General features: G+C 56.2%; 57 protein-coding genes and 2 tRNA genes (1 of these 59 running past the window's edge). 34 read left to right on the forward strand and 25 right to left on the reverse strand.

The annotated features are described in order from the left end of the window. From N3G78_04460 to N3G78_04500, 9 genes are all read left to right on the forward strand, one after another. Window positions 1-434 (forward strand): response regulator (locus N3G78_04460; protein ID MCX8117171.1); only part of this gene is annotated, 434 nt, incomplete at its 5' end. 31 nt (window positions 435-465) lie between these two features. Next, complete coding sequence (locus N3G78_04465; protein MCX8117172.1) at window positions 466-927, forward strand: rhodanese-like domain-containing protein; 462 nt, start codon at window positions 466-468, stop codon at window positions 925-927. Between the two features lie 62 nt (window positions 928-989). Further along, window positions 990-3,188: a molybdopterin-dependent oxidoreductase gene (locus N3G78_04470; GenBank protein ID MCX8117173.1), complete on the forward strand. Its 2,199-nt coding sequence runs from the start codon at window positions 990-992 to the stop codon at window positions 3,186-3,188. 60 nt (window positions 3,189-3,248) lie between these two features. After that, complete coding sequence (locus tag N3G78_04475; protein ID MCX8117174.1) at window positions 3,249-3,788, forward strand: 4Fe-4S dicluster domain-containing protein; 540 nt, start codon at window positions 3,249-3,251, stop codon at window positions 3,786-3,788. Window positions 3,789-3,918: 130 nt separating this feature from the next. Then, window positions 3,919-4,452, forward strand: a complete 534-nt coding sequence (locus N3G78_04480) for a molecular chaperone TorD family protein (protein MCX8117175.1) — start codon at window positions 3,919-3,921, stop codon at window positions 4,450-4,452. Next, window positions 4,418-4,675, forward strand: a complete 258-nt coding sequence (locus N3G78_04485; GenBank protein MCX8117176.1) for a hypothetical protein — start codon at window positions 4,418-4,420, stop codon at window positions 4,673-4,675. Before N3G78_04480 ends, N3G78_04485 begins: the two co-directional genes overlap by 35 nt. Window positions 4,676-4,760: 85 nt before the next feature. After that, a complete protein-coding gene (gene nrfD / locus N3G78_04490; GenBank protein MCX8117177.1) occupies window positions 4,761-5,750 on the forward strand; it encodes a polysulfide reductase NrfD in 990 nt (329 codons plus the stop codon). 260 nt (window positions 5,751-6,010) lie between these two features. Then, complete coding sequence (locus N3G78_04495) at window positions 6,011-7,303, forward strand: M20 family metallopeptidase (protein ID MCX8117178.1); 1,293 nt, start codon at window positions 6,011-6,013, stop codon at window positions 7,301-7,303. A gap of 237 nt (window positions 7,304-7,540) precedes the next feature. Further along, window positions 7,541-8,536, forward strand: a complete 996-nt coding sequence (locus N3G78_04500; protein ID MCX8117179.1) for a putative zinc-binding metallopeptidase — start codon at window positions 7,541-7,543, stop codon at window positions 8,534-8,536. A 28-nt stretch (window positions 8,537-8,564) separates the two neighbouring features. On the opposite strand, the gene ligA is transcribed toward N3G78_04500, so the two are convergent. Continuing rightward, window positions 8,565-10,568, reverse strand: a complete 2,004-nt coding sequence (gene ligA, locus N3G78_04505; GenBank protein ID MCX8117180.1) for an NAD-dependent DNA ligase LigA — start codon at window positions 10,566-10,568, stop codon at window positions 8,565-8,567. 284 nt (window positions 10,569-10,852) lie between these two features. Here ligA and mraZ point away from each other — a divergent pair, with 284 nt between their 5' ends. From mraZ to N3G78_04605, 20 genes are all read left to right on the forward strand, one after another. Beyond that, window positions 10,853-11,296: a division/cell wall cluster transcriptional repressor MraZ gene (mraZ, locus tag N3G78_04510; protein ID MCX8117181.1), complete on the forward strand. Its 444-nt coding sequence runs from the start codon at window positions 10,853-10,855 to the stop codon at window positions 11,294-11,296. A 48-nt stretch (window positions 11,297-11,344) separates the two neighbouring features. Next, on the forward strand, window positions 11,345-12,250 hold the full coding sequence (gene rsmH, locus N3G78_04515; protein MCX8117182.1) for a 16S rRNA (cytosine(1402)-N(4))-methyltransferase RsmH: 906 nt from the start codon (window positions 11,345-11,347) through the stop codon (window positions 12,248-12,250). Further along, entirely contained in the window at window positions 12,247-12,603 is a 357-nt protein-coding gene (gene ftsL / locus N3G78_04520; GenBank protein MCX8117183.1) for a cell division protein FtsL, read from the forward strand. Before rsmH ends, ftsL begins: the two co-directional genes overlap by 4 nt. Beyond that, window positions 12,600-14,576 (forward strand): transpeptidase family protein, encoded by a 1,977-nt coding sequence (locus N3G78_04525; GenBank protein MCX8117184.1) that lies wholly within the window; start codon window positions 12,600-12,602, stop codon window positions 14,574-14,576. The genes ftsL and N3G78_04525 overlap by 4 nt, the downstream gene beginning before the upstream one ends. 55 nt (window positions 14,577-14,631) lie before the next feature. Beyond that, window positions 14,632-16,158: a UDP-N-acetylmuramoyl-L-alanyl-D-glutamate--2,6-diaminopimelate ligase gene (locus tag N3G78_04530; GenBank protein ID MCX8117185.1), complete on the forward strand. Its 1,527-nt coding sequence runs from the start codon at window positions 14,632-14,634 to the stop codon at window positions 16,156-16,158. Further along, the gene (locus N3G78_04535) at window positions 16,155-17,591 is read left to right on the forward strand and encodes a UDP-N-acetylmuramoyl-tripeptide--D-alanyl-D-alanine ligase (protein ID MCX8117186.1); all 1,437 of its coding nucleotides are present in this window, start codon (window positions 16,155-16,157) and stop codon (window positions 17,589-17,591) included. Before N3G78_04530 ends, N3G78_04535 begins: the two co-directional genes overlap by 4 nt. Beyond that, the gene (gene mraY / locus N3G78_04540) at window positions 17,560-18,636 is read left to right on the forward strand and encodes a phospho-N-acetylmuramoyl-pentapeptide-transferase (GenBank protein MCX8117187.1); all 1,077 of its coding nucleotides are present in this window, start codon (window positions 17,560-17,562) and stop codon (window positions 18,634-18,636) included. The genes N3G78_04535 and mraY overlap by 32 nt, the downstream gene beginning before the upstream one ends. A gap of 11 nt (window positions 18,637-18,647) precedes the next feature. Then, window positions 18,648-20,021 (forward strand): UDP-N-acetylmuramoyl-L-alanine--D-glutamate ligase, encoded by a 1,374-nt coding sequence (murD, locus tag N3G78_04545; protein MCX8117188.1) that lies wholly within the window; start codon window positions 18,648-18,650, stop codon window positions 20,019-20,021. Window positions 20,022-20,034: 13 nt separating this feature from the next. Then, entirely contained in the window at window positions 20,035-21,135 is a 1,101-nt protein-coding gene (ftsW, locus tag N3G78_04550; GenBank protein ID MCX8117189.1) for a putative lipid II flippase FtsW, read from the forward strand. Continuing rightward, window positions 21,132-22,208, forward strand: a complete 1,077-nt coding sequence (murG, locus tag N3G78_04555; GenBank protein ID MCX8117190.1) for an undecaprenyldiphospho-muramoylpentapeptide beta-N-acetylglucosaminyltransferase — start codon at window positions 21,132-21,134, stop codon at window positions 22,206-22,208. Before ftsW ends, murG begins: the two co-directional genes overlap by 4 nt. Window positions 22,209-22,230: 22 nt before the next feature. After that, a complete protein-coding gene (gene murC / locus N3G78_04560) occupies window positions 22,231-23,640 on the forward strand; it encodes a UDP-N-acetylmuramate--L-alanine ligase (GenBank protein MCX8117191.1) in 1,410 nt (469 codons plus the stop codon). 20 nt (window positions 23,641-23,660) lie between these two features. Further along, the gene (gene murB, locus N3G78_04565) at window positions 23,661-24,548 is read left to right on the forward strand and encodes a UDP-N-acetylmuramate dehydrogenase (GenBank protein MCX8117192.1); all 888 of its coding nucleotides are present in this window, start codon (window positions 23,661-23,663) and stop codon (window positions 24,546-24,548) included. Continuing rightward, on the forward strand, window positions 24,539-25,522 hold the full coding sequence (locus N3G78_04570; protein MCX8117193.1) for a D-alanine--D-alanine ligase: 984 nt from the start codon (window positions 24,539-24,541) through the stop codon (window positions 25,520-25,522). The genes murB and N3G78_04570 overlap by 10 nt, the downstream gene beginning before the upstream one ends. 58 nt (window positions 25,523-25,580) lie before the next feature. Further along, entirely contained in the window at window positions 25,581-26,405 is an 825-nt protein-coding gene (locus N3G78_04575; GenBank protein MCX8117194.1) for an FtsQ-type POTRA domain-containing protein, read from the forward strand. Window positions 26,406-26,423: 18 nt separating this feature from the next. After that, complete coding sequence (gene ftsA, locus N3G78_04580) at window positions 26,424-27,650, forward strand: cell division protein FtsA (GenBank protein MCX8117195.1); 1,227 nt, start codon at window positions 26,424-26,426, stop codon at window positions 27,648-27,650. A 119-nt stretch (window positions 27,651-27,769) separates the two neighbouring features. After that, on the forward strand, window positions 27,770-28,987 hold the full coding sequence (ftsZ, locus tag N3G78_04585; GenBank protein MCX8117196.1) for a cell division protein FtsZ: 1,218 nt from the start codon (window positions 27,770-27,772) through the stop codon (window positions 28,985-28,987). A gap of 105 nt (window positions 28,988-29,092) precedes the next feature. Beyond that, window positions 29,093-30,829: a radical SAM protein gene (locus tag N3G78_04590; GenBank protein MCX8117197.1), complete on the forward strand. Its 1,737-nt coding sequence runs from the start codon at window positions 29,093-29,095 to the stop codon at window positions 30,827-30,829. A gap of 32 nt (window positions 30,830-30,861) precedes the next feature. Next, complete coding sequence (locus N3G78_04595; GenBank protein ID MCX8117198.1) at window positions 30,862-31,575, forward strand: alpha/beta hydrolase; 714 nt, start codon at window positions 30,862-30,864, stop codon at window positions 31,573-31,575. A 111-nt stretch (window positions 31,576-31,686) separates the two neighbouring features. Beyond that, on the forward strand, window positions 31,687-31,977 hold the full coding sequence (locus N3G78_04600; protein MCX8117199.1) for a hypothetical protein: 291 nt from the start codon (window positions 31,687-31,689) through the stop codon (window positions 31,975-31,977). 104 nt (window positions 31,978-32,081) lie between these two features. Continuing rightward, window positions 32,082-33,104: a metal-dependent hydrolase gene (locus tag N3G78_04605; protein MCX8117200.1), complete on the forward strand. Its 1,023-nt coding sequence runs from the start codon at window positions 32,082-32,084 to the stop codon at window positions 33,102-33,104. Here N3G78_04605 and N3G78_04610 read toward each other — a convergent pair. From N3G78_04610 to N3G78_04620, 3 genes are all read right to left on the reverse strand, one after another. Continuing rightward, window positions 33,099-34,250 (reverse strand): hypothetical protein, encoded by a 1,152-nt coding sequence (locus tag N3G78_04610; protein ID MCX8117201.1) that lies wholly within the window; start codon window positions 34,248-34,250, stop codon window positions 33,099-33,101. The genes N3G78_04605 and N3G78_04610 overlap by 6 nt on opposite strands. Window positions 34,251-34,280: 30 nt before the next feature. Continuing rightward, the gene (locus tag N3G78_04615) at window positions 34,281-34,766 is read right to left on the reverse strand and encodes an SH3 domain-containing protein (protein MCX8117202.1); all 486 of its coding nucleotides are present in this window, start codon (window positions 34,764-34,766) and stop codon (window positions 34,281-34,283) included. A gap of 235 nt (window positions 34,767-35,001) precedes the next feature. Further along, complete coding sequence (locus N3G78_04620) at window positions 35,002-35,784, reverse strand: Sir2 family NAD-dependent protein deacetylase (GenBank protein ID MCX8117203.1); 783 nt, start codon at window positions 35,782-35,784, stop codon at window positions 35,002-35,004. Window positions 35,785-35,927: 143 nt separating this feature from the next. Between N3G78_04620 and N3G78_04625 the strand changes: the two genes are divergently transcribed. The 3 genes from N3G78_04625 to N3G78_04635 are packed head-to-tail and all read left to right on the forward strand — an operon-like array spanning window position 35,928 to window position 38,751. Then, window positions 35,928-36,974 carry a radical SAM protein gene (locus N3G78_04625; protein ID MCX8117204.1) on the forward strand — a complete coding sequence of 349 codons (1,047 nt, stop codon included), beginning with the start codon at window positions 35,928-35,930 and terminating at the stop codon, window positions 36,972-36,974. Between the two features lie 34 nt (window positions 36,975-37,008). Further along, window positions 37,009-38,328: a UDP-3-O-acyl-N-acetylglucosamine deacetylase gene (gene lpxC, locus N3G78_04630; GenBank protein ID MCX8117205.1), complete on the forward strand. Its 1,320-nt coding sequence runs from the start codon at window positions 37,009-37,011 to the stop codon at window positions 38,326-38,328. 18 nt (window positions 38,329-38,346) lie between these two features. Then, on the forward strand, window positions 38,347-38,751 hold the full coding sequence (locus tag N3G78_04635; GenBank protein MCX8117206.1) for a helix-turn-helix domain-containing protein: 405 nt from the start codon (window positions 38,347-38,349) through the stop codon (window positions 38,749-38,751). Window positions 38,752-38,965: 214 nt separating this feature from the next. On the opposite strand, the gene N3G78_04640 is transcribed toward N3G78_04635, so the two are convergent. The 18 genes from N3G78_04640 to rpsB form a co-directional block, all read right to left on the reverse strand. Next, window positions 38,966-39,226 (reverse strand): GIY-YIG nuclease family protein, encoded by a 261-nt coding sequence (locus N3G78_04640; protein MCX8117207.1) that lies wholly within the window; start codon window positions 39,224-39,226, stop codon window positions 38,966-38,968. 40 nt (window positions 39,227-39,266) lie between these two features. Further along, window positions 39,267-39,342, reverse strand: a tRNA-Asn gene (locus N3G78_04645). Between the two features lie 82 nt (window positions 39,343-39,424). Then, on the reverse strand, window positions 39,425-40,210 hold the full coding sequence (gene pssA / locus N3G78_04650) for a CDP-diacylglycerol--serine O-phosphatidyltransferase (GenBank protein ID MCX8117208.1): 786 nt from the start codon (window positions 40,208-40,210) through the stop codon (window positions 39,425-39,427). Beyond that, a complete protein-coding gene (locus N3G78_04655; GenBank protein MCX8117209.1) occupies window positions 40,179-40,844 on the reverse strand; it encodes a phosphatidylserine decarboxylase family protein in 666 nt (221 codons plus the stop codon). Before N3G78_04655 ends, pssA begins: the two co-directional genes overlap by 32 nt. Further along, entirely contained in the window at window positions 40,845-41,843 is a 999-nt protein-coding gene (ilvC, locus tag N3G78_04660) for a ketol-acid reductoisomerase (GenBank protein ID MCX8117210.1), read from the reverse strand. A 96-nt stretch (window positions 41,844-41,939) separates the two neighbouring features. Beyond that, window positions 41,940-42,437 (reverse strand): acetolactate synthase small subunit, encoded by a 498-nt coding sequence (gene ilvN / locus N3G78_04665; protein MCX8117211.1) that lies wholly within the window; start codon window positions 42,435-42,437, stop codon window positions 41,940-41,942. A 108-nt stretch (window positions 42,438-42,545) separates the two neighbouring features. Next, a complete protein-coding gene (gene ilvB, locus N3G78_04670; GenBank protein MCX8117212.1) occupies window positions 42,546-44,234 on the reverse strand; it encodes a biosynthetic-type acetolactate synthase large subunit in 1,689 nt (562 codons plus the stop codon). Window positions 44,235-44,323: 89 nt separating this feature from the next. Beyond that, window positions 44,324-44,542, reverse strand: a complete 219-nt coding sequence (locus tag N3G78_04675) for a DUF465 domain-containing protein (GenBank protein MCX8117213.1) — start codon at window positions 44,540-44,542, stop codon at window positions 44,324-44,326. 69 nt (window positions 44,543-44,611) lie between these two features. Continuing rightward, entirely contained in the window at window positions 44,612-45,310 is a 699-nt protein-coding gene (gene tsaB, locus N3G78_04680) for a tRNA (adenosine(37)-N6)-threonylcarbamoyltransferase complex dimerization subunit type 1 TsaB (protein MCX8117214.1), read from the reverse strand. Window positions 45,311-45,344: 34 nt separating this feature from the next. Next, the gene (gene rseP / locus N3G78_04685) at window positions 45,345-46,427 is read right to left on the reverse strand and encodes an RIP metalloprotease RseP (GenBank protein MCX8117215.1); all 1,083 of its coding nucleotides are present in this window, start codon (window positions 46,425-46,427) and stop codon (window positions 45,345-45,347) included. Next, entirely contained in the window at window positions 46,421-47,584 is a 1,164-nt protein-coding gene (locus N3G78_04690; protein MCX8117216.1) for a 1-deoxy-D-xylulose-5-phosphate reductoisomerase, read from the reverse strand. Before N3G78_04690 ends, rseP begins: the two co-directional genes overlap by 7 nt. Next, window positions 47,581-48,402, reverse strand: coding sequence for a phosphatidate cytidylyltransferase (locus N3G78_04695; protein MCX8117217.1), 822 nt, complete (start codon window positions 48,400-48,402; stop codon window positions 47,581-47,583). Before N3G78_04695 ends, N3G78_04690 begins: the two co-directional genes overlap by 4 nt. 14 nt (window positions 48,403-48,416) lie before the next feature. Then, window positions 48,417-49,154 carry an isoprenyl transferase gene (locus N3G78_04700; protein ID MCX8117218.1) on the reverse strand — a complete coding sequence of 246 codons (738 nt, stop codon included), beginning with the start codon at window positions 49,152-49,154 and terminating at the stop codon, window positions 48,417-48,419. Between the two features lie 247 nt (window positions 49,155-49,401). Next, window positions 49,402-49,569, reverse strand: coding sequence for a 4Fe-4S binding protein (locus N3G78_04705; GenBank protein MCX8117219.1), 168 nt, complete (start codon window positions 49,567-49,569; stop codon window positions 49,402-49,404). Between the two features lie 78 nt (window positions 49,570-49,647). Further along, window positions 49,648-50,205, reverse strand: coding sequence for a ribosome recycling factor (frr, locus tag N3G78_04710; GenBank protein ID MCX8117220.1), 558 nt, complete (start codon window positions 50,203-50,205; stop codon window positions 49,648-49,650). Between the two features lie 4 nt (window positions 50,206-50,209). Continuing rightward, window positions 50,210-50,926, reverse strand: a complete 717-nt coding sequence (pyrH, locus tag N3G78_04715) for a UMP kinase (GenBank protein ID MCX8117221.1) — start codon at window positions 50,924-50,926, stop codon at window positions 50,210-50,212. 15 nt (window positions 50,927-50,941) lie between these two features. Beyond that, window positions 50,942-51,553, reverse strand: coding sequence for a translation elongation factor Ts (gene tsf, locus N3G78_04720; GenBank protein ID MCX8117222.1), 612 nt, complete (start codon window positions 51,551-51,553; stop codon window positions 50,942-50,944). 6 nt (window positions 51,554-51,559) lie between these two features. Beyond that, window positions 51,560-52,354 carry a 30S ribosomal protein S2 gene (rpsB, locus tag N3G78_04725; protein ID MCX8117223.1) on the reverse strand — a complete coding sequence of 265 codons (795 nt, stop codon included), beginning with the start codon at window positions 52,352-52,354 and terminating at the stop codon, window positions 51,560-51,562. Window positions 52,355-52,664: 310 nt separating this feature from the next. On the opposite strand from rpsB, the gene N3G78_04730 reads away from it, so the two are divergent. Then, on the forward strand, window positions 52,665-53,366 hold the full coding sequence (locus N3G78_04730; protein ID MCX8117224.1) for an HD domain-containing protein: 702 nt from the start codon (window positions 52,665-52,667) through the stop codon (window positions 53,364-53,366). Window positions 53,367-53,534: 168 nt separating this feature from the next. Next, a tRNA-Thr gene (locus N3G78_04735) sits at window positions 53,535-53,609 on the forward strand. A 340-nt stretch (window positions 53,610-53,949) separates the two neighbouring features. Here the strand turns inward: N3G78_04735 and N3G78_04740 are convergent. The 3 genes from N3G78_04740 to N3G78_04750 form a co-directional block, all read right to left on the reverse strand. Then, the gene (locus N3G78_04740) at window positions 53,950-55,185 is read right to left on the reverse strand and encodes a cytochrome C (GenBank protein MCX8117225.1); all 1,236 of its coding nucleotides are present in this window, start codon (window positions 55,183-55,185) and stop codon (window positions 53,950-53,952) included. A 74-nt stretch (window positions 55,186-55,259) separates the two neighbouring features. Then, window positions 55,260-56,087, reverse strand: coding sequence for a DUF364 domain-containing protein (locus tag N3G78_04745; GenBank protein MCX8117226.1), 828 nt, complete (start codon window positions 56,085-56,087; stop codon window positions 55,260-55,262). 17 nt (window positions 56,088-56,104) lie between these two features. Next, window positions 56,105-56,504, reverse strand: the 3' portion of a protein-coding gene (locus N3G78_04750) for a cbb3-type cytochrome c oxidase subunit I (protein MCX8117227.1). Its footprint extends 971 nt past the window's final position; the window shows 400 of its 1,371 coding nt (coding positions 972-1,371); its start codon lies off the right edge, out of view; its stop codon occupies window positions 56,105-56,107.

The following is a 56,504-nucleotide window of genomic DNA, read 5'->3' on the forward strand; positions in this document are numbered from 1 at the left end:
AATCTTTTTTGGCATTGCCTTTGCTTTTCCTGCCTTCGGTCATGAAAAAGGTCCTCATTCTCGAACAGGAAAAGACGATCCGCCAATCCCTCCTCCATATCATGGAGCGCTACAGCGGTTTTGAGGTCTTTGCCGCCTCCTCCTTCAAAGAGGGTTTTTCCCTGTTCAAGGCCCTTCCCTTTGATATCGTTTTGTGTGGCCATCGACTGCCGGATGGCGATGGCCTTGAGATCCTCAGAGAATGGATGAAACAGAGGCCCCAGCTCATCTCGGTCCTGATGACGGCCTCCAATGATGAGCGATTGAAAGTCGAGGCCAAGAAGGCCGGGATAAGGGGTTATCTGGAAAAGCCTTTCGATTTGAGACAGTTAGAAGAGGCCATCGGGAGCTCCGAGATGGCCCTTCCGTTCTCCAATGGTGTGCTCTCGTGTTAAGCGAATTCGAGATGAAAGGAGGTGAAAAGGAATGACCAAGAGGATGCTCGTTTGGACACTGGCCTTTGCCTTCGCCCTGGCGATGGTCAGCTTCACCGTGGCCCAGGACAAACCGAAGGTCCCCGCATGGCAAACCACCGTCGTTAAGGATTGGGTGGCGAAAGCCAAGGCGGAGATCAAGAAGGTGACCCCTGCGGATGTGAAGGCTGCCATCGACAAACAGGAGAAGGCCTTCATCCTGGATGTCAGAGATCCCGAGGAGTATAAGGCGGGACATCTCCCAGGGGCCATCAATGTCTCCAGAGGCAAGCTGGAATTCACCATTTGGGATAGGATTCCGGACAAGGAGGCCAAGATCTATGTCTATTGCCTGACGGCGGCCCGCTCCGCGTTGGCCACCAAGACGCTGAACGAGTTGGGCTACAAGAATGCCGTCTTGATGGATGCCCACTTCGAAGATTGGGTAAAGGCGGGATATCCCGTATCGAGGTAAACTTCAACCCTCCCCCTTGCAATGAAGGGGGAGGACTTTTTTGAAAGACTCTATAGGGTCAAATGGATTCCAAAGAACTGCGGTTATCACGAAGGGGGTTTCTTAAGGCCTCGACGGCTGCGGCCGGCGTCTTCGCCTTGGGTTACGATCTTCTCGATTTCAACCGATGGGCCGAAGCGAACGCAGAGAACCCCATCCGAAAGGTCCCGACGATTTGCAATGGTTGCGGCAATCGATGCGGGATCATCGCCTATGTTAAAAACGGGCGATTGTGGAAGATAGAAGGCAACCCCGAAGCGAATGGAAATCTTGGAGTCGTCTGCCCAAAGGGTCACGGGTATCTGTATGATTTATATAATCCTTCCCGGATCAAAGGCCCTCTGAAGCGGGTGAACGGCCGTTTTGAGCCCATTTCATGGGAACAGGCCTACAAAGAGATCGCTCAAAGGCTCAACCTCATACTATTAAGTCACGGCCCCCAGAGTGTTTTCTGGCTTAATTACCCGCAGACCAATCACCTCTATGCTCTGAGATTGATGCATGCCTTAGGCAGCCCACACTATTTCACCCATGGGTCCACCTGTTACACTGCGAGAAATGCAGGGTGGGTTTATACGGTGGGAGAACTCCCTTCCAACGATCTGGAGCATTCGAAATATATTTTGATCATCGGCCGAAACCCAGCCGGAGGGATCGATTTGGCCGAAGTCAAGAAGATGACCAGAGCGAAAGAGAAAGGGGCCAAGGTGGTCGTCGTAGACCCGCGCCATAGCGAGACGGCCATCCTTGCCGATGAGTGGCTGCCCATCAAGCCCGGCACCGATTTAGCTCTCCTTTTAGCTATGATCCATGTGATGGTCAAGGAAGGGATTTACGACAGAAAGTTTGTAGCCGAGAAGACCGTAGGTTTCGAGCAGTTGGAAGAACAGATCGTCAATTATCCTCCCGAGTGGGCCGAAAAGGTGTGTGAGATTTCAGCGGGAACCATCGTTCGTCTAACTCGGGAATTGGCCCGGGCCAAACCGAAATGCTTGATTCACCGTGGCTACCATGCCGCCTTTGGAGCCCAGTATTTGAACAGTTTCCAAACCGCCCGGGCTCTGGCCATCGCCAACAGCCTCTTAGGAAATATCAATCGTGAAGGAGGCATTTACTTCCCAAAGACGGCGGTCCTCGGAGAGCTGCAACCCATACATCCCGCTCCCGACCTCCCCGACATCGGAAAGCTGGATGGTACAGGCGTTCCCGGAAGATATCCTCTGGGAAGTTATGGAGACGGGATCGCTCATGCCATACCGGAGCTGGCCTTGAGGGGTGAGCTGAGAGCAGGGTTCGTATATCATAACAACCCCCTGAGGACCAATCCTAATCCCAAACGGGTGATCGCGGGTTATCAGAAATTGGAACTTTTAGTCGTGATTGATACCGTTCTCTCGGAGACGGCCTCCATTGCCCATTATGTTCTACCAGAATCCTTTTATTTAGAGCGGACAGAGGCAATCGACACGAAGCATAGTGGAAAACAGGCACAGGTGAGCCTCCAACAGCAGGTGGTCAAACCCCTGTTTGACACCAAACCGGGAACCCAGATCATCATCGAACTGGGCAGACATTTGGGGGTAGGGAAGTACTTTAACTTCGATATCGAAGAGGCCAACCGATTGAGGCTGAAACCTTTGGGAGTGACCTTAGAGCAGTTGAAGGAGAAGGGGGTCTTGTCTGTCGGCGAGCGTTGGAAAGAAGGATTCGACAAATTGAATACCCCTTCCGGTAAGGTCGAGATTTACTGTCAAACCTTGGATCGGCTTGACATCCCACCAATTCCCCGATGGGAGGAACCTTTGGTTTCGCCCGACCCGAACGACCCCCATTCGTTCCGTCTGCTCCATGGGAAGCAGGCGATCCATACCCATGCCATGACCGCCAACCAACCGATCCTCATGTCGATCAGCAAACGCTATGACATGATCCGGCTTTGGATGAACAGACAGCGGGGCCTTCGATTGGGATTGAAAGATGGTGATTGGGTGATGCTGGAATCACAGGTCGGAAAAGGAAGGATCCGGGTCCGCCTCACAGAAGGAATCCATCCCTCGTGCGTATGGCTTCCGAGCGGGTACGGAATCTTCTCCAAACATTTAAAGACCGCCTATGACGTTGGTCTTTCATACAATGACTTTCTTCCCACCTATTTCGATCCGACCGTGGGCCATGTGATGGCCTCGGAGATCGTGGTGAAGGTGAGGAAGGCCAATTCGTAAAGAAGGAAGAAGGCCCGGGAGGAGGGAACCCTCGGGCTGGACGCGTGCCTCCGGTGTATTATGGCTCGATATGGAATGGTGATCGATGAAACGAAATGTGTGGGGTGTCATGCTTGTCGGGTGGCCTGCCACAACCAGAACGGCCTTGACGAAAAAGAGGCTTACAATCACCTCGAAGAGAGGGAGTATGGGACATTCCCCAATTATGGCCGTGAGTTTCTCCCTGTCCAGTGCCAGCACTGTGACAACCCTCCCTGTGTCAAGGTCTGCCCTACAGGGGCGTCCCACAAAAGGAAGGACGGGATCGTCTTGGTCCATAAGGAGAAGTGCATCGGCTGTAAGTATTGCATCGCGGCCTGCCCGTACAATGTCAGGATCATTAAAAAAGAGGGGTATATCGAGAAGTGCCGTTTTTGCATCGAATTTATCGAGAAAGGGGAGAAGCCTGCCTGTATGACCACCTGTATGACGGGGGTGCGGATGTTCGGGGATCTGGACGATCCCAATAGCGAGATTTCCCGCTATATTGTCAAACATAAGCTGAAACAGTATAAGGCGGAGTTGAACACGAAACCGAGAATTTACTACAGGAGAGGATAGCGGAATGACCTCGGAGGAAAAGGCAGATCTTTGTCAGCTGCTGGCGATCCTCTTCGCCCCTCCTGATCGGGAGGCGATCAAAGAATGGACCGAACGGAGAGGTTTCTCGTTTGTCGAGGCCTTTGGGAAGATGGGGAAGGGAAACGAGACCCTTTTCAGGGGTGTCCTTCTGGAGGATCCTCAAGAAAATGGATTCGAGAGGTTACGGTCCGAATATTTTCGGCTCTTCGAGAATGAGGGGGGGGTAAAAATTTCATTGGTCGAATCTTGTTATAAACCCTGGACTCGAGATCCTGATTGTCTCCTTCCTTTCGCCCGAGAGAAGGGCTTCTTGATGGGTGATTCGGCACTTCACCTCTCAGCGCTCTATCAATATTGCGGGCTCGAGGTTCCGGATCTCTTCAAGGGCATGCCGGATCACCTTGTCCTGGAATTGGAATTCTTGTCGTTCCTATACCGTCATGGCAGGGAGCGGGAGGCTCGAAGATTCATTGAAGATCATCTCGATTGGATTCCCTCGCTCGTCGAGATGTGCCAGAGTGTTCAAGCCCATCCCTTCTACCTATCCCTGGTGGAGCTCCTTCGGCTTTTTTTGGATAGCGAGAAGGTGCGTTTGGAGAAGGAAGAACATGGAGAGAAGGAGATTGATCCAACGGAGCTTTGAGGCCTTGGTGCTGGCCGGTTTGGTGATATTAGGGGGATGTTCGAAGAAAGACCCTCCTTCTACGTTTGGGAACCAAGAACATCTCTGGAGGATGTTGAGCGGTGAGGAGAAGGTAGAGGAGCCGATCGAGTTGGCTTCGACCAAACAGACCCCCGCCCTCTATCGAGATGCCTCGATGGGAAAGGCGGATCCCTCTTTCGTCCCGAAGATCGGAGGGGGGTGAAGTTAATTGGTCATCCGTCGGGGACGGATCTTCACTTTTGTGGCCAAGACGTGGAAGAGATTCGGAGAGGAGAAGTCAGATGTTTATGGAGGGACAAATCCTCGTCTACTGGAATTGGATTGTGGCAATTGACCTATTCGCTGCCGGCCTGAGCGCAGGCGCCTTTATCATTTCGGCTACGGCCTACTTCTTAGGACGGGAGAGGTATGAGACGATCACCCGGATTGGAGCCTATATCGCTCCTTTCCCTGTTCTCATCGGGATTGCGGCCCTTATATACGATCTTGAACGACCTCACCTTTTCTGGAAATTATTCCTCACCTTTCAGCCCAGTTCAGTGATGTCTCTGGGGTCTTGGTTGCTTCTCTTCTTCTCCTTTTTCAGTATGGCCCATTTTTATCTCTGGCTCCCTGAACGGTATGACATTTTGAGATTGATCCCGGCGATTCGGGCCAACCGTCTACTGGCCCGACTGGGGGGGGAGAATTTGACCGTAGCCCGAGGGTTGATCGCCGGGTTCGGAATTCCCATCTCGATCGGGGTTGGAATCTACACCGGAGTTCTTTTAGGTGCTCTGACCGCAAGACCCTTCTGGAACAACCCCATGTTGCCAATGCTTTTCTTGATCTCTGCCATGATGACGGGGTCGGCTGCAATCTGTTTTGTGGGCTGTTTCATTAAGGGATTCCGTGGTATGAGTCGGGAGGCGGTCAATACGAATAAGTTCATGATTCATTCCATCGATTTTACCTTGATGGTCTTTTCGATCATCGCGGTCTTCCTCTTCGTCCTTGGACTCTATGTGTCGCCTCGGAGCTCGGTGGCAGCTGTCCACCTCATCATTGGCGGGGAGTTCACTTTTCACTTCTGGTTCTTCGTCGTAGGGATAGGGATCGTCGTTCCCCTGGCCTTGGAGGTCTATGAGCTCATCCCCCATTACATCAAGCACGTGGAATTGCGAGAACACAACCCCTGGATCTCCGGCGTGATCACCACCTCCGTTCTCATCGGCGGGTTCGTGATGCGTTATATCGTCATATATGCCGGTCAGATGGCCCATATCATAAGCTCGTAACAAAACGGATCAACCTTCCTTCCCACCCCGTCCTCCCAGACAGGACCGTTCTATGCCCGTTGAACCTCCTTTGTTTTTTTAGAACTTACGAACGATTCCCAGGGAGGGATGGGTCATCGATTCTCCCCCCTTCGCCCCTTTCCAGATTTCCCTTGCTTTTCAAGGGAGGCCTTGAGGGGGGGAGATGCGAAACCATTCCATTTGGGTTATAAGAAGGCCAAACGATTTCATCTACACAAGGAGGTTTGAGCATGGGAGCGATGAGGATCAGATTCGGGATGAGGATGATTCCATTGGTCGTCATTGTCCTTCCGGTGCTTTTCACCACAATCGCCTGGGGAGATCCACAGAAGATCCTTTCAGCCATTGAGGCCAATGCCAGCAACTGCAAAATGGTTTCTCAGAAGATTTTCGATTTTAAAGAGCTGGGCCAGCAGGAGTTTAAGAGTTCCGCCCTTCTCAAAGAGGAGTTGCAGAGATTGGGGTTTACGGTCGAGGGGGATCTGAAGGTCCCGGCCGACCTGGTGAAAGATGGGATCGCCAAGACCGCCTTCAAGGCCGAATTAAAGGGAAAAGGGCCTGGGCCCACCATCACGATCATGCTCGAATACGACGCCCTGAAGAATGGCCACTCCTGCGGCCACAACCTGATCGCAGGATCGGGTTTGCTCGCTGCGGCAGGGCTGGCCAGCGTGATGAAGGAGACCCCTGGACGGCTCTGGGTGATTGGTACGCCCGACGAAGAGAGAGGTTCCCTGGGCGGCGGAAAGATTGCTCTACTCGAAGGGGGATACTTTGAGGGATCAGATATTGTCTTCATCACTCATCCGGCAGATCGCTGGAACGCCGATATGCGTTACCTGGCGATGAAAAGGGCCACCTTTGTCTTCAAAGGTAAGGCATCCCATGCCGCCGCGGCTCCCCACAAAGGGATCAGTGCCCTTGATGCGGTGATCCTGACTTTCAATGCCACCGATATGTTGAGGGAGCACGTCCGTCAGGATGTGCGGATCCACGGGATTATCAAAAAGGGTGGAGATGCGGTCAATATCGTCCCGGAAGTTGCCGAGGCGGAATTTGCAGTACGGGCACTCGACACGACCACGATGGAGGAGACGTATCAGAAGGTCGTGAATTGTGCCAGGGCCGGAGAGCTCGCTACGGGCGCCAAACTGGAATTCAAGGAACCGAGGACCTCCTTAAAGGCACCGATCGTCATCCCTGCCCTGACCCAATTGGTCCTCGATAAGGCCAAATCCCTGGGCGTTCCCGAGAGCGAAATCAAACCCTCCACAGACTCCGGCTCTTCGGATCTCGGGAATGTGGGAAACGCCTTTCCGACGGTTGAGCTCAAGTTTAAGATCGCTCCCGAAGGGACCCCAGGCCATTCCGATGCCTTTAGGGATTATGCGGGTTCCGAGGAGGGATGGAAGGCGGCGGTGATCACGGCCAAAGCCATTGCGCTTGCGGCCTACGATTTACTCATCCGTCCTGACAAGGTAAAGGCCATTCAGGAGGCCTTTAAAGAACTGAAAGCCAAAGAAGGGAAATAAAGGGTCGAACGGGGCAAAAGGTCGGGACGAAAGGCGAGGGGCACCTCGCCTTTTTTTTAACCCATTGAAAAATCTATATATTTTACTTGTGAAAAAGTTTTTTTGACCCTCTGGGTTTGAGGTATTATATTTTGTTTCGTTAAGAAAAAGGATCTGTGGCCAAGTAAAGCAAACCCCCCCTTTTTCCCCCGATCCCGGGTTTTAACCCAGGCATTGTACAACCAAAGGAAAGAAGCCATGGACGAGATCCGTTATCAGAAATTATTGGCAACCCGAATTTGTGATCTCGGCCTCGATGTGAATGAGAGCATGGCCGAGTATTTCAGAAGGTTGAAAAAGGAGCTCAAAGCCCATCGGATCCTTCTCTGGCCCGATTTCTATTTTGGTAACGAATGGGGCTGCGTCAACAAGAAGATTTCCATCAGCATCCCCTTCTATTACGGCATGCCAGAATTGAAGGAGCTGGAAGGAGACCTCCCTACGAAGGAGGGGATCATCAAGACCCTCCGCCACGAAACGGGCCATGCCGTGAACTATGCCTACCGACTTTATCAGAGAAGGGACTGGAGGGAGCTTTTTGGGGATTTTAACAAGAAGTACCAGGATGGTTATCTTCACCGGGTCAACCCCTGGTCGAAGAGTTATGTCCGTCACCTCCATTACTTCGGCGATCCCCACTACGCCCAGAAGCACCCCGATGAGGATTGGGCAGAGACCTTTGCCATCTGGCTCGATCCAAAATCAGACTGGGAGAAGAGATATCGGAACTGGCCGCAGGCCTTTGAAAAACTGGCCTATGTGGACACCTTGATGGACGAGATCGCAGGGGTCGAGCCGGTCAACCTCCAAATGAAACGGGAGGGAGAATACACGACCATTGAGGAGACGGTTTCCGAGTGGTGGGGGTTGGACGGCGAGATGCTCGATCAGGAGCTCCAGGAGTTTATTCACGATATGAACGAACTGTTTATCCAACCCGACCGTGGCCGGAAGCGAGTGGTTCCTGCCTGGAGATTGATCCGGAAGTATGCGAGGCTTTTGACCGAGCAGGTGAGCCAGTGGATCTCGGGATCGAACAAGCATACGGTTCGAAAGATCCTCCGACGCTGGGAGGCCATCTGCCGCAACGAATCGCTGGGCTTCCTCCCCGAAGAAGAGGATCGGAAGTTGATCGAACTGACCACCCTCCTCACCTACCATGTCGTGGACGACGTCCATCACCTCCGGAGTTAGAAAAGGGGAGGGGTCGGGGGTGGGGAACTTAACCCGAAATCATCTTCTTAAATTCTTCTTCGGTAAGGGTGTGGATGCCCAACTGCCGGGCTTTGTCCGCTTTTGAACCGGGGTCCTCTCCGATGACGACGAAATCGACCTTCTTCGAGACGCTGGAGGCCGTTTGGCCGCCCAGGGATTCCACCAGGTTTCGGGCCTCCTCCCTCCCAAAGGATTGGAGTTTCCCGGTGAAAACGAAGGTCTTTCCGGCCAGCTTTCCTTTTCGTCGGGGCTGCGGTTCGATCAGTTGGATGCCTGCCCTTCTCAATCGCTCGATCGACTCCCGGTTCTTTTTGTCCCTGAAGAATCGCACCACGCTGGCGCTCACCTCAGGCCCGATCCCCTCCACCTCCATCAGCTCTTCTTCGGAGAGGCCGAAGAAATCCTCCAGCCTCGGGAAATGGCGGGCCAGGTCCTCCGCCGTGGTCTCCCCGACATGGTGAATGCCCAGGGCATAGAGGAATTTACCGAGGGGTTTCGTCTTGCTCCTCTCGATGGCGTCGATGATATTTTGTGCCGATTTGTCCGCCATCCTCTCCAGGGCGATCAAATCCTCCTTTTGGAGATAGTAGAGGTCCGCCACGTCCTTGACGAGGCCCCTGTCCACAAGCTGATCGATCAGTTTGACGCCCAGCCCATCGATATCCATTGCCCTCTTGGAAGCAAAATGCCTGATCCGGCCTTTGAGCTGGGCCGGGCAGTCCAGGCCGATACAGCGGTAGAGGGCCTCCTCCTTTACCACATCGGCCCCGCAGGCCGGGCATTTCATGGGCATTCGGAACTTTTTCTCCCTTCCGGTGCGCCGGGAGGGGATGACCTGAACCACTTCAGGGATCACGTCTCCTGCCCTCTGGACGATGACCGTATCGCCGATCCTTACGTCGAGCCGGTCGATCTCGTCCTGGTTGTGGAGGGTCGCGCGGCTGACCTCTACCCCTCCCACTTTCACCGGTTCCATGACCGCCACCGGCGTGAGCACACCCGTGCGCCCTACCTGAACGATGATGTCGAGAATTTTAGTCGTCTCTTGTTTGGGGGCAAATTTGAAGGCGAGGGCCCAGCGGGGGCTTCTGGAGATTTCTCCCAGCCTTGCCTGAAGATCGAGACGGTCGACCTTGATCACGATGCCGTCGATCTCGTAAGGGAGCTTCTCCCGCCTTTCGTTCATCTCGTGATAGTAGTCGATGACCTCCTCGATATGACGACAGTGTCGGATGTGGGGATTGGTTCTCAATCCCCATTTCGGCAACGTCTTAAGGATCTCGTACTGGGTTTTAAAGGTGAAGCCTCTGACCTCGCCGATGCCATAACAATAGATCTCGAGGGGACGCTCCCGGGTGACCTTTGGATCGAGCTGCCGGACGGAGCCCGCGGCGGCATTTCGGGGGTTGGCAAAGGGAGGCTCTCCCCTCTCTTCCCGCTTTCGGTTGAGGGCCCTGAATTTCTCGATCTCCATGATCACCTCGCCCCGCACCTCCAGCCGCTCCGGAGCGGGTAGTTCTTTTTGGATGAGGAGGAGCGGAATCGTCTTGATGGTGCGGAGGTTCTGGGTGATGTCTTCGCCGTTGATCCCGTCACCGCGTGTGGAACCGATGACCAAGGCCCCCTGTTCATAGACAAGCTCCACGGCCAATCCATCGAGCTTCGGTTCAGCGACATAGGCGATCTCGTCGGTCGTTCCAAGAAATTTCTTCACCCGCCTGTCGAATTCCCTCGCCTCCTTCTCATCAAAGGCGTTCGCAAGGCTGAGCATGGGGAGGGTGTGACGGACGATTTTAAAACTCTCCAGGGGAGGAGCCCCCACCCTCTGAGTCGGGGAGTTGGGCGAGCGGAGTTCCGGGTATCTCGCCTCCAGCTCCTCGAGCTCGCGCATGAGGCGATCGTATTGGGCATCGGAGATCTCTGGCTGATCGAGCACGTAGTACCTGTAGTTATGGTATTCGATCTCCTCCCTCAGCTCCTCTATCCTTTTTTTGATAGCCTCAGATGCCATGCCTTTCCATTTTAGGGATTGGCAAGCCTCCTGTCAAATGTCCGGTGAAATTGGGAGGAGGTAAGACCGATCTTCATCGAATGATCAACCCTTAGGCACACAAGATATGGGGTGGGAAGATCGGTATGGAGGTATATCTTGTTAAATCGAGAAAAGAGGGGGAAAATGCAAAATAAGTCCAAAAATTTACTTGACAAATTTCCATTTTAAAGGTATTTGTAATCGCTAAGTGGGAAAAAGTGGGATAAGGTGGTATGGTTCCTTGAGGATCGAGGGGTGAAAGCGTGTTTCGTGGGCGATATGAGCATTCCATAGACTCGAAAGGGCGTATCAGCATCCCTTCCAAGTTCCGGGAAATCCTCAATAAAAAGTATGATGATCGCCTGGTGATCACCAATTTCGACCACTGCCTCCTCGCCTTCCCCTACGAAGAATGGTTCCAGTTGGTCGAGCAGAAGATCGGCTCCTTCTCCATCCTGAGAAAGGAGACCAGTTCCTTTCTCAGGTTTTTCTATTCCAGCGCGATCGATTGCAATCTCGATACCCATGGAAGGCTCTTGATCCCCCCGACCTTGAGGGAGTACGCCAAATTGAAGAAAGAGGTGGTCCTGGTCGGGGAGGGGCGATTCTTCGAAATCTTTGCAAAAGAGCAGTGGCTGGAAGTGGCCCAACAGGCCGAAGAGGGATTCGATCAGATCAGGGATACCCTGGCGAATCTTGGGATATAGGTGCCCCTGCCGGGTAGGGACTTAGGTTCAAGAGCTCTGAATTGAACATTGAAGAAGGAGAGGGAAGGGATAAGACATATCCCGGTGATGGTCGAGGAGGTGATGGCGCTTCTCCGTTGCGAACCCGGTCGGATCTATGTGGATGGGACGTTGGGCGGAGGGGGCCACGCGGAAGAGATCTTGAGACGGACCGGACCCGATGGGGTCGTCGTCGGAATCGACTGGGACGAGAAGGCCATCGAAGAGGCCTCCCGGAGGTTGAAGCCCTACGGAGATCGGATCAGGACGGTGAGGGAGAATTTTACGCACCTCCCCGAAATCCTGAAATCGGCCGGCATCGAGGAGGTGGATGGAATCCTCCTCGATCTCGGCCTCTCCTCCCTGCAGATCGAGGACGAGGCGAGGGGATTTAGCTTCAGAGGGGAGGGGCCTCTCGACATGAGGATGGATGTGCGGTCTGAGGGGACGGCCGCAGATCTGGTGAACCGTCTATCCGTGCAGGAGTTAGAACACCTCCTGAGGGAGTATGGCGAGGAACGATGGGCGAAGCGAATCGCCAGGGCCATCGTGGAGGAACGAGAACGCGCTCCCATCCAGACCGCCCGCGACTTGAGCCGGATCGTCTACCGGGCGATCCCCAGACGGTCTCCGTCCAACCGGATCGATCCAGCGACCCGAACCTTTCAGGCCCTCCGTTTGGGGGTCAATCGCGAGCTGGAAAATCTAAAAGGGATTCTGGAGACCGGATGGAGGATGTTGAAGCAGGGCGGGCGATTCTGTATCCTCACCTTTCATTCCCTTGAAGACCGCCTGGTGAAACACTCCTTCCGGAGAATGGAAGAGGAGGGAAAGATGCGGGTCCTCACGAAGAGGCCCCTGACTCCTTCCAGGCAAGAAGTGAGGATGAATCCCCGTGCCCGAAGCGCCAAACTGAGGTGCGCCGAAAGGAGATGAAGGAAGCGAAGGTCCGAAGATCGGCCCGCACGGAAGGGGGGATGCTCTGGACCGAGGGGAAAGGCAAGCCCAAGGGTCAGGGCCTTCCCCTCCGGAAATTCCTTCTTTTCGGTTCGCTCCTCTGCCTCTTGGTGGGGGCCTCCCTCTTTTATGTCTGGACGAGGATTCGTGTCATTCAACTGGGCTACGACATCTCCAACGCCCTCCAGGAGAATCGGGCCCTTCTCGAGGCCAATAAGAGGATGCGTTTGGAGGTGGCCACCCTCAAATCCTTGGAGCGGATTGAACGGATCGCCGTCGAGGAGCTGAGGATGGTCAAACCCAAACCCGATCAGGTGATCGTGATCCGATGAGACGGAAGCCCATCAACTGGTTCAAGATCAGGGCCATTTTCATCTCGATCGTGCTCTTCGGCTCTTTTCTCTGCATCGTTGGCCGGATGTTTCAGCTGCAGGTCCTCAAGAAGGAGGAGCTCTACAAGTTAGCCGCCAGGCAACAGTTGAGCCAGATCCCGATGGTCCCGAAACGGGGGGCGATCTGTGACCGGCGCGGCAATGAGCTGGCCGTGAGCATTGAGGTCGATTCCGTCTATGTCGATTCACGAAAGATCGTCGAAACGGAGAAGGCCTTTCTCAACCTCTCGGCCCTCTTTCCAGACGACCCGAAGGAACTGAGGAGGAAGTTGACGAGCAAGAGGTCTTTCGAGTGGATCGCCAGAAAGATCTCTCCCAGAGAGAGTGAGGCCGTAAGGGCCCTGCAGCTTCCAGGCCTCCATCTCCTCCGGGAGAACCAGCGATTCTACCCTTATGGCCAACTGGCGGCGCAGGTGGTCGGGTTCGTGGGGCTTGACGGGAACGGCCTCGAGGGGGTTGAGCGGCACTACGATGCCCTGCTTCGTGGCAAGCCCGATCTCCTGACAGCCGAAAGAGATGCCAAGGGGCGGCTGTTGTGGACGGCCGGCGATCCCCGGGCGATCCTCAGAGAGCCTGTCCATCAGAACATCTTCCTCACCCTCGACAAACAGATCCAGCACGTGGCTGAAACGGAACTGAGCCATTCGGTCCAGAAGTGGGGGGCGAGCGGAGGGATGGTTCTCGTCATGGATCCGAAGACCGGCAGGGTGCTGGCCATGGCCTCCTATCCCTTTTTCAATCCCAATCAATTTCTGCAATACTCTCCCCGTTCGTGGAGGAATCGGGCCATTTCGGACGTCTTCGAGCCGGGGTCCATGTTCAAGGCCTTTTTAGCGGCTGCCGTTTTGGAAGAGAAGGTCGTTCAACCCCACGATTCGTTCTATTGCGAAAACGGGTCCTACACCGTGTCGGACTGGACGATCCGGGACTCTTCGAAACATGGGTGGCTGACCTTTCAACAGGTCATCAAGGTGTCGAGCAATATCGGCGCAGCGAAGGCAGCCGAAAAGATCGGCAAAGAGAGGTTCTACCGATACCTCTGTCACTTCGGATTTGGAGAGCGGACCCAGATCGGCCTTCCCGGAGAGGCCAAGGGGATTGTCAGGCATCCGAGATACTGGCCTCCCATCACCCTTCAGACGATCGCCTTCGGTCAGGGCATCGCCGTGACAGGCATTCAGATGGCAAGCGCCTTCTCCGCCATCGTCAATGGAGGGGTGCTCATGAGGCCGCAGATTGTGGAGAAGATCACCGATGAGAAGGGAAGGGAGGTCCAGTCCTTCCAACCCGAGGAGGTTCGGAGGGTCATCTCGGAGGAGACCAGCCGGAAGGTCATGGCCCTGCTCAAAGGGACGACCGAAAAAGGCGGGACAGGCGAACAGGCCGTTCCACAGGGTTACGAGGTGGGAGGAAAGACGGGAACGGCGCAGAAGGTCGATGGCGTTACGAGCGGATATTCCGAAGACAAATACACGGCCGGGTTCATCGGATATGCCCCTGCCGAAAACCCGATGATCGTGGTGCTGGTCGTGATCGATGAGCCGAGAGGATCCCATTATGGAGGGACAGTGGCTGCCCCCGTGTTCAGGGCGATTGTGGAGAAGGTCCTTCCCTCTCTCAACATCCTTCCCCGAGGAACCCTCGTCCTCAAGAAAGAGGCGGGTCCTCTGGAGCCTGAACCGGAGAGAGCCTGGCCTCCGATCGAAGGAGTCCGGATGGGAAAGGGGGCGGAGAAGGTGGTGATGCCCGATCTCACCGGATTGCCGATGAGGACGGCCCTGAGCCGAATCGAAGGAAAGGGTTTGATCATCCGGGTGTCGGGAAGCGGACGGGTGGTAGAACAGATCCCCAAACCTGGGACCGTGATCGATCGGGGCGAGATCTGTTATCTGAAGTTCGAATCGTCTTCGTAGGAGAGGGGATGGCTTCACGGAGGACCTCGAAGGTCGAACGTTTTAACGGGGGACCATGGACCTGAGGCAATTGCTCGAAGGGGTGGCGGTGAGAAAGATCGACGGGAAGACCAACCCGGAGATCGCCGGCGTCGCCTACCACTCTCAACAGGTCGATCGGAATTTTCTCTTCGTGGCCATACGAGGCCTAGAGGTGGATGGCCATCGCTTCATCGGTGAGGCCGTCCGGAGGGGGGCGGTGGCGGTCCTCATGGAGGAAGGAGTCGCTCCGGAAGGCGTCACGGCCGTCTTCGTCGAAGATAGCCGGAGAGCCCTGGCAAGGGTGGCCTCAAACTTTTACGGCGACCCCTCATCTCGGCTGAGCCTGGTGGGGGTCACCGGCACGAACGGAAAGACCACGACCACCTATCTGATTGAATCGATCTTGAAACGGGCCGGGAGGGCCACCGGCGTGATCGGGACGATCAACTATCGTTACGGCCAGAAGACGATTCCGGCGCTCAATACCACCCCGGAGTCCCTCGATCTCCAGAGGATCCTTCGGGAGATGGGGGATCACGGGGTTTCCCACGTGGTCATGGAGGTTTCCTCCCATGGCCTCGATCTGGATCGGGTCGCGGGATGCCACTTCGATGCCGCGGTCTTCACGAATTTCACCTCCGACCATCTCGACTATCATCAGACGCTCGAGCATTATTTTGAGAGCAAGAGGAAGTTCTTCAAGAAATTCTTGTTGGAGAGCCAGAAGGCCAAGAGGTTCGCCGTGACCAATGTGGATGATCCGAGGGGGGAGGAGATCGTGAAGGAGGTCCCTCTCCCCCTCGTCCGGTATGGCCTGGAACGTCCTGCCGAGGTCTCGGCCTCGGAAGTGACGCTCTCCTTCGAGGGGCTTTCCTGTCGGGTCAGGACGCCGGAGAACGATTTTCCTGTTCGATCTCGCCTGACCGGACGGTTCAACCTCTACAACCTCTTGGCCGCCGTGGCCACCGGTTATGGCCTTGGACTCCCTGCGGAGGTTTTGAAAGAGGGGATCGAAGCGGTGGAAGGGGTTCCGGGGAGGCTTGAAAAGGTAGAAAACCGGAAAGGCATCCACGTCATCGTGGATTATGCCCATACCCGGGACGCCTTGGAAAGGGTGCTGACTGGGCTGAGGGAGACCTTGGCCCGCTCTGACCGCGAGGGCAAGATCATCACGGTCTTCGGCTGCGGAGGAGACAGGGATCGGACCAAGAGGCCCCTGATGGGAGAGGTGGCTGCACGGTTAAGCGACCTGGTGGTGATCACCTCGGACAACCCGAGAACCGAAGACCCCCTGGCCATCCTTCAGGAGGTCGAAGCAGGCGTTCGCCCTCACGCCATCGAAGCCTTAGGGGAGGGTGGAAGGGAGTCGTGGCGTGCGAAGAAAGGGTATCTGAAGATCCCCGATCGAAGGCAGGCCATCCGAACGGCCATCGATCTGGCCGAGCGGGGAGACGTCGTCCTGATCGCCGGCAAAGGCCACGAGGATTACCAGATCGTCGGCAGGAAGAGGTTCCCCTTTGACGACCGTCTCGAGGCCAAACGGGCCCTGGAGGAGGAATGACCTTTACCCTCGAGGAGGTTTTGGAGGCTACAGGGGGAAGGCTCCTTTGCGGGAAAAGGGAGGTCGTCTTTCCGGCCATCTCGACCGATTCGAGAAGGATCACCGAGGGAGCCCTTTTCGTCGCCCTGAAGGGGAGGCGATTCGATGGCCATCAATTCGTCGTTGAGGCCCTGGCCAAAAGGGCCGGAGGCGTGCTGATCGAGGAGGGGAAGGCCGAAGAGGTTCAACGGGCGGCCCAATCCGAAAGGCCGGTCATCCTCGTGAAGGACACCCTTCGCGCCCTCGGTGACATGGCCAGGCATCGCAGGCAGAAGTTTGGTATTTCGGTCGTGGGGCTGACCGGCAGCAACGGAAAGACGACGACGAAAGAGCTAATCGCCGCCTGCCTTGAAACCTCCTTTCCGGTGCTCAAGACGATGGGGAACTTCAACAATCTGATCGGGCTTCCCCTCACCCTCCTCCAGTTGACCGGGAAGGAGAAGGTGGCTGTTCTCGAAATGGGAATGAATGTGCCGGGTGAGATCGGGCGGCTGACGGAGATCGCGGCCCCGGATGTGGGATTGATCACCAATATCCAGAGGGCCCACCTTGAGGGCCTGGGATCTCTGGAAAGGATCCAGCAGGAAAAAGGGGACCTCTTTCTGAAAATGAGACAGGATGGAACGATCATCGTGAATCTGGACGATCTCAGGGTGGTGGAACTGGGGAGGAAGTTTCCAGGCCGCAAGATCACGATCGGGATCGAAAACCGGGCCGATATCATGGCCAAAGAGATCCGAACCGAGGGACGAGAAGGCACTTCCTTTCGACTCTTCCACGAGGGAGGGGAGGCCGAGGTTCGACTCCCCTTGATCGGAAGGCATTTCGTCTATCACGGCCTCTTTGCAATCGCCACGGCCAAGCTCTTTGGAATCGGAACCGAGGAGATCCTGAAGGCCCTTGAGACCTTTCAACCCGCTCCCATGAGGATGGAGGTCCTCTCCCTCGAGGGCGGGGTGAACCTGATCAACGATGCTTACAATGCGAACCCGGATTCGATGGAGATGGCCCTCCGAACCCTCTCCGAGGTGAAAGGGGAGGGCCGGGCCATCGCGGTCTTAGGCGATATGTTGGAGCTGGGGGACTTTACCGTGGAGGCGCATCGCCAACTGGGACGGAAGGCCGCCCTGTTCTCCATCGACCTGCTCCTCGTCATGGGGGAGGAGGCCGCCCTCGTGGTGGAATCGGCCCTCCAGGCAGGGATGGCGCCTGATCGGGCCAAAAGGGTGTCGAGCCCTTCGGAGGCCGCTCGTCTCATAAAGGCCTTCGCCCGGCAGGGCGATTGGATCTTGGTGAAAGGGTCCAGGGGGATGGCCATGGAACGGGTGGTCGAGATCCTGAGGCGGGAGAAGGAGGAAAAAGATGCTCTATCATCTGCTCTACCCCCTTCATGAGTGGATCTCGGCCTTCAACGTCTTTCGATACATCACGATCCGGACCATCTATGCGATCCTGACGGCGTTGGTCATCAGTTTCGTCATCGGGCCCTGGTTGATCGAAAAGTTGAAGAGCTTACAGATGAGGCAGGTCGTGCGGGAGGATGTCCCCTCCAGACATCTTTCAAAGAACGGGACCCCGACCATGGGCGGAGGCCTGATCCTCTTGGCCTTTCTCCTTCCGACCCTTCTCTGGACCGACTTGACGAACCGTTACGTCTGGCTCGTCCTGTTGACCACCCTCGGCTTTGGCGTGCTCGGATTCGTCGATGATTACAAGAAGATCCAGGACAGGAACGGCATGGGGCTCAAGGCCCGATATAAATTTCCCATCCAGGTGGCCATGGGGTTGGCCGCAAGCGGGATCCTCTACGAGGCGATCGGCCTGGATTCGAGGCTCTCCTTTCCTTTCTTCAAGAGGCTGATGCCCGACCTCGGAGGGTGGTACGTCTTGTTCGGGATGTTCGTCATCGTGGGCACAGCCAACGCGGTCAATCTCACCGATGGGCTGGACGGGTTGGCCATCGGTCCGGTTCTCATCGCCAGCGGAACCTTCGTCCTATTCAGCTATCTGGCCGGCCATTACCAGCTGGCGAGCTACCTCCAGATCCCCTTTGTGAAGGGAAGCGGAGAGCTGACGATCCTGTGTGGATCGCTCCTCGGGGCGGGGCTCGGGTTTCTCTGGTTCAACACCTACCCGGCCCAGGTCTTCATGGGCGATGTGGGTTCGCTGGCCCTGGGGGCGTCCCTCGGAACGATCGCCCTCATCACCAAGCAGGAGTTCCTTCTGGTGATCGTGGGCGGGATCTTCGTGGCCGAGACGCTTTCGGTCATCATCCAGGTCGTCTCCTATAAGCTAAGACGGAAGAGGGTCTTCCGGATGGCGCCCATCCACCACCACTTCGAATTGAAGGGGTGGGCTGAACCGAAGATCATCGTCCGGTTCTGGATCATCGGCATCATCCTGGGTTTGATCGCCATCGGCACCTTGAAGTTGAGGTGAAGCGGAATCCCATGGATCTCAGGGGTCGGAAAGTCTTGGTCGTGGGTTTGGCCAGAACAGGGCTGGCCACCGTACGGTTCCTCCTGGAGAGAGGCGCCATCGTGAGCACTTCGGAGGCAAAGTCCGAAAGGGAGATGCAGGAGGTCGCCTCCCAGTTGAAGGGGGCCTCCATCCATTCCGAATGGGGAGGCCACTCGGTCGCTCTCTTCCTCGGTCAGGAGCTCATCGTTCTCAGCCCGGGGGTCGATCCTGGCCTTGAGCCGATCAGGAAGGCCTTGGATCGGGGGATCGAGGTGATCAGCGAGATCGAACTGGCCAGCCGTTACCTCTCTCTCCCCATGATTGCGATCACCGGCACCAATGGAAAGACGACGACGACCCTTCTCATGGCGGCGATGCTCAAGGAAGAAGGGAAGAGGGTCGGTGTCGGGGGCAACATCGGAGAGCCTTTGATCCGCTTCGTCGAGAATGGGGGTCGGTGGGAGATCCTGGTCGTGGAGGTTTCGAGCTTCCAGCTGGAAGGGATCGATACCTTTCGGCCTGCGGGTTCGGTCTTACTCAACATTACCGAGGATCACCTCGACCGATATCCGACCTTTGAGGACTACATCGAGGCGAAGCTCAGGATCTTTAAGAATCAGAGGCCCGAAGACATCGCCATTCTGAACCAGGATGACCCGATCATTCGGAAACACTTGGACCGGGTCAGGGCCAAGGCCTTCTTCTTCAGCCTCGAGCGAGAGGTGGAGGAAGGGTGTTTTTTAAACCGAGGCCAAATCCTTTTCCGGCGGGACGGGAGGGAAGAGACCTATGACCTGAGGCGGTCGGGCCTGAGAGGGATCCACAATGTCGAGAATGGGATGGCCGCGATCCTCGGGGCGAGGCTCTTCGGCGCTTCGAGAGAGGCGGTTCAGAGGGCCATCGACCAGTTCAGGGGGGTGGAACACCGCCTCGAATTTGTCCGGGAGATCGGGGGGGTGACCTATTATAACGACTCGAAGGGGACGAACGTCGGTTCTGTGGTCAAATCCCTCCAGAGCTTCGAGGCCCCGGTCATCTTGATCGCCGGAGGGAAGGACAAACAGACGGACCTCGGGCCCCTCAAAGAGTGGGTCCGGACCCGGGTGAAGCGGATGATCCTGATCGGCGAGGCCAAGGAGAGAATGGCCAGGGAACTGGGCTCCCTGACGGACACGGTGAAGGCCGAAACCTTGGAAGAGGCCGTGCGGCTGGCCCATCGGTCGGCGAGCCGGGGCGACGTCGTCCTCCTCTCGCCGGCCTGTTCGAGCTTCGACATGTTCAAGGACTACCAGGAGCGAGGGAAAGTTTTTAAGGAGGCGGTCAACCGGTTAGTAGAAGATCCCTCGGCCGGATCTTTAACGTGAGAGGGTTTCATCGGTGAAGACGAGGGGAAGATTCGACTTTATCCTGCTGGGGGCGGCCCTGATCCTGACCGGGATCGGGATCGTGATGGTCTATAGCACCAGCGCCATCCTTGCCGGAGACCGATTCGGGGACCCCTACTACTTCTTGAAGAGGCAGGCCCTTTACGCCGGAGCGGGCTGCCTGGCGATGATTCTGATGTGGTTCATCCCTCACGGGTTCTGGAGGCGGATGGCCTACCCCATCTTCTTCGCCTCGGTCCTTCTCCTGGTAGCGGTTCTGATCCCGGGCGTGGGTCATAAGGCGGGAGGAGCGATGCGATGGCTGAAGATCGGGGGATTCACCTTCCAACCTTCGGAATTGGCGAAAATGGGCCTGATCATCTTTCTGGCCTACTTTCTCACGAAGAAGGAGGAAAAGATCAAAAGCTTCTCCTTCGGATTCCTTCCCACCGTCTTCCTCTCGGGTCTGGTGATCGGCCTCCTCTTGCTGGAGCCTGATTTCGGCGCGGCCCTCTTTCTGGCCCTCATCGTCTTTCTCCTCCTTTTCCTCAGCGGCGCACGCGTCATCTATCTCTTGGGAGGGGTGCTTCTGGTTGCGCCTCTCCTCTATCTCCTCCTGATGAACGCGGAGTACCGCTACAAGAGGCTTGTCAGCTTCCTCCGGCCCTGGGAGGACCCCACGGGGACGAGTTTTCAGATCATCCAATCCTTTCTCTCTTTCGGTTCGGGAGGCCTCTTCGGCCTGGGGTTGGGGGAGGGGAGGCAGAAGCTCTTCTTTCTCCCGGCGCCCCACACCGATTTCATCTTTTCCATGATCGGTGAGGAGCTCGGGCTCGTGGGGGCCTTGGGGGTGGTGCTCCTCTTCTTCCTCATCATGGTCCGTGGGGTCCAGATCGGGTTGTCGGTTCAGGATAGGTTCGGCTCTTTTCTGGCGCTGGGGATCACCCTGATGATCTCGCTCCAGGCGATCATCAATATGGCAGTGGTGCTCGGGCTGCTTCCCACAAAAGGGTTGACCCTCCCCTTCGTCAGTTACGGGGGGACCTCTCTGATGGCCAATTTTATCGGGTTGGGGATCCTCCTCCGTCTTTCAACCCAGGCGGAGAGGCGATGAAATGGGTCATCGCAGGAGGAGGGACAGGAGGCCATCTCTTTCCCGGCATCGCCGTTGCCGAGGCCTTTTTGGAGAGAGAGGAGGAGAACGAGGTTCTCTTCATCGGCACCGAAAGAGGCCTTGAGGCGAAAGTGTTATCCGATGGAAGGTTCCCTTTAAAGATGATCCGGGCGATGCCCCTCATGGGAAGGCCGATCCTCGGCAAGGCGAGGGCCCTTTGGGCCATGCCGAGGTCGATCGGGGAGGCGATGAGGCTGTTGAAGGAGTTTCAACCCCATCTGGTGTTGGGGGTGGGGGGCTACGCCTCGGGCCCTGCCATCTTAGGGGCCGCCCTCCTCGGGGTGAAGCGGGCCATTCACGAACAGAACGTCGTTCCCGGGTTGACGAACCGGATGCTGAAGTGGTTCAGCCAACGGATTTTCATCTCCTTCGAAGAGACGAGGCCTTATTTTCCGGCGAAGCGGACCGTGGTCACGGGAAACCCGATCCGAAGAGAGATCCTCCGCTGTGCCGGCCTGCGGGAGAGAGGAGATCGGTTTACCCTCCTCATCTTCGGGGGGAGCTCCGGGGCCCACCGGATCAACATGGCCGTGGTCGAGGCCCTGCCCGGGCTTCAGGAGATGAGGTCGGCATGGCGATTTATCCACCAGACCGGGAAGGACGATCTGGAGGTCGTCTCGAAGGCCTACAGGGAAGGAGGGTTCGAGGCAGAAGTGGTCCCTTTTATCGAGCGGATGGAGCACTACTATCCCAAGGCCGATCTGGTGATCTGTCGTTCCGGGGCGAGCACCGTGGCGGAGCTTGCGGTTTGCGGAAAGGCCTCCATTTTGGTTCCCTATCCCTATGCGGCCCATCGCCATCAGTTGATCAATGCCCAGAAGCTGGCCGATCGGGGGGCAGCCAGGCTGATCCTGGACCGAGAGCTCAGCGGGCCAGTGCTCTCCGAGGCGATCCGTGACCTCTACCTCCATCCGGAAAAGAGGGAGGGGATGGAGCAGGCCGCCCGGACCTTTGCTCGACCCGGGGCGGCTGAGGAGATCGTGGATCAAGGTTATGCGTTGGTCAGGCGTTAAAGCCTGAGGGTGAAGCGTCTCTATGTATCGGAAGGTCAAGGTCAGAAACATCCACTTCGTCGGGATCGGTGGGATCGGCATGAGCGGGATTGCCGAGGTGCTGCTCAACCTGGGTTATCGGATCAGCGGATCGGACCTGAGGGAGACCGAGGTGACCCGGAGGCTTCAGGCCCTCGGATGCGAGATCCATTACGGCCATCAGAGGGAGAATGTGAAGGAGGCCGATGTGGTGGTCGTCTCTTCGGCCATTCGACCCAACAACCCCGAGGTGGAAGCCGCAGAGGAGAGGCTCATCCCGGTCATCCCCAGGGCGGAGATGCTGGCCGAACTGATGCGCATGAAGGTGGGCATCGCCATTGCTGGCACCCATGGAAAGACGACGACCACCTCTCTCATCGCAACCATCTTGGGCGCCGCGGGACTGGATCCCACCGTGGTGATCGGGGGAAGGCTCAACAGCATCGGGAGCAATGCGAGGTTGGGGCAGGGCGATTTTTTGGTGGCCGAGGCCGACGAGAGCGACGGATCGTTCCTGAAGCTGTTGCCCACCATCGCGGTGGTGACGAACATCGATCCGGAGCATCTCGACTACTACCATCATATCGAGGAGATCAAAGAGGCCTTCCTCCAGTTTCTGCACAAGATCCCCTTCTTCGGTTTGGCGGTGCTCTGCCTCGATCACCCCCATGTGCAGAGCCTCCTGCCCAAGGTCAAGAAGCGGTTCACCACCTATGGATTGACCACCCAGGCCGATTTTCAGGCCGAGGAGATCGACTACGAAGGGCTTTCCACCACCTTCAAGGTCCGCCACCTCCGGAGGGAGATCGGTCGATTGGAGCTTCGGATGCCAGGCCTCCATAACGTCTATAATGCGCTGGCTGCCCTGGCCACGGCCTTCGAACTCGATATCCCTTTTGACGTCGTCCAGGACTCCCTGAGAGAGTTCAGCGGCGTCCAGAGGAGATTTCAGATCAAGGCAGACCTCCAGGGGGTCCTCGTCGTGGACGACTATGGCCATCATCCCGTGGAGATCATGGCAACCTTGAAGGCGGCCAAGACGGGGTGGAGGAGGCGGGTCGTGGCCGTTTTTCAACCCCACCGTTATACCCGGACGCAGGCCCTCCTGAAGGAGTTTTTCACCGCCTTTAACGACGCCGATGTGCTTATCCTGACCGAGATCTATCCAGCGGGCGAGGAGCCGATCGAGGGGGTGGAGGCAAAGGTCCTCTTCGAGGGGATCAGGGAATACGGCCACAAGGATGTGACCTATCTGCCCGATAAGAAGGGGATCGTGGATCACCTGCTGGGGATCATCGCCCCCGGGGACATGGTCATCACCTTGGGGGCTGGCGATATCTATCAGGTGGCCGATGAGCTGGTGAAGCGCCTGGGAGGGGGCGGTAAGGCGGGGGTGGGCTCCATCTCATGGTGAGGGATTATCAACAGGAGGCTGTGGGATTGATCGAAGGAGAGGTGATCTTCGACGCGCCGATGAAACGCTATACCTCCCTCAAGGTGGGAGGGCCTGCGGATTGCTTGCTCTTTCCCAAGGATCTCGATGAATTGAGGAAGGTGGTTCTTCACGCCAAGGAGAAAGAGATCCCCCTTTTCGTTTTGGGCAACGGGACCAACCTCCTCGTCCTCGACGGAGGCATTCGAGGCTGGGTCGTCACCCTGAGGAAAGGGTTGAGGAGAATCCGGAAGGAAGGGGCCTACGTCGAGGCCGAGGCAGGCTGCGGACTCCAGGAACTGGTCCGGTTTTCCTTTCGCCACGGGTTGACGGGGTTTGAACCCTTTTTTGGAATTCCCGGGACCGTGGGAGGGGGGTTGGCGATGAATGCGGGCGCTTGGGGAGAGGAGATGGGAGACGTGGTCCGTTCCGTCTCCTTTATGGACGAAGCGGGCGAGGTCGTCGAGCGGCCTCGAACCGAACTCCGTTTCGCATACCGGCGTTTGGACTTCCCATCGACCTGGATCATCCTCAAAAGCTCCTTCCATTTGGAAAAAGGGGACAAGCAGAAAATCCATGATCGGATGACCTCTTTTTACGAGAGGCGAAAGAGGACCCAACCCCTCGACTATCCGAGCGCGGGGTCGATCTTCAAAAACCCCGAAGAGGGACCCGCGGGAAAGTGGATCGAGGAATCGGGGTTGAAGGGTTTCCGGATCGGCGAGGCGATGGTCTCCGAGAAACATGCCAATTTCATCATCAATTTGGGAAGGGCGAAGGCGGAGGAAGTGCTTCGGCTCATCGAGGAGATTGAAAGAAGAGTATACGAAGAGAAGGGCATCCGGCTCAAGAGGGAAGTGAAGGTGGTGGGTGAGGCATCATGGTCGTGAATGAGGAGAGCCCTAAGAGGGGGAACGGTCCTCGGACGAAGGAGCCCTCCCTCAAGTCCAAGAAGATCGGTGTCCTTTTCGGAGGGCTTTCTCGAGAGCGGGAGATTTCGCTCCGGACGGGAAAGGCGATCCAGAAGGCCCTTGCAGAACGGGGCTATCAGGTCTGCTGCATCGATGTGGGCCGGGATATCGCTGAACGGTTGACCAAGGCGAGGATCGAGGTGGCCTTCATCGCTCTCCATGGACGATACGGAGAGGACGGGACGATCCAGGGATTGTTGGAACTGATGGGGATCCCCTATACCGGATCGGGGGTGCTGGCCAGCGCCCTCTGCCTCCACAAGGTCATGGCCAAGAAGATCCTGATCCAGGAGAACCTTCCGACCCCACCCTTCCACAGCCTAAAACGAGAGGAGATCGAGAGGGGAGGGATGAAAGGGCTCCTCCTCTCCCTCCCCCTCGTGGTGAAACCGGCGAGGGAAGGCTCCACGATAGGCGTCTCCATCGTTCGAAAGGAGGAGGACCTTCAGGGGGCGGTGAGGGAGGCCCTGAAATACGACGACGAAATCCTGATCGAGGCCTTTGTGAAGGGGAAGGAGATCACGGTGGGCATTCTCAATGAGCTTCCCCTTCCCATCATCGAGATCGTTCCCAAGAGCGGTTTCTACGACTTCCATTCGAAATATACCAAAGGAGAGACCGAATACCTCATTCCGGCCCGGATCGGCAGGGAGAAATACCTCTACGCCCAGGAGATCAGCCTGAAGGCCTTTCAAGCCCTCGGTTGTTCTGACGTGGCGAGGGTCGACCTCATGACAGACGAGGAAGGCAATCCTTTCATCATCGATGTGAACACGATGCCGGGGATGACCGAAACGAGTCTCCTGCCGAAAGCAGCGGAGTATGTGGGCATCTCCTTCGGTGAACTGGCGGAGCGGATTCTCCTGGGGGCGGCATTGAAGATGGGGCGATGACCAAAACGGGGGGAGAGAATCCCTTCGAGGTGGTCTTGAGAATTGAAAGGAAGGTCCCTTGGACGGAGAGCAGTTTTATCGACCCGAGGCGAACAAGAGAGGTACTGACCCGATAGGGGAGAGGTTTCTTCGGATCCTCAAGAAGACCCTCCATTTCACCCTCCTCCTCCTGGGTGTCCACGCCCTCTTCTTCGCAGGATACCAGACCTATGCCTACCTCATGAAGGATTCCTGGTTCCGGGTGAGGGCGGTGGAGGTCCGCGGGTGCCGCACCATTTCCGAGCAGACCGTGGTCTCGCTGGCGCGGCTCGAAGGCAATGCCAATCTTTTCAGGCTCCGCCTGAAGGAGATGGCCCAGAGGATCGAAGCCCATCCCTGGGTCGAAGGGGTCCGGGTGAAAAAGATCTTTCCCGACCGGCTCTCCATCGATATCGAGGAGAGGAGGCCCGTGGCGATCCTCCAATTGGAAGAGCCCTATTACATCGACGCCAAAGGGGTGATCTTTTCGAGGGCGAGCGATCGGGACCAATACGATTATCCTTTCCTCACCGGATTGAATCGCCAGGACCTGGAAAAGGAACCCGACCGGTCCAAGTTCCTGATCGCCAAGGCCCTCGATTGCCTGATGGCCGTGGATCGGGTCAAGGCGCTTCCCTTCGGGAAGATCTCCGAAGTCCGGATGGAGAAAGATTTGGGGATCTCCTGTGTTACGGCGGTCGAGGGAGTGGAGGTGAGGGTGGGATGGGATCATTACGAGGAGAAGCTGAGGAGGGGGGCTCTCATCTGGGAAGACCTGAAGCAAAGGGGGATCGGCGCCAGGGCCATCGACTGCAGGGATCTGAGGCGCATGGTGGCCAAGAAGGTGACCCAGCCATCCCGATAGGAAGGAGGTGATCGATCGATGGGCAAGGGCGACTCCCTGGTCGTCGGATTGGATATCGGGACCACGAAGATCTGCACGGTGGTGGGGGAGGTGAAGGATGGGCAGGTCGACATCATCGGCCTCGGGACCCATCCTTCCAAGGGATTGCGGAAGGGCGTGGTGGTCAATATCGAGAGTACGGTCCAATCGATCAAGAAAGCGGTGGAAGAGGCCGAATTGATGGCGGACTGCCATATCACCTCGGTCTATGCCGGCATTGCTGGAGGACACATCAAGGGGATCAACAGCCATGGTGTGATCGCGGTCAAAAGCCGGGAGATCACCGAGAAGGACAGGCAGCGAGTCATCGATGCCGCAAGTGCCGTGGCCCTTCCCATGGATCGGGAGATCATCCACGTCATCCCCCAGGAATTCATCGTGGACGACCAGGATGGGATCAAGGACCCGGTGGGGATGTCCGGGGTGAGACTGGAAGGGAGGGTCCACATCGTCACCGGCGCCATCACCTCTGCTCAGAATATTGTGAAATGCGCCAATCGGGCAGGGCTCCATGTCGACGACATCGTCCTGGAACAGCTGGGCGCGAGCGAGGCCGTTCTCACGCCGGAGGAGAAGGAGCTGGGAGCGGCCCTCGTGGACATCGGGGGAGGCACGACCGACCTGACGGTCTTTGTCAACGGGTCGATCAAACATACCGCGGTCTTTGCCATGGCAGGTAGCCACATCACCAACGATATCTCCATCGGGCTTCGGACGCCAGCGGAAGAGGCGGAAAAGATTAAGATCCGATACGGCTGTGCCCTCGCCTCCATGGTCCGCAAAGACGAGACCATTAAGGTGCCCAGCGTGGGGGGACGGGAACCGCGGGTCCTTTCCAGGCAGACCCTTGCAGAGATCATCGAGCCGAGGGTGGAGGAGATCCTCACGCTGGTGCGGGACGAGGTGGTGAAGATGGGCTTTGCCAATCTCCTCGCCTCGGGCGTGATCGTTACCGGAGGCAGCGCCATTCTCGAGGGCCTTCCCGAATTGGCCGAGCAGATTTTCAACCTTCCTGTGCGGAGGGGCACGCCGATCGGCATCGGGGGCCTGGTCGACCTGGTCAACAGTCCCATCTATGCGACCGGCGTAGGGCTTGTCCTCTACGGCAGTCGACACCGGAGCCAGGGCCGATTTAAGGTGGGCGAGGAAAATCTCTTCGGGAAAGTGACCCGGAGGATGAAAGAGTGGGTGAGGGAATTCTTTTGATCCCCATCCCCACCCCTTGTCCCTTGAGGAGATGCGCTTCTCTTTCCCCGTCTCAAGGGAGGGAAGCTCGGGAGGGGAAAGTGGAAAGGCCTATAACTTTTCTTTGAAGGAGGAGGGTTATGATCGAATTTGACGAGAACCAGAACATGACCGCCAAGGTCAAGATCATCGGGGTCGGGGGAGGGGGCAACAATGCATTGAACACCATGATCGCGAGCCATCTGACCGGTGTCGAATTCATCGCAGCCAACACCGACGCCCAAGCCCTGGCCGCCAATCTCTCTCCGATCAAGATCCAGCTGGGGGCCAATTTGACCAAAGGTCTCGGGGCGGGGGCCAATCCCGAGATTGGGAGAAAAGCGGCTCTGGAAGATGTGGATCGGATCCGCGAGATCCTTAAAGGGGCCGACATGGTCTTCATCACCGCGGGGCTGGGAGGGGGGACGGGCACCGGAGGGGCGCCTGTCATCGCAGAGGTCGCCCGGGAGGTCGGGGCCCTCACGGTCGCCATCGTGACCAAGCCCTTCCATTTCGAAGGAAAGAAGAGGATGAAACAGGCCGAGGAGGGGCTGGCCAACTTGAAGATGACGGCCGATGCCCTCATCACCATCCCCAACCAACGACTCCTCAGCATCAGCGGTAAGAACATGACCTTGCTGGAAGCCTTTAAGAAGGCGGACGAGATCCTCTACCATGCCGCCAAGGGGATCTCCGACATCATCGTGGGACACGGGATCATCAATCTCGATTTCGCCGACGTTCGATCGGTCATGTCCGAGACGGGCCTGGCGATGATGGGGACGGGCATCGCCTCAGGCGAAAACCGGGCGCTGGAGGCTGCCCAGAAGGCGATCTCGAGCCCCCTCTTGGAAGACATCTCCATCGAGGGTGCAAGGGGCTTGCTCATCAACATCACCGGCGGGGAGAACATGACCTTGAGCGAGATCAACGAGGCGACGAGCCTCATCCAGAAGGAGGCCCATGAGGATGCCAACATCATCTGGGGCATGGTGATCGATCCCACGATGCACGAGGAGATCCGGATCACGGTCATCGCCACCGGCTTCGGAAAGCCCGTGGAGCGAAAGGTCGATAAACCGGTCCTCCCAGGGGCCCGGAGGTTTCAACACCTTCCCGGATTTAAGGACAGGGGAAAGGAGATCCCCCCGTTCACGATCAGCGTGAAGGAGGCGAACCGGGAAATCCCGACTTTCCTCAGGAGGTTGAAGGCCAACGAGCGATACGATGAATTGCAGCTGGATGCCTCCTTTGAGGGGCGCCTCGAGGATGAGGACCGGATCGACATCCCCACCTTTTTGAGAAAACAGGCGGATTGAGAAGGTTAAAGGAATCATGTCCGATGGAGACCGGCCCTTTGTCCGCCCTTTTCGGGTGTGATAAAATGATCCTGTGGCATCGACCTCGGATGGCGCCTGATTCCCATGGTATCCTGGAAACTGATTCAGAAGGCGAAGGCCTTGCTCGAGAAGGAAAGGGGCACGGTTCGTAAATCGTGGGGGGGACGCCTCACCGTCTGCCTCCTCTATCCGAACCTCTATCATGCGGGGATGTCCAACCTTGGATTTCAGACGATCTACCAGAGGCTGAATGCCCGCGACGACGTGGTCTGCGAGAGGGCCTTTCTACCCGAACCCGAGGACCTGATGGAGTATCAGAGGACACGGACTCCCCTCTTTTCCCTCGAATCCCAGAGACCGCTGACCGACTTCGACCTCCTGGCCTTCTCCATCTCCTTCGAAAATGATTTTCTTCATGTCCTCACCCTCCTGGCCTTGGCCCACCTTTCGCCGAGGCGCTCCGAACGGACCGAAAGAGATCCCTTGGTGATGGGGGGTGGGGTGGCCGTTTTTCTTAACCCCGAGCCCCTGGCTGACTTCTTCGATCTCTTCGTCCTGGGAGAGGCCGAGGAGGTTCTGGAGGAACTCCTGCAGATCCTTAGGGCTTCGTCCTCCAAACAGGAGGTATTGAAACAAGCCTCGAGGATCGAAGGGGTCTACGTCCCCCAATTCTATCACGTAAGCTATGGCCAAGAGGGGAAGATCGAGGCGGTGGTGCCCGAAGAGGGTCTCCCGAAGAAGATCAAACGGCGATGGGTGGCCACGCTCGATCACTTTCCGACCCAATCCAACCTCTACACGACCGAAACGGAGTTGAGGGGGATGGCCTTGATCGAGGTCAACCGAGGCTGTCCGAGAGGGTGTCGGTTCTGCGCCGCCTCCTTCGTCTATTTCCCCTTCAGGAACCGAAGCCTCTCCTTGCTCCGGTCCGTTGCGGGTTCCGTTCTGTCTCAGGAGTCAAGGATAGGATTGACGGGCACCGCCGTCTCAGACTACCCCGACCTCGTTGCCCTCTGCGAAAACATCCTAAGCCTTCAGGGAAACCTGGCGATGGCTTCCTTGAGGGTGGATGCGATCACCCCTGCGCTCCTCGATTGTCTGAAAAAGGGGGGGATCCAATCCGTCGCCCTTGCCCCGGAGGCCGGGACCGAGCGATTGAGGAGGGTTTTGAACAAGGGGTACCGAGACGAAGAAATTCTAAGGGCGGTCGGGATGCTCTGGGAGAACGGTTTTTCCCAGATCAAGAACTACTTCCTCATCGGGTTGCCCTCCGAAACGGACGAGGAGGTCAGGGCGATCCTCGGCCTTATGAATAAGGCGAGACATCAGGTCGCACTCCGAAGGGGCGCTGAGAAGAAATCTTTGAAATTGATCCTGAGCGTCAATGTCTTTGTCCCCAAACCCGCCACTCCCTTCCAGTGGGTTCCGATGGAGCGGGTGTCGACCTTGAAACGGAGGCTCAAGATTTTGCGCAACGGGGTGAGGGGAGACAAGGGGGTCGAGTTGATTCACGACCTTCCTAAATGGGCCTATCTCCAAGCCCTCCTCTCAAGGGGAGACCGGAGGGTGGGACAGATATTGATGGAGGCCCATCGTTGGCAAGGAGACTGGGATCGGGCCCTGAAAGGGGTGAGCCTCAATCCGGACTTCTTCATCTACCGGAGGAGGGATCTGGACGAGATCTTTCCCTGGGATTTCATCGATCACGGCATCCCTAAGGAAGTGTTGAAGGAGGAATACCTGAAGGCGATGGAGGAGGCCGGGGTAACGATGTCAAAAGAGGAGCTTTCCTCGTCGGGGGAAAGGCCCGAGGGAGTTTGAACCGAAACGAAGACCCATCGGGAGGTTTGCGGGTGAAATTGGAGAAGGTCTTTTTTAAAAGTGAACATTGTAACATTGCAGGAGTCCTCCATCTTCCCTCACACACCGAACGACCTCCCTGCGTGGTGGCCTCCCATGGATTGCTGTCGAGCAAGGAGAGCGAAAAGTATATCTCCCTCGGCCACAGGATGGCCGAAGAGGGAATGGCCCTGCTCAGGTTCGATTTCAGGGGGATCGGAGAAAGCGAGGGGGGGGAGGAGGATCAGACGATCAGCAAGAAGCTGATCGACCTGGGCTCGGCTCTCCAATTTGTCCGATCCTATCTTGGCCCGAATATCCGGGTGGGGCTGGTGGGGTCAAGCCTCGGAGGTTTCCTATCCTTGATTCAGGCCTCGAAGGAGAAGGCCATCGAGGCCCTGGTCGTCTGGGCCACGCCCCTCCAGCTGAAAGACCTCGAAACCAAAAAACAGAAGGAGGACTATCCCCTCCCGCCGAGGGCCTTTTTCGAAGATCTCCCGAACCATTGCCTCCTCCCCCTTCTGCCAAAGGTCTCGAGATGCCTGGTCATCCATGGGGAGGAGGACGAGCTCGTCCCTCCCGAGGAGCCCTGGGAGATCTTTCGACATCTCGGCCTGCCCAAGGAACTTCACGTGATCGGAGGAGCGGACCATCGGCTTTTTCAGCCTGACCATCGGAGGCGTGCGATCGAACTGACCGTCGACTGGTTCAAGAAGTTTCTTTTCTGATTCGACCCGGTCGAGACAGGAAGGGATGTGAAATGAATTCTCCTTGACATTTTTGAGGCGAACTCCTAATATTTGCAATCGGAGGGTCGCCGAAAGCGAAAAGGGCCAAAGATGATCATCTACAAGGTCTTTACCAAGAATTACGACATGAAAAAGGGCGAGTTACTGGGGATGTTGATCGAGCGCCGAAAGGACCTGAGAGGGATGACGCCGATCCAGGCAGGGATGAGATGGGCAGGCCTGACGTTCGGCCACTTGGTGAAGGACCGAAAGTCGCTTTTTATCGTCCCCACCGAGCTAAATTTGGGGCAGAACAGTCGGTGGTTGATGGAGAAAGGCATCTTCACTCGGGAGGAGTTGCTCAGCCTCTCCAAGCTGAGGCAGGCGGGGATCGGATTTTAAGAGGTGGGTAAGGGATCGGAAAAGGGGCGAATCTCTCCGGATTCGCCCCTTTTCATTTTAGGGCAAGATTTGCTTGGGGGGGAGGGGAAGGTTATGATAAAATTATGGATAGTCTGACCCATACGATCACCGGAGCGGTCATCGCAGAGGCTATTAAGGACGAAAAGATTGGACGATGGGGGTTCCTTGCCGGGATGGCCGCGGGAATCTTTCCGGATGGGGATTTCGTCCTCGGCCTCATCGATTCACAGTTTTCCATCCAATACCACCGAGATTTTACCCATTCCCTTTTTCTGATCCCCTTTTTTGGCCTGTTCCTCAGCTGGGCCTTTGCCAAGATCTCGAGACGTCCCCACCTTTGGAGATATTACAAAGTCTGCCTTCCCGTCCTCTTGAGCCATGTCTTGCTCGATCTTCTCACCTCCTATGGGACGATGATCCTCTCCCCCTTCTCGAATCTTCGGTTTTCCTTGGATCTCGTCTTCATCATCGACCTCCTCTTCTCAGGGATGGTTTTGCTCCCCTTTCTTGTAAGCCTCTTCTTCCGGAAGGCCGGGCCCTGGCTCTGCAGGGGGTCTCTCCTTGGGCTCCTCCTTTACATCCTTTTCTGTGGGTACCAGCAGGGAGAGGCTCTCAAGGAGGCGAAACATTTTACTCGCGGGCTCGACGAGCGGGTGGTCCAGGTGGCGGCCCTGCCCCAACCCCTCTCCCCTTTCCGATGGGCCCTCTTGGTCGAGACCGAAGAGAAGGTCTACCAGGGATTCGTTGATCTGAGGAAACGCGAGCACTCCGCACCTTCGTCGAACCCCCACACGACACTACTTGAACAATTGGATCGCCTCTATGATCCCCCGAAAAGGATCTCCTTAAGGGGGACGGAGAAACTTCCAGACTCTCCCTGGGTGAAACGGGCCCTGAGGGCGGAGGGGATCGAGGTCTATTACTGGTTTGCCAGGTTTCCCGTGGCCAAATTCGCCGGTTCGAAAGATGGGCGCCACAGGGTGGAATTCATGGATTTGAGATTCTACCTGCCTGGCCTCCGTCTTCCTTTCGTCTATTATGTGGAGATGGATGATGCGGGGGGGATCCTTTCCGAAGGGTTTGTGAAGGGGAGAAGGGATCTATGATTCGGATTTAATTTCACCGATCTTCCATCTCCCCTCCTCCTTCAAGAAGATGGTCTCGAGCGTCGTTCGGCTCTCTTGGGGTGGACCTCCCCCTTTTGGGGCAAACTTGAGCCGCCATTGCACCCTCCCCTTGGCTCGGTCACCGGAGATGGAGAGATCGCTCAAATCGTATTCGAGGTGGAGAAAGGTATATTTCTCCCAGGAGTTGAGGGTCGATCGTCTCTTTCCCTCCCGGTCTTTGAAGTCTTTTCCATAACACGACATGAAGAGATCGATATCCCTCCGAAGATTGGCGAGCCGGATGTTCTCAAGGAGGGATTTGATCTCTCCCTCTTCCTCTTTCTCCCTGCCGGGAGAACTTGAAGGGGACGTGTCAGAAGAGGCCGGATTCGTGGAGGCCTCCTTGACCGCCACCCCTGGGGGAGAACCGCCCCGGGACTCCTTGAGGTGTGCATAGGTGGACCAGAGGAAATATCCGACCGCGATGGCGATGATCGCCATGCCCCCCCAGTTTAAGATCGTCCGGGGATAGTCCCTTCTCACTTTTCTCAAAAGCCTTCCCTTCCTGAGTTGTTCTTCGAGTGTCCTTTTATGGAAATTGGCTTGTGCCTCCTCTTCCTGGAGGAGGTTGCCTTTTATCCCCGATGGCGCCGATCTCTTCTCCTCGGATTTTTTGGGGGGGGGAGAGGGTGGCGGTTTGACCTTTTCTTTTTTGGGGTCCTGGGGTGGCGAGTCGATCGGGACGAGCTCGCCTCCGCACCGAATACAGGAGCTACCACCCAGGTGTTCTTTTCGACAGGTGGGGCAGATGAGGTGGGGCAGCCGTTGCTCGTCAGGCTCCAGGGGAGGTGAAGGCTTTTCCGTCTTCTTCTCCACCCGCGGGGCCTGCGTCTCTGGGTGCCCCCTTCGCTCCTGGTAGGACGAGAAAGGGAGCACCTCTATCCCGCACCGGATACAAGCCTTCGTTTTCTCATAAATGATGTGGCATTCTGGACAGATGAATTTCTCTTTGGGCCTTTCCCCGACCTCTCCCTGGGGGTCTGAATCCTGAAAAAGGCCCTCTTTCTTAATCAGGAAGCTTCCACACTGTGGACAGAATCTTTTATCTTCCTCCTGTTCGATGCCGCATTTTTTACAGAACAACATAAGACCTTGCTCTGCCCTCGTTCGTCCGGCTCACATGGGTTTGGGTTTCGGCGGAGGGGGAGGGGGCTTGGGTGCCTCTGAAGTGGCCGCCTTGCTCACCCATGCTTCCTTTCCGCTTTCCAGCCGAACGCGTAACCAGTTACCCATCTCATCGAGGACGATGAGGGTGGTCCCCTTTCTGACAACCCCGACCACCTTATGTTGGAGACCAGGCCCTTCCCGGAGATTGACCGATTCCCATAAGATTTTTACGGTTCGAGGGGGAGGGGGTTGAGGCAAAACCGGCTGAGGAGGGGGTGAGGGTTTCGGCGTCTCCGGGATGGGAGGTGCCGAGGGCGCTGCAGGCGGGACCTGCTTTTGAGATTCTAAGGGGGGTTGAGGGGTTGGTGCGGCCTCTTTTGAAGGTTCTTCCAACTTCCTTTCCACCGAAGAGGGGGGGCTTTCTTCCGCCTTCTTTGTATCAGGCCTCGTGCCTGAACACCCCGAGAGAAGGAAGAAGATGAAAGGAAATACCATGAGCCCGAGAAGGGCCAAATGATCCTTCCTTCGTAATAAGAACATACCCGTTTAGCCAAAATGGAGTATCAAGTTGAACAAAAGCAAAATTGATACCAATGTTTGAGCACCATAACAAACTGAAATCAAAGGAGTTTTCTTCAAAAGGGCGAGTTCAAATCAGGCCGCCCACTTCTTTTTTGTCGCCATTTGGTCAATAAATGACCAAGTGGGTCGATGGGGTGAGAATAGGGGCTCAATTTCCATGATCGTTTTTCAGACCATGGTTTACCTGTCTCAGGATCTCGGCCATAATCGGACCTGCCTGGCCATGGATGACGATATCGGCAAGGTGGTCGTATGGAGTGGGATCCCTGTTAATGATCACCAGCTTCGCCCCATTCCTTTTTGCTAGGAGGGGCAAGGAGGCCGCAGGTTGAACGACGAGGGAAGAACCGATGACGATAAAGAGGTCGGCTTCGGAGGAGCGACGATAGGCTTCGCCCATTTCCCTCTCCGGCATGGCCTGGCCGAAGGAGATCGTGGAAGGTTTCAGAGGGCCTCCGCATTCGTCACAGTAGGGGACTTTTATCCCTCTCCGGATTCGCTCTTGGATCTCGTCGCGGTCGTACCTTTTTTTACAGGTCAAGCATGTCACGTGCAAGGCGGTTCCGTGCAGCTCGATGATCTTCTCGGGCGAGTTTCCCGCCTTTTGGTGGAGGCCGTCGATATTCTGGGTGATGATGCAATCGAGTTTCCCCAGCCTCTCCAATTCGGCAATGGCGAGGTGGGCCTGATTGGGTTGGGCCCGTTTCATCGGCTCATACATTTCGGTCGCCATCTGCCAGTATTTTTCGCGCGAGGCCTCGCTAGAGATGAAATTTTGATAGTAAAAATCCTCGGGATTATAGCGATCCCAGACACCCCCTGGGCTTCTGAAGTCTGGGATGCCGGATTCCGTGCTCAGCCCAGCCCCTCCGAAAATGACCACCCTTTTGGAGGAGAGGATCCATCGGGCCACCGTGGCAATCTCTCTCATGTCCGACGCGCTCCGACGCCCTCGCCCCAGGGATCCCCCCTTTGAGGGCCCTCCCATGGAGGCGATCGAGGACTAAATATCAGGGTTGGGTTTCTCTGTTCTATATCATAGAACCCTTCTACCTTGCAAGAAAAAGACGGCTTATGATACAGTTGAAGGGTATGGGTTGCAGGTTGATCCAACAGGGCTATCCTCAAGGGAGCTGTTATGTCGAGGTCGAAGGAAGGAAGGCGTTGGCCTGTGAGGCGACCCTCCGGTCTTCCGACAAGGGCTGGCTCCGTCTCATCTCCGCGGCCCACCTCTCTCGGCCAGAGAATTACCTCTCTCTTTATCAATCGGGGTGCAACTTTTCTTGTAGAAAATGTCACTCCTGGAGCTTTACCAAGAGGGCCAGCGGGGAGTGGTGGGCTCCCGAGGATGTCCTGAAGGCCTGCAAAGAGTACGAAAAGGGGGTGACATTACGCGAGCCCCGGGAGAGGGCCACCGCCTTTCATGCCCAGGAATCTTGCCGCTGCTGCGGGGCCTGCGTGATGTATGGGAAACGGTCCTCCCTCTGTCCGAGAGTCATTCAGAAAAAGGATATCGTGTTGAGTCCTCAGGGGTGGGGGCCTGCCCGGAATATCGTCGCCTTCACCGGAGGCGACCTCACCTGCTGTCCCGAGTTTTATGTCGACTGCGCGCAGTTGATCAAGCAAGAAACCCAACTCTGGGTTCTGATCGAAACGAACGGGTATGGGTTGACCCCCCAAAACCTCGATCGGTTGAAGGATGCGGGCGTGGACGCGTTCTGGCTCGACCTGAAGGCTTACGATGGAACAGACCACAAGTGGCTGACGGGTTGTTTCAATCGGAATATTTTGAAGCTTCCGGAGGAGATTCTGAAAAGGGGGTTCGTGCTGGAGGTCCTCTCCCTCTACATCCCGGGTCTGGTGGAGACCCCCCAGCTGAAGAAGATCGCCCAGTTGCTTTTCGACCTCGATCCTGAAATTCCCTTTACGATCCTGGCCTTCTTTCCGGAATTCCAGATGAAACGATATAAAAGTCCCAAGGTGACGGAGATGATTTCTGCCTACCAGGAGGTCAAAGAGGTAGGCCTGATGCATGTCAGGCTCGGGAACACGGGGATTTTCGCCTCCTCGGAATCGGATTACCATCTCTTGAGAGAAGAAGTGGGCGTTGGAAATTTTTGAGGCCCCAAGGACTCGGACCGCAAGGGGAGGCTGGATGGAGAAGAGGATTCTCATCGTGGATGACGAAGAGAGGGTGCTGGAGTCGATTCGGGGAGTGCTCGAGGATGAGGGGTTCCGCGTAACGGCCGTCAAAAGCGGCACGGAGGCCCTTGAGGCATTTCAACGAGAACGCCCGGATGTGACCCTTCTCGATATCTGGATGCCCGGGATGGATGGGATCGAAGTCTTGAAACGACTGAAGGGGATTGACCCGGACTGTCAGGTCATCATGATCTCTGGCCATGCGACGATCTCCACGGCCATGGCGGCCGTCAAGCAAGGGGCCTTGGACTTTATCGAAAAGCCCATCTCCCTCGACGCCCTCCTCAAATCGGTCCGGGTGGCCCTTGATCGGCCTGTCGAAGGGATGGAAGATCCCCAGGCCCCGGCCCCGGTCACGGACAGGGAAGGGGCCCCTCCTGTTTCTCTCGAAACCCAAAGCCCTCTCCCTCCAAAGGGGCGGAAACGGCCCTCGACCCCTCTGGCCCTCCAGAAGACGATTCAGAAGAGCGTGGTCCTCTATGGACGAGGACTCCACTCCGGCATGAAGACCGGCCTTCTCCTCCAGCCCCTCCCTCCTCACAGCGGCATCCTCTTCGGCAATGTCTCCAACGAGGAGGTGGTCCCGGCCCACCTCGATTATGTCCAGACGACGGAGTACGCCACCTCCCTCAAAAAGGGGATGGCCATCGCCAAGACGGTCGAACATCTGCTGGCGGTCCTCCATGCCTACGGGATCACCAATCTGATGGTGAAGATGATCGAGGAGATCCCCATCATGGATGGTTCGGCCATAGAGTTCTGCAAGATGATCGAGGAGGCGGGGATCGAGGAGCAGGATGAGAGGACGGATGAGATCGTGATCGACCGACGGTACGAAGTGATCCACAAGCACAAATCCCTTGTGATCGAGCCTGCAGAGACTCTCACCATCCACTATTTTTTGGATTACCCCTATCCGATTGGCCCCCAGAGCCTCGAGTTCGTCCTGGACAGTGCGGTTAGTTTTAAGGAGCAGATTGCCCCGGCTCGGACCTTTGGGTTTTTGAAGGATATCGAGATGCTGGAGCGGATGGGCCTGGCTGGCGGAGGACGCCTCCACAATTTTATCCTCGTCGATGACGAGAAGGTGGTCAATACGGAATTGAGGTTTCCTGACGAGTTCGTCAGACACAAGATTCTCGATTTGATCGGCGACCTCTACCTGCTCAATCGGCCGATTCGTGGAAGGGTGACGGCACGGTTTACGGGCCATACCGAAAATATTGCCATGATGCGAAAAATCCAAGAGGGGCTCCGTTTGAAAGGGCCCTGATTGAAAAGGGGGGAAAAGATGGGACGGGAGGAAAGGCCCGGGGTGAAGGAATTCTTGAACTTATTGGCAGACCTCCTCGCCGAAAAGTATTTTGAGCGGTTGGATGACCGGATGAAGAAGATCCCGGAACTCCGAAGGTTGATCACGGCCAAAGAGGCCAGCCAGTACCTCAGCCTTTCCACGGATACGATTTATCGCCTGGCCTCTGCGAAAAAACTCCCCTACCTCAAGATCGGGGACCGGGTGCTGTTTGATCTCAAGGCCCTTGACCGCTGGATTGAGAAGCATCTCATCCGGGAGAAAGATTATAAAAAGGAAGAGCTCAGGGCCGGTGCGGAACCTCCCAACGAGTTGAGGCCCTCCAGGGAGTCCGATCTCCTCAACCTTCTTAAAAAGAAGGGGAGGGAGCCCAACCCCCTTTAAAACACCCTCTAAAGCAGGCCCGAGAGCGATCTAACCCTTTTAGCCTCCTTAAAGGTTCGTCCCCCTCAACCTACAATCCCATCCCTTTCCAATACTCCGAAAGGGATAAAGCGCTGATCGGAAAAAAACGGGATTGGGTCCTCTGAGGAGGCTCGGACCTCCGATTCATCAAAAAGGTCGACGGCAAGGGATAACCTTTGGAACCCATGGAGTTTTAAAAGACCTTCGAACAGGTCTTTTGGGAAGGGAAAATGAGATCCTGAGATTGGAGAAGTCGTCTTGGCAGGTTCACCGTCTGGTTTGGGCATTCTTGGGACCAGAGGAGTTTCCAGGGGCCTTGGAGTCGTTTGGTGGTTTTGGAGAGGTGGTATTGGGGGTCGTTGTGTTGGAGGAGTCTTCGTTGGAGGTTGCTGGTTTGGCCGCAGTAGTAGCGTCCTGTGGTTTCGCTTTGGAGGATGTAGACCCAGAGGTTCATGAGGAAAGAGGCCAGGGGTTGGCCTGGCCTCTGCGTGAACTGGCTCCCCGAGGAGGACTCGAACCTCCAACCTAGTGGTTAACAGCCACCCGCTCTGCCGGTTGAGCTATCGGGGAGTGGGAAAACCTCTTTTCATGAGGATCGGATGAAACGGCTTTAGTTTAAAAGAATTTTTCCTTGATCGCAAGGGGGAGGAGATCAACCCTTTACCGTGATTTCATCTTCGAGATGGGGGCTTAGGCGTTTCAGGGCCTGCCTTCTCTGCCAGGCCCGAATCATCTGAACCGGTCCTGAGAAGACGTAACCGAGGATGAAAGCGAAAAGGACGATCACGGGTTCCATCACGATGACAATCATCGAAAGGACGATGAAGATGAACAGGCTAAAGGGCTTCCGGCGGGCCAGGTCGAATTCCTTGAAGCTGGCATAGCGGATGTTAGACACCATGAGGAAGGCCAAGACGTAGATCATGATGAGGATAACGATATCTTTCACCCACCCGGTCTCGATCAGTCGAAGATAGAGCAGGATCGTCAGGGCGATCATCGCGGCGGCCGCCGGGATGGGAAGGCCTTTGAAATATTTGGTCTCCCCCGAAGCGGACATGACGTTGAACCGGGCCAACCGGAGGGCACCGCAGACCACGAAGAGAAAGGCGGCCAACCATCCAAACCGACCGTAGGGACGCAAGGCCCAACTGAAGGCCAGCAGTGCCGGGGCCACGCCAAAGGAGATCACATCGGCGAGGGAGTCGTATTGAACGCCGAATTTGGTGGTGGCCCCTGAAAGCCGGGCCACCTTTCCATCAAGGGTGTCAAAGACCGCCGCAAGGAGGATGGCCACCGCGGCGTCGAAAAATCTTTCTTGAAAGACGGAGATCATCGCCCAGAACCCGCAAAAGAGGTTCCCCGTAGTAAAGAGGTTGGGAAGGATATAGATCCCCTTGCGGACCTTAAGAGGCGTTCTCCTTCTGCGCGTGGACATAGCCGATGATGGACTCCCCTCCCTTGAGATGCTGACCCACCCGGACGATGGGCTGAATCGTTAGAGGCAGAAACAGGTCCACCCTTGACCCAAACCGAATCATACCAAATATCTCTCCCTGATTCAAGTGATCGCCAGGCTTCGCATAACAGACGATCCTTCGGGCGATGAACCCAGCGATTTGGACGAGCAAGACCCTGAAGCGGCCTTCGGCCTCGATCATCAAGGCATTCCGTTCATTGAATATGGAGGCCTTGCTCCGATTTGCGGCGGAGAACTTTCCGGGCTGATAGGCGACCTGGACCACCTTCCCCGAAATCGGGGCCCGGTTCAGATGGACGTCGAAGGGCGACATAAAAATGGAGATCTTCAAGGCTTTCTCTTTAAGAAAACGGTCTTCATTGCACGCTCCCACCTCCACCACCTTTCCGTCGGCAGGTGAGAGGACAATATTCTTGAGGTTGGGGATCTTCCGCTTCGGGTTTCGGAAGAAATAGGCGATGAAGAGGGTGACCAAGAGGCCGAGAAGACCCCCTCCCGTCCACCCCAGTCCTAAGAGGAGGAGGGTCAAAAGGAGAGAAGGGATCAGGAATGGCAGCCCTTCGCGGGCAATGGGCCAACGGTTGGAAACCATTTAAGGGGTCTTCTCTTTGAGCCAACCCATCATGGCGCGCAGTTTCCTTCCCACGGTTTCGATGGGATGTTCGGCTTCCTTCCTTCTCAGGGCATTGAAGACAGGCCGGCCGACCAGATTCTCTGTGATCCACTCCTTCGCAAAGGAACCGTTCTGGACCTCGGCGAGGATGCGCCTCATCTCCCGCCTTGTCTCCTCCGTGACGATCCGTTTTCCCCTCGTCAAATCCCCATATTCGGCCGTGTCGGAGACCGAATAACGCATGTAGGAGAGGCCCCCCTCGTACATCAGGTCGACGATCAGTTTGAGTTCGTGGAGGCATTCGAAGTAGGCGATCTCCGGCTGGTAGCCTGCCTCGACCAAGGTATCGAATCCGGCCTTGATGAGCTCGCTCACCCCACCGCAAAGCACGGCCTGTTCACCGAAAAGATCCGTCTCCGTCTCCTCTTGGAAGGTCGTCTCGATGACGCCGGCCCGGGTTGCCCCCAGCCCTTTGGCGTAGGCAAGGGCCGTCCTCTTGGCCTTTTTCGTATAGTCCTGGTAGATGGCCATGAGGGAGGGGACGCCAGCTCCCCTTTCATATTCTCTTCGGACCAGATGGCCAGGCCCTTTGGGTGCGACCATGACCACATCGATTTCCCTGGGAGGGACAATTTGGCCAAAGTGTACATTGAATCCGTGGGAGAAGATCAAGGTTTTGCCCTCGCGGAGATGAGGCTTGATATCCTCTTCGTAGAGTTTGGCCTGGACATGATCCTGGGTGAGGATTTGGATCAAATCGGCTTCTTGGGCCGCCTGGGCTGCCCCGACGGGATGAAACCCGTGTCGAAGGGCCAGGTCATAATTCTCGCTTCCCTTTCGCTGGGCGACGATGACGTCGAGGCCGCTGTCGCGAAGATTCAGGGCTTGGGCATGGCCCTGACTCCCGTAGCCGATGATGGCAATCTTCTTTCCCTTCAAGTCGTTCAGGTCCGCATCCTGGTCGTAGTAGATTTTCATCGCAAGCTCCTTTGTTTCATTTTGATCCGCATCCCCGATCCCCGCGGCCCGGGTCTCTCCGAGAGGGTGGGTTCGGTGAGCGACAGGCCGGGGGGGTCAGGTGAGTTCGGTCATGATTTTACTCCCCCTTGCCATGGCCACCCGTCCTGTCCGGACCAGCTCTTTGATCCCGATGGGCTTCAGGAGGGAGAGGAGGGCGTCGATCTTCTTCTCGTCTCCCGTGACTTCGATCGTGTAGGTTTTGGATCCCACGTCGATGATCTTTCCCCGGAAGATCTCGGCGATCCTGAGGACCTCGTCGCGGGTCTTTTCGGTGGTCGAGACCTTGACGAGAACCATCTCCCTTTCCACGAATTCCTTGTCGATGAGGTCGACGACCTTGATGACCGGGATCAACTTATTGAGCTGTTTCAGGATCTGTTCGATGATCTGATCGTCCCCCCGTGTCACGATGGTCATGGTCGACACCGTCGGGTCGAGGGTCTCGGCCACGGAGAGGCTTTCGATGTTGAATCCCCTCCCGCTGAAAAGGCCGGCAATCCTCGCGAGCACACCAAATTCGTTTTCTACCAAGAGGGTGATGACGTGGCGCATCGGTTATGCCTTACGATGGAAGGCCTCCCGCCTTCATGGGTTCAGGCCCGAGGGCCTTGGCCCTCGGAGGCCGAACTCCCTTATCGGAAAGGGCCTTTCCTTCATGAATCAGACGAGCCTCATCTGGTTCAGAGGCTCCCCAGCAGGCACCATGGGGTAGACGTTCTCCTCCGGGTCGACGAGGACGTCCAGGACCACCGGCTCGGGAAGGGAGAGGGCCTTCTTCAAGGCAGGGAGGACCTCCTCGGGTTCATTCACGCGCATCCCCACGGCCCCATAGGCCTCTGCCAGTTTCACGAAATCGGGCGAAATCCCCTCGAGCGAAGAGGAGGCATACCGTTTTCCATAAAAGAACTCCTGCCATTGCCTGACCATTCCGAGATACCCGTTGTTCAGAATGACCACTTTGATGGGCAGCCGGTACTGGACCGCTGTGGCCAGTTCCTGAGAGTTCATCTGGAAACTCCCATCGCCGGAGATATTGATGACCAGTTTGTTGGGAAAGGCGATCTGGGCTCCGATGGCCGCGGGAAGGCCGAACCCCATCGTTCCGAGGCCGCCGGAGGTGAGAAAGGTCCTGGGCCTCAAGAATCTATAGAACTGGGCCGCCCACATCTGGTGTTGTCCTACCTCGGTGGTGATGATGGCCTCGCCCGAGGTGAGCTCGTCCAGCTTCTCGATCACAAATTGGGGCTTGATGATCCGGTCCTGGTGGTAATTCATCGCATAGATGGCCTTCCAGCTCTCGATCTGGCGGTGCCACTTCTGCAGACCCTCTTTAAAAACCCGGGTCTCCTCTTTCTCGAGAAGGGAGAGGATCCTGGAAAGGATATGCTTGCAGTCCCCCACAATGGGGAGGTCGACCCTCACATTTTTGCTGATGGAGGTGGGGTCGATGTCGATATGGATGATTTTGGCCTGGGGGGCGAAGGACTCGATCTTCCCCGTGACGCGGTCGTCGAACCGGGCCCCCACCGCGATGAGGAGGTCGGACTCCATGACCGCCATGTTGGCCTGGTAAGTTCCGTGCATCCCCAACATCCCGAGGGAGAGGGGGTGGTTTCCTGGAAACCCCCCAAGCCCCATGAGCGTCATGGTGACGGGGATGCCCAGTTTTTCGGCAAGCTGGAGAAGTTCCTTGGAGGCGTTGGCGGAGACGATCCCTCCACCGACGTAGAAGACGGGCCTTTTCGATTTCAGGATCATCTGGGTGGCCCTTTGAATCTGACCCGGATGGCCTTCGAGGGTCGGTCGATAGCCCCGGATATGGACCTTTTCAGGGTACTTAAACTCGGTTGTGTTCACGAGGATATCCTTGGGAAGATCGACGAGCACGGGGCCGGGACGGCCGCTTCGGGCGATGTAGAAGGCCTCCTTGAGAATACGGCTGAGGTCCTTGATCTCTTTGACGAGGTAGTTGTGTTTGGTACAGGGTCGGGTGATTCCGACGATGTCGGCCTCTTGGAAGGCGTCGTTCCCGATGAGATTGGTGGGGATCTGGCCTGTGAGGATGACCAGGGGAATCGAATCCATATAAGCGGTGACGATCCCCGTCACCGTGTTGGTGGCCCCTGGTCCGGAGGTGACCAGCACCACCCCCACCTTTCCCGAGGCCCGGGCATACCCATCCGCTGCATGGACGGCGGCTTGTTCATGCCGGACGAGGATCTGGCGGAAGGGCGCATTGAGCAGTTCGTCGAAGAGGGGAAGAACGGCCCCGCCGGGATAGTTAAAGAGGGTATCCACCCCCTCTTTTTTCAGGCATTCCACGACGATCTGAGAACCGGTCTTTTTCATGGTCTTCGTCTTGCCAGGGAGAGGGGTTTGGGATCGAAGAAGGCGTAACCTCCAAGGCCTCGGCCCCTCCCCTCGTCCGAACGTTCAGTTCATCGATATCTTCGCAGGATTTTTTCCATTTCGTCTTTGTAAGCCAGTTTCTTTTTCTTGATCATCTTGATTTCCATCTCATCCCGGGGGGTGAGAAAGGGCTTTTTCTCGAGCTCTGCCAGCTGGCTTTCGAGCTCCAGATGAGCCTGTTTAAGTCTCATGAATTCCTCGTCTTCCTTCATCAATCGCTCGATGAGCAACTCGTCTTTAGTCGTCATCCTCACCTCGTAGGGCCTGGAAACCTCAACGGGTTTATTTTTTTAACCTAATATAACGGAGGGGGTTTGTCAAATGGGGTGTTTCGCCTCCCATTTAATCTCTGCTTCGGAGGGACGGACATAGATCGGCGTGAAGGTCTCAAGGGGAAGCCTCAGACCCTGGGAGAGGAGCTGGCTACCCAACCTCGCCACGACCGAACCGCGAGGATGATGAAGCGAGGGATCGGGAAACAGGGCGAAAGAAGGAAGGCTTTCTTTCAAACGATCCCCGTAGGTGAATACCCCGTCCCCGACCAGGATGACCTTCTCGTGAATCTCCTGGGTCAGATCCTCTGGCGGGAGCGCCCGGAATTCCGTGCACCTGCGGAGCCCTTTCGTTTCCTCGCATCGGAAGAAGGCGGTATAGACCTCCCCCTTTCGTGCATCGAGGATGGGGCAGATGAGATAGGGGGTGGGGACGAGGGGTGCGGCCAACACCTCAAGGGAAGAGATGCCGATGACCGGCTTTCGAGTGGCATAGGCCAGGCCCTTGATGGTGGCCACGCCGATCCTCAGGCCTGTAAAAGAGCCTGGGCCCAGGGAGATGGCCCAAGCGTCGATCTCTTCCAAAGGGGTTCGGGTCTCCCGGAGGACGAAGGCGATGGAGGAGAGCAACCTTTCAGAATGGGTGACCGGGAGGTTACAGAGATAGTCTGCGAGGACCTCTTGGCCGTCGATCAATCCGATGCTTTCACATCGGGTAGAGGTATCGATTCCAAGCACTTTCATCTTCCTGGGTGGGATCCCCGAGGCCTCATCGAGTTTAAAAGCCGAGCCCTCCCTCCGGGGAGAGGAGGCGGATCAGATCATTGTAAAAAGCCAGAAGCATCAGGAGGATGATCAGGATGAGGCCGATATGTTGGGCGATCTCCATCTTTCGGAGGCTGATGGGTCTTCTGAGAAGGGCCTCCAGACCGAGAAAGATGAAGTGGCCTCCATCCAGGATAGGAATGGGAAAGAGATTGATCACCCCGAGATTGATGCTCAGCACGGCTGTGAAGAGGACCAGGCTCAATACGCCCCTTTTGGCCTGCTCGCCGGCCATCTGGGCAATCAAGATGGGCCCTCCGATCGTCTTCGCGGGGATGACCCTCAGGATGAGCTTGATGATCCCGGTCACGGTCAACTTGATCCCCTGATAGGTCTGGAGGACGCCCTTCCCGATGGCCTCCAGGGGATTGACCTTTTCGATCAGGACTTCTCCTGGGTGCGTGATTCCGATGACATAAGTGGAGACCTCCTCGCCGAAAAGGTTTTTTAGGGTGGAGGCCTTTGGGGTGATCCGGACTTCGAAGGTCTCGGTTTCGCGCCTCACCTTGAACGTCATCTCCTTGCCCTGACTGTTGCGAATGATTCGAGACAGATCCTCCCAGCTTTTCAGGTCTTGGCCGTCAATGGAAAGGATGAGGTCCCCTTTCTTCAAACCCGCTTGGTCCGCCGGCATTCCCGGGTTGACCTCTCCCACCTTGGGCGGGGAATAAGGAATCCCGAAGAGGTTGACCGTTGAAAAGAGGACGAGGGCGAGGAAGAAATTGAAGAAAGGTCCAGCGGCGATGATCAGGGCTCGCTTCCAGATCGGTTGGTGAGCGAAGGAACGGTTTCGAAGTTCTTCGCGGACCTCCTCCTCTGGATTTTCTCCGAGCAATTTGACGAAGCCACCCAGGGGGATGGCGGCGATCTGGTACTGGGTTTCTCCGATCTTCTTCCATAGGACCTTCGGCCCGAAGCCGAGGGAAAACGTGAGGACGCCAACGCCCAATCGTTTGGCCAAGAGAAAGTGTCCCAGCTCATGGGCGAAGACGAGCACTCCCAGGACGATGACGAAGGAGAGGAGGGTGGTTAACACGGATGCTTCCTTTCCACAAGGGACTTGGCTCTTGCGCGAGCCCATTGATCAGCTTTCAGGATATCTTCAATCGTCTGAACCGCGGTGACCTGGTGTTCCTCCATGACTTTTTGAATGATGAGAGGGATGTCGGTGAAGCGGATCGCTCCCTCGAGAAAACTATGGACGGCCACCTCATTGGCCGCATTCAAGATGGCGGGCATGGTCTCTCCGATCTCGATGGACCGGTAGGCTAACCCAAGGCAGGGGAATTTTTCAGGATCGGGATGGAAGAACGTGAGCGGTCCCACCTTCGGGAGGTCCAGCGGGGGCAGGGGAAGCTCCATACGGCCAGGGTACGATAGGGCATAGGCGATCGGGATGCGCATATCGGCAATGGCCATCTGGCAGATGATCGATCCGTCGGTATATTCGACCATGGAATGGATCACGCTTTGAGGATGGATCTGGACACTGATCCTCTCCACCGGAATGCCGAAGAGCCAGTGGGCCTCGATCACCTCCAATCCTTTGTTCATCAGGGAAGCCGAGTCGATGGTGATCTTCTTTCCCATCTCCCAATGGGGATGATGAAGGGCGTCCTTGACCGTGACCTCATGGAGTTTCGAAAGGGGAAGGTTGAGAAAGGGGCCACCCGACGCGGTCAAGATGAGCCGATGGATATCCTCCTTCCGATGGCCGAGCAAGGATTGAAAGATGGCGCTGTGTTCGCTATCGACGGGCAGGATCGTCACCTGATGTCTCTTGGCCTCTTCCATGATGAGCCTCCCTGCCATCACCAAAGGCTCTTTGTTGGCCAGGGCGATCGATTTTCGGGATTTGATGGCCGAAAGGGTGGGGATGAGTCCCACCGCGCCCACGACCGCGGAGACCACCTGGTCCACTTCAGGATGGGTGGCCACGCGGATCAATCCCTCGATGCCACAGACCACCTCGATCTCCCTGCCCGTCAGGGTCTTTTGAAATTCTTTGGCGACCTCCGGATTGAGAAGGGAGACCACTTTGGGTCGAAACTTGAGGGTCTGTTCACGGAGCAACTCGATGTTGACGCCGCCGGAGAGGCCGACGACCTCGAATCGGTCAGGGTAACGCTGAACGATGTCAAGGGTGTTGACGCCGATCGAACCTGTGGAACCGAGAATGGCCAGACGTTTCATCGGGTCTCCTTGACCAGTTGGGGGAGGAGATAATAGAAGAAGGGGGTGGCGAAAAGAAAGCTATCGATTCGATCCAGGACCCCCCCGTGCCCGGGGAAGAGTCCTCCGGAATCCTTCACCTGGGCAGAGCGTTTGAGCATCGATTCGGTCAGATCGCCCAATTGGCCCAGAATCCCCAGGCCAATGGCCATGAGGAGGGCCTTCCCCAAGGGGAGTTGGGGGAGGAAGAGAGAAACGAAAGCCCCTCCGATGGCCACGGAGCCGAGGATGGCCGAAAGAAACCCTTCGTAGGTTTTGTTCGGACTGATCCTCGGATAAAGTTTATGCCTTCCGAAGAGCGTGCCTCCGAACAGGGCACAGATGTCCCCCGCCCAGATCGCCAGGACGAGGAAGAGGACCCAGAGTTCTCCTCCGGCCCGATTCCGAATGAGGATGATATGGGAGAGGAGAAATCCCACATAGAAGATCCCCAAAAGGGTAATTCCCATCTGGGAGATGACCGTGGGGAGGTGGTTCACCGAGACGAGATAGAAGAGGCAGAGGAGAATGAGCATCGAGGCGAGGAAGAAGGGGAATCGTTCCCCCTGTCCATAGACGAAGGCGAGGGAGAAGAGGCATCCCGCTCCGATGCCCACCCACCGCTGGAGGAGCGTCATCTGGCCGAGGGCGAGTTTGTGAAACTCGAGGAGACCGACCCCGATCGTAGCAAAGACCATCAGGGCAAACAGGAGGGGGGGGCCCCAGGCGATCAAACCGATCAAGGGGGGGATGAGAAGGATGGCGGTCAAGATCTTCTTTCTTTCGATTCTTGCCTTCATGTTTCCCGGTCCATTTAAAGACCATTGATCTGTTCGCTGGTGAGGCCGAACCTCCTCTCCCTCGATTGGTAGTCTACGATCGCTTTGATGAGCTCCGTTCGATCGAAATCCGGCCAGAGGGTCTCGGTGAGGTAGATTTCGGTATAAGCGATCTGATAAAGCAGGAAGTTGGAGATCCGGGATTCCCCACTGGTCCGGATGAGGAGATCCGGGTCGGGAAGTCCTCCCGTCCAGAGATATCTTGGGAAGGAGGCGAGGTCGATCTCTTCCTCCCGGATCCTGCCATGTCGAAAATCGGAGAGGATCCGGTGAACCGCCTGGAGGATTTCGGCCCGGCCTCCATAGCTCAAGGCCAGATTGAGGACCATCCCGTCGCAGTGGCTGGTCTGCCTCATCGTTTCCTCGAGGGCGGCCCTGACATCGGAGGGGAGGTCCCCAAGCCTTCCGATGGCCGAGAGGCGGATGTTATTTTGGACCATCTCCTCCCGTTCTTTCACCAGATAATCTTTCAGGAGCCCCATCAGGGCCTCCACCTCCTCTTTGGGCCTCTTCCAGTTTTCGATGGAGAAGGCGTATAGGGTGAGGACCTGGATGCCCAGTTCCCGGCAGGTCGTGACCACCTCGCGAACGGCCTCCACCCCCTTCAGATGTCCGTTGATCCGGCTCAGATTCTTCTTTTTAGCCCACCGGCCATTTCCATCCATGATGATGGCGATGTGACGGGGCAATTTCTCTTTATCGATCTCGCCCATGCTCCAGGATTTCCCTTTTGGGTCGTTGGAAGGATCGGATTTTGACATATGGTGCTGGGGTCCGAGCGATCGGGTCGAACATGTCCTAACATATGGAGAATTATTTAAAATTACCATATCCCCGGTTGATTTTCAAATGAGGGTCTGGTCTCTGAGGGGAGGAGGTGGAGGGCGAAGAGAAAGGGAGGGAGAGCGGACTGAACCTGGGGATGAAGGCCCTCCCCCCTGTTTTTTTCTTGAAAGCGACCTATTTTTCTACGATGGCTTCCACAGGGCAGGCCTCGACACAGCTCCCGCATTCTGTGCATTTCTCTTCATTGATCACGTAGGGCTCGCCCTCTTCAATGGCATCCGCCGGACATTCATCCATGCAAGTCCCACAGGCCACGCACTCTTCGGTGATCACATATGCCACGTTTCTCACCCCCTTTTTCTCTTCTAATAATTTCCCCTTAGGGTTCTGTTCCAACCCAACCGAGCAAGGTGTGGTGGATCAAACTTCGAGGATCTCCTTTTCTTTGGCCGAAAGGGCATGATCGACCTTTTCAATCGATTTATCCGTCGCCTCTTGGACCTTGTCCATCCAATGGCGCAGCTGGTCTTGAGAGATTTTCTTGTTTTTTTCGAGGGTTTTCAGCTGGTCATTGGCCTCCCTGCGGATGTTCCGGAGAGCGACCTTCGCTCCCTCACCCATTTTCTTGACCACCTTGACCAGTTCCTTCCGACGTTCTTCGGTCAACCGGGGGATGTTGATCCGGATGATTTTGCCATCGTTGACCGGGGTCAATCCAAGCTCCGATTTGAGAATGGCCTTTTCGATTTCCCCGATCATGGACGCATCCCAGGGTTGAATGGTGATGAGCCTGGGTTCGGGAACGGAGAGGGTGGCCATTTGGTGGAGGGGCGTCGAGGTGCCATAATAGTCGACTCGGATGTCATCCAGCAGGGCCAAGGAGGCCCTTCCGGTTCGAACCTTATTCAAGTCGCTTTTGAGGGCAGCGATCGTCTTTTCCATCTTCCCTGTGGCGTCGGCGTAGATCTTCTCTTCCATGGTCTTAACCCTTGACTCTGGTCCCCACCTTCTCTCCCAGGACGACCCGCCGGATGTTGCCCTGCTCCTTGAGGTTGAAGACGATGATGGGGATCTGGTGATCCATGCAGAGGGAGATGGCGGTGGCGTCCATCACCTTCAACTGTTTTTGGAGGACCTCGAGATAGGTGAGTTCCTCAAATTTTCTGGCCCTTTGGTTCTTCATCGGATCGGTGTCGTAAACTCCGTCGACCTTCGTTGCCTTGAGAATCACATCGGCCCCGATCTCCATCGCCCGGAGCGAGGCCGTGGTATCCGTGGTAAAGTAGGGATTGCCCGTCCCTCCCGCAAAGATGACGACCCGTCCTTTCTCGAGGTGGCGGATGGCCCGACGTCGGATGAAGGGCTCGGCCAGTTGCCTCATTTCGATCGCGGTCTGAAGACGGGTCTGGACCCCGATCTTTTCCAGGGCGTCCTGGAGGGCGATTCCGTTGATGATGGTGGCGAGCATTCCCATATGGTCCGCCGAGACCCGATCAATACCTGTCGCGCTGGCCGCCACCCCCCGGAAGATGTTTCCACCTCCGATGACGATGGCGATTTCAATCCCGATGGACTGGACCTCTTGGATTTCCCGGGCGATCTGGTGAAGGGTCGACGGGTCGATGCCGAAATCGTTCTCGCCGGTTAACACCTCTCCGCTGATTTTCAAGAGGACCCTTTTATACGGGATGCTCTTCATGGTGGGCCAGAGGACCTACGATTTTGGGGTCAACCCTTCACCCAGTTGAAAACGGACGAATCGGCGGATGGTGATGTTTTCGCCCAGTTTGCCAATCATTTCATCCAGAATGTCTTTGACCGTCCGATCCGAATCCCGGATGTAAGTCTGTTCGAGGAGGCAGACCTCTGAAAAGAACCTTTCCAGTTTTCCCTCAACGATCTTATCAATGACCTTGGCAGGTTTTCCCGATTCGAGGGCCTGACTCCGGTAGATCTCCCTCTCCTTGTCCAGGACCTCGGGGGGGATTTCCTCCCGACGGATATATTGGGGGTTGGCCGCGGCGATATGCATGGCGATGTTCTTTACAAAATCTTGGAATTCGGCCGTCTTGGCCACGAAATCGGTCTCGCAGTTGATCTCGACGAGAACCCCCATCTTCCCGCCTGCATGGATGTAAGAGGCCACCAGGCCCTCCGTGGCCACCCGGCCCGCCTTTTTGGCCGCGGTCGCCAGCCCTTTCTTTCTTAAGTATTCGATGGCGGCCTCGATATTTCCGCCTGCCTGTTGAAGGGCCGCCTTACAATCCACAATGCCTGCCCCGGTCCGTTGTCTCAGATCTTTCACCAGCTCAATCGAGATCTCCATACCTCCTCATTCCTCCTCCTCTTCAACGCCTTCCTCCACTTCGATCTCCGTGGGAGGTTCTGAAACGGGTGGCGCCTCTTTTGTGTCGGGCCCTTCGCCGCTTTGGAGTTGTTTTTCGTAAAGTTGCCTCCCCTCGATCACGGCCTCCGCCATCTTTGATGCGAAGAGCTGGATGGCGCGAATGGCATCGTCATTGCCCGGAATCACATAGTCGACATCGTCTGGATCGCAGTTGGTGTCGACGATGCCCACCGAAGGGATACCGACCTTGCGGGCCTCACGGACCGCGATCTTCTCTTTTTTGGGATCGACGACGAAGATCGCTCCAGGAAGACGGTTCATATTCTTAATGCCGCCCAGGGACTTTTCCAATCGGGCCTTCTCCTTTTCTATGCCGAGGATCTCTTTTTTGGGGAGGAGATTGTAGATCTCCTCGTTTTTCATCGCTTCGAGTTTCTGGAGACGTTCGATCGACCGCTTGATGGTTTGGAAGTTCGTCAGCATTCCGCCTAACCATCGATGGTTGACGTAGAACATCCCACACCGTTTGGCCTGTTCGGCAATGGTCTCCTGCGCCTGTTTCTTCGTGCCGACGAAGAGGATGTGCTCGCCTCGGGCGGCCACATCCCGGATGAACTGATAGGCCTCTTTGAAGAGCTGGACCGTCTTCTGGAGATCGATGATATAGATTCCGTTCCTCGCGCCGAAGATATAGGGTTTCATCTTCGGATCCCAACGTTTGGTTTCGTGGCCGAAGTGGACCCCTGCCTCCAGAAGCTCCTTCATCGTTACGGTTGACATTGAACCCTCCGTTTTCTTTCCATTCTTCCTCCTCGATGGGTCATAAGTCAAATAGATTTTTTGTTAACACATGCTCTCCCTTTTTTCAAGGGAAAAAAGGCGCAAACCGCCCCGATCTATTTGGGAGAGGAGACCCAAAATAACTCATTGAAATCATAAATGAATTAGGCCATCTTTTGGCTTTCAGGGCAAAGGCGCCCCTCCGGCTCTTTTTTATCCGAAGATTTGATCTAAGTCAATGAGGACAGGTGGCCTATAGATTATTTTAGGGGTGAAGGAGGAGAAAATTATGAAATGTCCCGGACAGGATATGAGATTTTGGAAGCCGGAGGATATCTTTGAAGTACAGTGTCTCAGGTGTGGAAGGGCGGTCGAGTTCTTCAAAGATGATGTGAAGCGCAAATGCCGTTGTGGAGAGGAGATCGTAAATCCCAGGCTGGATTTCGGTTGCGCCCAGTGGTGCGAGTACGGGGAGCAATGCCTCGGCGTCATGCCTAAAGAACTGGAGGATTTGAAAAAGGAGTTGGAGAAAGGACGGTTTAAAGAGAAATTTGCTCAGGCGATGAAGCGATACTTCGGGAAAGACCTTAAACGGATTGCTCACGCTCAGAAGGTGGCCCGGTTTGCAGAAGAAATGGCAAAGAAAGAAGGGGCGAACCCCCTGGTGGTCTTGGGGAGTGCCTATCTTCACGAGGTCGGAATTTATGAAGCCGAAAGGAAGCACGCATCCCTTACGTCAGAAGGCCCCCCGATCGTAAAAGATCTCTTAAAACGGATGAACCTCAAAGAGGAGGTCATCGAGGAGATCTGTGACATCATTGCTCATCTCAGCCAACCAAGACCGGTTGAGACCCTGAACTTTCAGATCCTTTATGAGGCCAACTGGCTGGTCAAAATCGAGGAAGAAGGGCTTGGACACGATAAAGGAAAACTCGAAACGTTGATTGAAAAGGTTTTCCAAACTGATTCGGGAAAGGCCTTGGCGATAGCCCTTTATTTACAGGCTCCTTGATCGCTTCGATCGGGTCCTCCAAATCGGTGAACCGATCATAGAGCGTGGTTGGGGGTCTCGTTTTTGATTGGCCATCCGCATCGATCCGGTTAAGCCAAATGTCTTGACAAGGCCGAGGAGAATTTAGCACAATTTCATCACTCCAAGGATGCCCCCTATCCGTCGAGGGCCCACGTAGCTCAACGGCAGAGCTGCTGATTTGTAATCAGCGGGTTGGCGGTTCAAATCCGTCCGTGGGCTCCAATGATTTCAATAGGTTACCCTTTTCTACACCACCTCCTGCTTAGCAAACCCTTCTAATTTTGGGCTTCTCCTGATCCTATTTAGCGTATCCACTCCCCCCGACTTTCAGGATGATGATGCACCTACCCGGAGTCATATTTGGAGCCCTGTTTCCCAACAGTGTTTGGGAAATAAAAGGGAAGGTTTTGGGCGAGGGGGCATGCGATTGCGGGATTTTAAAACCTTCTTGAATCAGACCAATGAAAGGAAGCTGCGGGAGAGCTTACCGCCGGTTTGGGGGCAGGGCTCGATTCTTCCCCTCTGAGCCCAGAGGGATATCGAGACCTGCCCACGATTACCTTCATTTCTTCGCTTTGGCCCTCAGTTCGGCCGCCTTTTCTTTGATTTCGGTCAGGCTCTGTTGCATCTTGCTCCAGCCATACCAGAGGGCGTAGTCCGGGTTGGCATGGAAGGTTCCCTGGAAGGTTCTCATCCGGTGCTCGAGGAACATGACGAAGAGTTTCTGTTCGATGACGGTCGGGGCATCATGGAAGGTGAGAAGATCGGGGAAGGGATGGGCATAGTTTTTGGGTTTCTGCAGGATTCCCTCCTTATAGAGGTCGGCCACGGTCCGGATCGCCTCGGCCAAGAGACGATCCGCATCCCTGATCATCTGATCTCCCTTTTCCAGTTCGGCCTTTGCGAAATTGGCGGAATGGCATTTGTTGCAGGCCTTAAGCATCTTGTCCCGTTCTTTCTGCCAGGCCTCCTGGGTCAACCGGGCGACGTCGGCCGCCTTTACGACCTCAAGCCTGGCCGTCGGTTTTCCCTCGGGATCGAGGACGCCGAGACCCTGAAGGATGGTGGCGCGGTCCGCGGCCCACTGTTTGTCCTCCGGCATGGGTAATCGCACTGCCAAAAATCCCCAGGCGGTCCTGACCTCATGATTCCCATCCTGCATATGGCAGGTCTGGCAGGTTGGGGCTGAGGCCGTCGGGGGAAGGGTCTTATTCTGTTTCAAGAGATACCGCACCCCGTGCTTAGAACTGGAGTACATCTCCCACTGGGGATGGTCAAAACCCATGTGGCAGGTCTGACAGGCCTGGGGCTGTCTGGCTTCCACGACGGAAAAGGTGTGCCGGGTATGACAGGCATCGCAGGAGGCCACCCCGAATCCCGCTCCGTTCTTTTTGAGCTCTTTGATCTCGGCTTCGCTCTTGATTCCGATCTTATGGCAACCGCCGCAGCCCTTCATCCCCTCCATCAACGCCATGGGTTGCCAGTGGGCGGTGGGCATGGCCTTCATGGCGGCCCAGGCTGCAGCATGTTTTCCGGCCCTGAATTCCTTAACCCGTTTGGCGTGACAGGTGGCACAGGTATCGGGGGTGGGGATCTTGGCCTTGGCCACGTCTTTCGATGTCTTGTGATCGCTTCCATGGCAAACGGTGCAATCGACCTTGTTTTTGCTGTGCTTGCTCAGCTGCCAGTCGTTGACAATCCCCGGGGTCACCTTTTTGTGGCACTCCACACAGACCTGAGCAAAAGCGGCGGTGGCAAAAAGAACACCAAGGAGCGAGACGAAGATTGTTCTGACCATCCTATTTCCCCCTTTCCATGGAGATTAAGAAATTTTCAGAGGTCGAAGAAGACTTCGCATAAAGAGGTCTTTTTTTAAGAGGCAAGGAAGGCCACCCTTTCGGAGCAATCCTTCAAGAGATGGTAGGCGGAGCCCCCCTGCATCAGGATCTTTAACATGAGGTCAGGATTCAAAATCCTTACCCCTGCCATCACCCGGACCCCTCTTTTGAAGAAGGCATCGGGGAGGAGACTGGCCGTGGGGCCGATAATGGCTGTCCGCGATCCCTTGTCAATCGATGATAGAATGGAGTCGATCGTATGGTTGACGAGGGCTGTACCCGTTATGATCACCACCTGGGCATTTTCGATGGCCCCCTTCATCTCTGTCTCGGGGATGAAATACCTCATCTCGTCCGGCCTCAGGGCCGCCTGGTTTTTTTCGACGACATAGAAGGGGATTCCCATCACCTTGAGCCTCTTGATGTAGGGACCAAAGGCCCCCACCAAGGTGACCCTCTCATGGGGTTGGATGTTCAGGAGGTCGAACCCGTCGACCTCCTTCATCACCTTATAGTCTTTTTCTTGTTGAGATTCGACGATCCATTGTGAAAGGGCGTTGAGGGCCGCGATGCCGATGGCGCTTTTCAGCACGTTCGGATCAAGCGCGAAGGGGACGATTTCCGAGACCGGTCTTCCATCGAGGGCTCCTGCCGGAGGCATCCGGCTGGCAGAGGTCGGACAGCAGACGGCCTCCGGGATCTCTCCGATGGGCGTGAAGGCACAACCCCCGTGGCCCGTCGAAAGCTTCACGCCCGTAAAGAAGATCCCTATGACCAGATCCTCCACCCGGATTTCGTTCAGGGGGACAGGGGACTTTTCCTCGATGATCTCGATCGTTTCCGAAAGGACCGAAAGGGGCATCCCATACTCCAACGAATTCAAATCTCTTTTGGGAGAGGTTCTCGGCCCGCCACGAAGAAATCCTTAACAAAGATCAGGACGCCGATCAAGAACCCCAGGCCGAAGACGGCCCTGAAGATCCAGAAGTAGTGGTTGTAAGCACTCTTCACCGTCACATAGTCGAGGCCCATTACCCTCTCGAGATAGCTCTGGACCAGGCCCGCGCCGGTCAAACTGAAGGTGATGAAGATCATTGAGACCGTCATCCACCAGAAGGCCACATACCCTCTGGATTGGTTGAATTGCTTGACGCCCCTCAAGCCGGGAAGGGCAATGTAGATCATGGCCAGGACGAGAAGGGCATAGGCGCCATAGAAGGCGATGTGACCATGGGCCGTGGTGATCTGGGTTCCGTGGGTATATTTGTTCACTTGGGGT

Source organism: Thermodesulfobacteriota bacterium, from assembly GCA_026415035.1.
Taxonomy (GTDB): Bacteria; Desulfobacterota; BSN033; order BSN033; family UBA1163; genus RBG-16-49-23.

Bases quoted from the DNA above. Each gene is read 5' to 3' on its own strand.
- N3G78_04465 (MCX8117172.1), top strand. From the start codon at position 466: ATGACCAAGAGGATGCTCGTTTGGACACTGGCCTTTGCCTTCGCCCTG.
- N3G78_04470 (MCX8117173.1), top strand. From the start codon at position 990: ATGGATTCCAAAGAACTGCGGTTATCACGAAGGGGGTTTCTTAAGGCC.
- N3G78_04475 (MCX8117174.1), top strand. From the start codon at position 3,249: ATGGCTCGATATGGAATGGTGATCGATGAAACGAAATGTGTGGGGTGT.
- N3G78_04480 (MCX8117175.1), top strand. From the start codon at position 3,919: ATGGGGAAGGGAAACGAGACCCTTTTCAGGGGTGTCCTTCTGGAGGAT.
- N3G78_04485 (MCX8117176.1), top strand. From the start codon at position 4,418: ATGGAGAGAAGGAGATTGATCCAACGGAGCTTTGAGGCCTTGGTGCTG.
- nrfD (MCX8117177.1), top strand. From the start codon at position 4,761: ATGGAGGGACAAATCCTCGTCTACTGGAATTGGATTGTGGCAATTGAC.
- N3G78_04495 (MCX8117178.1), top strand. From the start codon at position 6,011: ATGAGGATCAGATTCGGGATGAGGATGATTCCATTGGTCGTCATTGTC.
- N3G78_04500 (MCX8117179.1), top strand. From the start codon at position 7,541: ATGGACGAGATCCGTTATCAGAAATTATTGGCAACCCGAATTTGTGAT.
- ligA (MCX8117180.1), bottom strand. From the start codon at position 10,568: ATGGCATCTGAGGCTATCAAAAAAAGGATAGAGGAGCTGAGGGAGGAG.
- ftsL (MCX8117183.1), top strand. From the start codon at position 12,247: ATGAAGGAAGCGAAGGTCCGAAGATCGGCCCGCACGGAAGGGGGGATG.
- N3G78_04525 (MCX8117184.1), top strand. From the start codon at position 12,600: ATGAGACGGAAGCCCATCAACTGGTTCAAGATCAGGGCCATTTTCATC.
- N3G78_04530 (MCX8117185.1), top strand. From the start codon at position 14,632: ATGGACCTGAGGCAATTGCTCGAAGGGGTGGCGGTGAGAAAGATCGAC.
- N3G78_04535 (MCX8117186.1), top strand. From the start codon at position 16,155: ATGACCTTTACCCTCGAGGAGGTTTTGGAGGCTACAGGGGGAAGGCTC.
- mraY (MCX8117187.1), top strand. From the start codon at position 17,560: ATGCTCTATCATCTGCTCTACCCCCTTCATGAGTGGATCTCGGCCTTC.
- murD (MCX8117188.1), top strand. From the start codon at position 18,648: ATGGATCTCAGGGGTCGGAAAGTCTTGGTCGTGGGTTTGGCCAGAACA.
- murG (MCX8117190.1), top strand. From the start codon at position 21,132: ATGAAATGGGTCATCGCAGGAGGAGGGACAGGAGGCCATCTCTTTCCC.
- murC (MCX8117191.1), top strand. From the start codon at position 22,231: ATGTATCGGAAGGTCAAGGTCAGAAACATCCACTTCGTCGGGATCGGT.
- N3G78_04570 (MCX8117193.1), top strand. From the start codon at position 24,539: ATGGTCGTGAATGAGGAGAGCCCTAAGAGGGGGAACGGTCCTCGGACG.
- ftsA (MCX8117195.1), top strand. From the start codon at position 26,424: ATGGGCAAGGGCGACTCCCTGGTCGTCGGATTGGATATCGGGACCACG.
- ftsZ (MCX8117196.1), top strand. From the start codon at position 27,770: ATGATCGAATTTGACGAGAACCAGAACATGACCGCCAAGGTCAAGATC.
- N3G78_04590 (MCX8117197.1), top strand. From the start codon at position 29,093: ATGGTATCCTGGAAACTGATTCAGAAGGCGAAGGCCTTGCTCGAGAAG.
- N3G78_04600 (MCX8117199.1), top strand. From the start codon at position 31,687: ATGATCATCTACAAGGTCTTTACCAAGAATTACGACATGAAAAAGGGC.
- N3G78_04605 (MCX8117200.1), top strand. From the start codon at position 32,082: ATGGATAGTCTGACCCATACGATCACCGGAGCGGTCATCGCAGAGGCT.
- N3G78_04610 (MCX8117201.1), bottom strand. From the start codon at position 34,250: ATGTTGTTCTGTAAAAAATGCGGCATCGAACAGGAGGAAGATAAAAGA.
- N3G78_04615 (MCX8117202.1), bottom strand. From the start codon at position 34,766: ATGGTATTTCCTTTCATCTTCTTCCTTCTCTCGGGGTGTTCAGGCACG.
- N3G78_04620 (MCX8117203.1), bottom strand. From the start codon at position 35,784: ATGAGAGAGATTGCCACGGTGGCCCGATGGATCCTCTCCTCCAAAAGG.
- N3G78_04625 (MCX8117204.1), top strand. From the start codon at position 35,928: ATGATACAGTTGAAGGGTATGGGTTGCAGGTTGATCCAACAGGGCTAT.
- lpxC (MCX8117205.1), top strand. From the start codon at position 37,009: ATGGAGAAGAGGATTCTCATCGTGGATGACGAAGAGAGGGTGCTGGAG.
- N3G78_04635 (MCX8117206.1), top strand. From the start codon at position 38,347: ATGGGACGGGAGGAAAGGCCCGGGGTGAAGGAATTCTTGAACTTATTG.
- N3G78_04640 (MCX8117207.1), bottom strand. From the start codon at position 39,226: ATGAACCTCTGGGTCTACATCCTCCAAAGCGAAACCACAGGACGCTAC.
- pssA (MCX8117208.1), bottom strand. From the start codon at position 40,210: ATGTCCACGCGCAGAAGGAGAACGCCTCTTAAGGTCCGCAAGGGGATC.
- N3G78_04655 (MCX8117209.1), bottom strand. From the start codon at position 40,844: ATGGTTTCCAACCGTTGGCCCATTGCCCGCGAAGGGCTGCCATTCCTG.
- ilvC (MCX8117210.1), bottom strand. From the start codon at position 41,843: ATGAAAATCTACTACGACCAGGATGCGGACCTGAACGACTTGAAGGGA.
- ilvN (MCX8117211.1), bottom strand. From the start codon at position 42,437: ATGCGCCACGTCATCACCCTCTTGGTAGAAAACGAATTTGGTGTGCTC.
- ilvB (MCX8117212.1), bottom strand. From the start codon at position 44,234: ATGAAAAAGACCGGTTCTCAGATCGTCGTGGAATGCCTGAAAAAAGAG.
- N3G78_04675 (MCX8117213.1), bottom strand. From the start codon at position 44,542: ATGACGACTAAAGACGAGTTGCTCATCGAGCGATTGATGAAGGAAGAC.
- tsaB (MCX8117214.1), bottom strand. From the start codon at position 45,310: ATGAAAGTGCTTGGAATCGATACCTCTACCCGATGTGAAAGCATCGGA.
- N3G78_04690 (MCX8117216.1), bottom strand. From the start codon at position 47,584: ATGAAACGTCTGGCCATTCTCGGTTCCACAGGTTCGATCGGCGTCAAC.
- N3G78_04695 (MCX8117217.1), bottom strand. From the start codon at position 48,402: ATGAAGGCAAGAATCGAAAGAAAGAAGATCTTGACCGCCATCCTTCTC.
- N3G78_04700 (MCX8117218.1), bottom strand. From the start codon at position 49,154: ATGGGCGAGATCGATAAAGAGAAATTGCCCCGTCACATCGCCATCATC.
- frr (MCX8117220.1), bottom strand. From the start codon at position 50,205: ATGGAAGAGAAGATCTACGCCGACGCCACAGGGAAGATGGAAAAGACG.
- pyrH (MCX8117221.1), bottom strand. From the start codon at position 50,926: ATGAAGAGCATCCCGTATAAAAGGGTCCTCTTGAAAATCAGCGGAGAG.
- tsf (MCX8117222.1), bottom strand. From the start codon at position 51,553: ATGGAGATCTCGATTGAGCTGGTGAAAGATCTGAGACAACGGACCGGG.
- rpsB (MCX8117223.1), bottom strand. From the start codon at position 52,354: ATGTCAACCGTAACGATGAAGGAGCTTCTGGAGGCAGGGGTCCACTTC.
- N3G78_04730 (MCX8117224.1), top strand. From the start codon at position 52,665: ATGAGATTTTGGAAGCCGGAGGATATCTTTGAAGTACAGTGTCTCAGG.
- N3G78_04740 (MCX8117225.1), bottom strand. From the start codon at position 55,185: ATGGTCAGAACAATCTTCGTCTCGCTCCTTGGTGTTCTTTTTGCCACC.
- N3G78_04745 (MCX8117226.1), bottom strand. From the start codon at position 56,087: ATGCCCCTTTCGGTCCTTTCGGAAACGATCGAGATCATCGAGGAAAAG.